The organism is Coleofasciculus sp. A1-SPW-01 (assembly GCF_040217205.1).
In the GTDB taxonomy this organism is placed as follows: domain Bacteria; phylum Cyanobacteriota; class Cyanobacteriia; order Cyanobacteriales; family Coleofasciculaceae; genus Coleofasciculus; species Coleofasciculus chthonoplastes_A.
In genome coordinates, this window is the sequence record NZ_JAVJNP010000142.1 from 1 (window position 1) to 57,671 (window position 57,671).

At 45.8% G+C, this 57,671-nt stretch carries 51 protein-coding genes and 3 pseudogenes (1 of these 54 running past the window's edge); 36 read left to right on the forward strand and 18 right to left on the reverse strand.

From position 1 onward, the window contains the following. Positions 1–128 (forward strand): annotated as a pseudogene (locus RH949_RS21690) (IS630 family transposase); the annotation flags it as partial. A gap of 18 nt (positions 129–146) precedes the next feature. Here RH949_RS21690 and RH949_RS21695 read toward each other — a convergent pair. The 3 genes from RH949_RS21695 to RH949_RS21705 form a co-directional block, all read right to left on the reverse strand. After that, positions 147–977, reverse strand: coding sequence for an ABC transporter permease (locus RH949_RS21695; protein WP_446356057.1), 831 nt, complete (start codon positions 975–977; stop codon positions 147–149). A 322-nt stretch (positions 978–1,299) separates the two neighbouring features. After that, a complete protein-coding gene (gene fabG / locus RH949_RS21700; protein ID WP_446356059.1) occupies positions 1,300–2,061 on the reverse strand; it encodes a 3-oxoacyl-[acyl-carrier-protein] reductase in 762 nt (253 codons plus the stop codon). Positions 2,062–2,120: 59 nt separating this feature from the next. Further along, positions 2,121–3,491: an RNA-guided endonuclease InsQ/TnpB family protein gene (locus RH949_RS21705; RefSeq protein WP_446356061.1), complete on the reverse strand. Its 1,371-nt coding sequence runs from the start codon at positions 3,489–3,491 to the stop codon at positions 2,121–2,123. Between the two features lie 182 nt (positions 3,492–3,673). Here RH949_RS21705 and trxA point away from each other — a divergent pair, with 182 nt between their 5' ends. Then, positions 3,674–3,991: a thioredoxin gene (gene trxA / locus RH949_RS21710; RefSeq protein ID WP_006101457.1), complete on the forward strand. Its 318-nt coding sequence runs from the start codon at positions 3,674–3,676 to the stop codon at positions 3,989–3,991. A gap of 70 nt (positions 3,992–4,061) precedes the next feature. On the opposite strand, the gene psb29 is transcribed toward trxA, so the two are convergent. Further along, entirely contained in the window at positions 4,062–4,790 is a 729-nt protein-coding gene (gene psb29 / locus RH949_RS21715; protein WP_446356063.1) for a photosystem II biogenesis protein Psp29, read from the reverse strand. A 478-nt stretch (positions 4,791–5,268) separates the two neighbouring features. Between psb29 and RH949_RS21720 the strand changes: the two genes are divergently transcribed. After that, positions 5,269–5,778, forward strand: a complete 510-nt coding sequence (locus RH949_RS21720; RefSeq protein WP_446356136.1) for a CpcT/CpeT family chromophore lyase — start codon at positions 5,269–5,271, stop codon at positions 5,776–5,778. A gap of 99 nt (positions 5,779–5,877) precedes the next feature. On the opposite strand, the gene RH949_RS21725 is transcribed toward RH949_RS21720, so the two are convergent. The 3 genes from RH949_RS21725 to RH949_RS21735 all read right to left on the reverse strand — a co-directional run bounded on the left by RH949_RS21725 (position 5,878) and on the right by RH949_RS21735 (position 9,269). Then, on the reverse strand, positions 5,878–6,246 hold the full coding sequence (locus RH949_RS21725; protein ID WP_006101536.1) for an STAS domain-containing protein: 369 nt from the start codon (positions 6,244–6,246) through the stop codon (positions 5,878–5,880). Between the two features lie 411 nt (positions 6,247–6,657). Next, the gene (gene hemF / locus RH949_RS21730) at positions 6,658–7,686 is read right to left on the reverse strand and encodes an oxygen-dependent coproporphyrinogen oxidase (RefSeq protein ID WP_446356065.1); all 1,029 of its coding nucleotides are present in this window, start codon (positions 7,684–7,686) and stop codon (positions 6,658–6,660) included. A gap of 290 nt (positions 7,687–7,976) precedes the next feature. Beyond that, entirely contained in the window at positions 7,977–9,269 is a 1,293-nt protein-coding gene (locus RH949_RS21735; protein ID WP_006101357.1) for an RNA-guided endonuclease InsQ/TnpB family protein, read from the reverse strand. Between the two features lie 194 nt (positions 9,270–9,463). Between RH949_RS21735 and RH949_RS21740 the strand changes: the two genes are divergently transcribed. The 9 genes from RH949_RS21740 (at position 9,464) to RH949_RS21780 (ending at position 16,796) form a co-directional block, all read left to right on the forward strand. After that, complete coding sequence (locus RH949_RS21740) at positions 9,464–9,946, forward strand: hypothetical protein (RefSeq protein WP_006101428.1); 483 nt, start codon at positions 9,464–9,466, stop codon at positions 9,944–9,946. A gap of 310 nt (positions 9,947–10,256) precedes the next feature. Further along, the gene (locus RH949_RS21745; protein ID WP_446356068.1) at positions 10,257–11,324 is read left to right on the forward strand and encodes an Mrp/NBP35 family ATP-binding protein; all 1,068 of its coding nucleotides are present in this window, start codon (positions 10,257–10,259) and stop codon (positions 11,322–11,324) included. A 211-nt stretch (positions 11,325–11,535) separates the two neighbouring features. After that, on the forward strand, positions 11,536–12,795 hold the full coding sequence (rodA, locus tag RH949_RS21750; protein ID WP_006101481.1) for a rod shape-determining protein RodA: 1,260 nt from the start codon (positions 11,536–11,538) through the stop codon (positions 12,793–12,795). 200 nt (positions 12,796–12,995) lie between these two features. Further along, entirely contained in the window at positions 12,996–13,181 is a 186-nt protein-coding gene (locus RH949_RS21755; RefSeq protein WP_446356070.1) for an NAD(P)H dehydrogenase subunit NdhS, read from the forward strand. Between the two features lie 220 nt (positions 13,182–13,401). After that, positions 13,402–14,070 carry an HAS-barrel domain-containing protein gene (locus RH949_RS21760; RefSeq protein ID WP_446356072.1) on the forward strand — a complete coding sequence of 223 codons (669 nt, stop codon included), beginning with the start codon at positions 13,402–13,404 and terminating at the stop codon, positions 14,068–14,070. Positions 14,071–14,243: 173 nt separating this feature from the next. Next, positions 14,244–15,320 carry a hypothetical protein gene (locus RH949_RS21765; protein ID WP_006101342.1) on the forward strand — a complete coding sequence of 359 codons (1,077 nt, stop codon included), beginning with the start codon at positions 14,244–14,246 and terminating at the stop codon, positions 15,318–15,320. 148 nt (positions 15,321–15,468) lie between these two features. Beyond that, positions 15,469–15,840: a hypothetical protein gene (locus tag RH949_RS21770; RefSeq protein ID WP_006101478.1), complete on the forward strand. Its 372-nt coding sequence runs from the start codon at positions 15,469–15,471 to the stop codon at positions 15,838–15,840. A 48-nt stretch (positions 15,841–15,888) separates the two neighbouring features. Continuing rightward, on the forward strand, positions 15,889–16,437 hold the full coding sequence (locus tag RH949_RS21775; RefSeq protein ID WP_446356074.1) for a hypothetical protein: 549 nt from the start codon (positions 15,889–15,891) through the stop codon (positions 16,435–16,437). A gap of 68 nt (positions 16,438–16,505) precedes the next feature. Next, entirely contained in the window at positions 16,506–16,796 is a 291-nt protein-coding gene (locus RH949_RS21780; protein ID WP_446356076.1) for a DUF2470 domain-containing protein, read from the forward strand. Here the strand turns inward: RH949_RS21780 and RH949_RS21785 are convergent. Next, on the reverse strand, positions 16,783–17,523 hold the full coding sequence (locus RH949_RS21785; RefSeq protein WP_006101569.1) for a DUF554 domain-containing protein: 741 nt from the start codon (positions 17,521–17,523) through the stop codon (positions 16,783–16,785). The two genes, RH949_RS21780 and RH949_RS21785, sit on opposite strands and share 14 nt — an antisense overlap. Before the next feature lie 336 nt (positions 17,524–17,859). Here RH949_RS21785 and RH949_RS21790 point away from each other — a divergent pair, with 336 nt between their 5' ends. Next, positions 17,860–18,648, forward strand: coding sequence for a DUF4058 family protein (locus RH949_RS21790; protein ID WP_446356079.1), 789 nt, complete (start codon positions 17,860–17,862; stop codon positions 18,646–18,648). A gap of 440 nt (positions 18,649–19,088) precedes the next feature. Here the strand turns inward: RH949_RS21790 and RH949_RS21795 are convergent, their stop codons facing one another. The 4 genes from RH949_RS21795 to RH949_RS21810 all read right to left on the reverse strand — a co-directional run bounded on the left by RH949_RS21795 (position 19,089) and on the right by RH949_RS21810 (position 22,890). Continuing rightward, positions 19,089–19,361: a cupin domain-containing protein gene (locus RH949_RS21795; protein ID WP_446356081.1), complete on the reverse strand. Its 273-nt coding sequence runs from the start codon at positions 19,359–19,361 to the stop codon at positions 19,089–19,091. Positions 19,362–19,567: 206 nt separating this feature from the next. After that, complete coding sequence (locus RH949_RS21800; protein WP_446356083.1) at positions 19,568–19,870, reverse strand: YkvA family protein; 303 nt, start codon at positions 19,868–19,870, stop codon at positions 19,568–19,570. 160 nt (positions 19,871–20,030) lie between these two features. Then, positions 20,031–22,511 carry a toll/interleukin-1 receptor domain-containing protein gene (locus RH949_RS21805; protein ID WP_446356085.1) on the reverse strand — a complete coding sequence of 827 codons (2,481 nt, stop codon included), beginning with the start codon at positions 22,509–22,511 and terminating at the stop codon, positions 20,031–20,033. A 58-nt stretch (positions 22,512–22,569) separates the two neighbouring features. Beyond that, the gene (locus tag RH949_RS21810) at positions 22,570–22,890 is read right to left on the reverse strand and encodes a hypothetical protein (protein ID WP_446356087.1); all 321 of its coding nucleotides are present in this window, start codon (positions 22,888–22,890) and stop codon (positions 22,570–22,572) included. A 757-nt stretch (positions 22,891–23,647) separates the two neighbouring features. On the opposite strand from RH949_RS21810, the gene RH949_RS21815 reads away from it, so the two are divergent. The 15 genes from RH949_RS21815 to RH949_RS21885 all read left to right on the forward strand — a co-directional run bounded on the left by RH949_RS21815 (position 23,648) and on the right by RH949_RS21885 (position 43,412). Beyond that, complete coding sequence (locus RH949_RS21815; protein ID WP_446356089.1) at positions 23,648–24,601, forward strand: MotA/TolQ/ExbB proton channel family protein; 954 nt, start codon at positions 23,648–23,650, stop codon at positions 24,599–24,601. A gap of 115 nt (positions 24,602–24,716) precedes the next feature. Continuing rightward, on the forward strand, positions 24,717–25,478 hold the full coding sequence (locus RH949_RS21820) for an ExbD/TolR family protein (RefSeq protein ID WP_446356091.1): 762 nt from the start codon (positions 24,717–24,719) through the stop codon (positions 25,476–25,478). Positions 25,479–25,729: 251 nt separating this feature from the next. After that, entirely contained in the window at positions 25,730–28,261 is a 2,532-nt protein-coding gene (locus RH949_RS21825; RefSeq protein ID WP_446356093.1) for an alpha-L-rhamnosidase-related protein, read from the forward strand. A 175-nt stretch (positions 28,262–28,436) separates the two neighbouring features. Next, positions 28,437–29,852 (forward strand): aspartate ammonia-lyase, encoded by a 1,416-nt coding sequence (locus RH949_RS21830; RefSeq protein WP_446356095.1) that lies wholly within the window; start codon positions 28,437–28,439, stop codon positions 29,850–29,852. 27 nt (positions 29,853–29,879) lie between these two features. Next, on the forward strand, positions 29,880–30,161 hold the full coding sequence (locus tag RH949_RS21835; RefSeq protein WP_006101348.1) for a hypothetical protein: 282 nt from the start codon (positions 29,880–29,882) through the stop codon (positions 30,159–30,161). Between the two features lie 28 nt (positions 30,162–30,189). Beyond that, positions 30,190–31,149, forward strand: a complete 960-nt coding sequence (locus tag RH949_RS21840; RefSeq protein ID WP_006101426.1) for a DUF362 domain-containing protein — start codon at positions 30,190–30,192, stop codon at positions 31,147–31,149. A gap of 1,211 nt (positions 31,150–32,360) precedes the next feature. Further along, the gene (locus RH949_RS21845) at positions 32,361–32,882 is read left to right on the forward strand and encodes an inorganic diphosphatase (RefSeq protein ID WP_446356098.1); all 522 of its coding nucleotides are present in this window, start codon (positions 32,361–32,363) and stop codon (positions 32,880–32,882) included. Between the two features lie 401 nt (positions 32,883–33,283). Then, positions 33,284–34,135, forward strand: a complete 852-nt coding sequence (locus tag RH949_RS21850) for an MBL fold metallo-hydrolase (protein ID WP_446356100.1) — start codon at positions 33,284–33,286, stop codon at positions 34,133–34,135. Between the two features lie 688 nt (positions 34,136–34,823). Then, positions 34,824–36,923 carry a ShlB/FhaC/HecB family hemolysin secretion/activation protein gene (locus RH949_RS21855; RefSeq protein WP_446356102.1) on the forward strand — a complete coding sequence of 700 codons (2,100 nt, stop codon included), beginning with the start codon at positions 34,824–34,826 and terminating at the stop codon, positions 36,921–36,923. Positions 36,924–36,936: 13 nt separating this feature from the next. After that, entirely contained in the window at positions 36,937–37,773 is an 837-nt protein-coding gene (locus RH949_RS21860; protein ID WP_006101534.1) for a sulfurtransferase, read from the forward strand. A 549-nt stretch (positions 37,774–38,322) separates the two neighbouring features. Beyond that, a complete protein-coding gene (locus RH949_RS21865) occupies positions 38,323–38,841 on the forward strand; it encodes a LabA-like NYN domain-containing protein (RefSeq protein ID WP_006101490.1) in 519 nt (172 codons plus the stop codon). A gap of 70 nt (positions 38,842–38,911) precedes the next feature. Further along, positions 38,912–40,531: a 2-isopropylmalate synthase gene (locus RH949_RS21870; protein WP_446356105.1), complete on the forward strand. Its 1,620-nt coding sequence runs from the start codon at positions 38,912–38,914 to the stop codon at positions 40,529–40,531. A 155-nt stretch (positions 40,532–40,686) separates the two neighbouring features. Next, entirely contained in the window at positions 40,687–41,322 is a 636-nt protein-coding gene (locus RH949_RS21875) for a Uma2 family endonuclease (protein WP_446356107.1), read from the forward strand. A 164-nt stretch (positions 41,323–41,486) separates the two neighbouring features. After that, positions 41,487–42,338 (forward strand): hypothetical protein, encoded by an 852-nt coding sequence (locus RH949_RS21880; protein WP_446356109.1) that lies wholly within the window; start codon positions 41,487–41,489, stop codon positions 42,336–42,338. Between the two features lie 273 nt (positions 42,339–42,611). After that, positions 42,612–43,412, forward strand: coding sequence for a class I SAM-dependent methyltransferase (locus RH949_RS21885; protein ID WP_446356111.1), 801 nt, complete (start codon positions 42,612–42,614; stop codon positions 43,410–43,412). 239 nt (positions 43,413–43,651) lie between these two features. On the opposite strand, the gene RH949_RS21890 is transcribed toward RH949_RS21885, so the two are convergent. After that, positions 43,652–44,914, reverse strand: a complete 1,263-nt coding sequence (locus tag RH949_RS21890) for an RNA-guided endonuclease InsQ/TnpB family protein (RefSeq protein WP_006101396.1) — start codon at positions 44,912–44,914, stop codon at positions 43,652–43,654. 171 nt (positions 44,915–45,085) lie between these two features. Here RH949_RS21890 and RH949_RS21895 point away from each other — a divergent pair, with 171 nt between their 5' ends. The 4 genes and pseudogenes from RH949_RS21895 to RH949_RS21910 form a co-directional block, all read left to right on the forward strand. Continuing rightward, a complete protein-coding gene (locus RH949_RS21895; protein ID WP_446356113.1) occupies positions 45,086–45,898 on the forward strand; it encodes a carbon-nitrogen hydrolase family protein in 813 nt (270 codons plus the stop codon). 105 nt (positions 45,899–46,003) lie between these two features. Next, positions 46,004–46,708 (forward strand): pentapeptide repeat-containing protein, encoded by a 705-nt coding sequence (locus RH949_RS21900; RefSeq protein ID WP_006101331.1) that lies wholly within the window; start codon positions 46,004–46,006, stop codon positions 46,706–46,708. Positions 46,709–46,799: 91 nt separating this feature from the next. Next, positions 46,800–47,540: a pentapeptide repeat-containing protein gene (locus tag RH949_RS21905; protein WP_006101410.1), complete on the forward strand. Its 741-nt coding sequence runs from the start codon at positions 46,800–46,802 to the stop codon at positions 47,538–47,540. 85 nt (positions 47,541–47,625) lie between these two features. Continuing rightward, a pseudogene (locus RH949_RS21910) lies at positions 47,626–47,796 on the forward strand (AAA family ATPase); the annotation flags it as partial. Between the two features lie 104 nt (positions 47,797–47,900). Here RH949_RS21910 and RH949_RS21915 read toward each other — a convergent pair. The 4 genes from RH949_RS21915 to RH949_RS21930 all read right to left on the reverse strand — a co-directional run bounded on the left by RH949_RS21915 (position 47,901) and on the right by RH949_RS21930 (position 53,388). Beyond that, complete coding sequence (locus RH949_RS21915) at positions 47,901–49,955, reverse strand: SpoIIE family protein phosphatase (protein WP_446356116.1); 2,055 nt, start codon at positions 49,953–49,955, stop codon at positions 47,901–47,903. Positions 49,956–50,093: 138 nt separating this feature from the next. Then, positions 50,094–51,197 (reverse strand): TRAP transporter substrate-binding protein, encoded by a 1,104-nt coding sequence (locus RH949_RS21920; protein ID WP_446356118.1) that lies wholly within the window; start codon positions 51,195–51,197, stop codon positions 50,094–50,096. 84 nt (positions 51,198–51,281) lie between these two features. Next, complete coding sequence (locus RH949_RS21925; RefSeq protein WP_446356120.1) at positions 51,282–52,331, reverse strand: DUF1611 domain-containing protein; 1,050 nt, start codon at positions 52,329–52,331, stop codon at positions 51,282–51,284. After that, positions 52,315–53,388: a dipeptide epimerase gene (locus RH949_RS21930; protein WP_006101344.1), complete on the reverse strand. Its 1,074-nt coding sequence runs from the start codon at positions 53,386–53,388 to the stop codon at positions 52,315–52,317. The genes RH949_RS21925 and RH949_RS21930 overlap by 17 nt, the downstream gene beginning before the upstream one ends. A gap of 357 nt (positions 53,389–53,745) precedes the next feature. On the opposite strand from RH949_RS21930, the pseudogene RH949_RS21935 reads away from it, so the two are divergent. Then, positions 53,746–53,940 (forward strand): annotated as a pseudogene (locus RH949_RS21935) (AAA family ATPase); the annotation flags it as partial. Between the two features lie 271 nt (positions 53,941–54,211). Here RH949_RS21935 and RH949_RS21940 read toward each other — a convergent pair. Further along, complete coding sequence (locus RH949_RS21940; RefSeq protein WP_006101479.1) at positions 54,212–54,553, reverse strand: histidine triad nucleotide-binding protein; 342 nt, start codon at positions 54,551–54,553, stop codon at positions 54,212–54,214. A 192-nt stretch (positions 54,554–54,745) separates the two neighbouring features. On the opposite strand from RH949_RS21940, the gene ebsA reads away from it, so the two are divergent. The 3 genes from ebsA to RH949_RS21955 all read left to right on the forward strand — a co-directional run. Continuing rightward, complete coding sequence (ebsA, locus tag RH949_RS21945; protein ID WP_006101324.1) at positions 54,746–55,117, forward strand: type IV pilus biogenesis protein EbsA; 372 nt, start codon at positions 54,746–54,748, stop codon at positions 55,115–55,117. A gap of 38 nt (positions 55,118–55,155) precedes the next feature. After that, positions 55,156–56,247, forward strand: a complete 1,092-nt coding sequence (locus tag RH949_RS21950) for a phosphotransacetylase family protein (RefSeq protein WP_044207520.1) — start codon at positions 55,156–55,158, stop codon at positions 56,245–56,247. Positions 56,248–56,379: 132 nt separating this feature from the next. After that, positions 56,380–57,671, forward strand: the 5' portion of a protein-coding gene (locus RH949_RS21955) for a P-loop NTPase fold protein (RefSeq protein ID WP_446356123.1). 94 nt of this gene lie beyond the right edge of the window; 1,292 of the gene's 1,386 nt are visible here — the first part of the coding sequence; its start codon is at positions 56,380–56,382; the stop codon falls past the right edge of the window.

A 57,671-nucleotide genomic window follows, 5' to 3' on the forward strand; every position in this document is an offset into this window, starting at 1 on the left:
TTAGACAATTTTATCATCTTTGCAGCTCTTTTAAAATAGTTAAGTGGTTATTTAAGTTTTTTGCTGATGGTCAAATATTCGATTTTCCCAAAATATTTCAGTATGGAAAATTGCCACAATCTATTTAGGATTGCTATATATATAATTTAAATCACGTCTGCAAACGTCCGCTCCACCTTTCGGAAATACCAAATCCCACTGGCAAACAACAGCGCCACTAAACCCAGCGACAACGTAAACCCTGGCAAATACAGTTTCGACTCACCCCCCAAAATCGCCCAGCGGAAGCCATCAATTACCCCCACCATCGGGTTGAGTGAATAAATAAACCGCCATTCTTCTGGCACTAAACTGCTACTAAACCCTACTGGGGAAATATACAGCCCAAACTGCACGATAAACGGCACAATATAGCGAAAATCCCGATACTTCACATTCAGTGACGCTAACCACAACCCCACTCCCATCGACGCCATAAACGCAATGCCAATAAACAACGGTAGCGTCATAATCCGCCAACTGGGTACGAAATCATACCATGCCATCAACCCCAGCAAAATTATCCCCGAAATCATAAAATCGACGAAACTGACGATTACTGCACTCGTTGGCACGATTAAGCGGGGAAAATACACCTTAGAAATTAAATTGGCATTAGTAATTAAACTATTACTACATTCAGAAAGGGAGTTAGCAAAAAACTGCCAGGGTAACATCGCTGCAAACACCAAAATTGGATAGGGCGCACCTGCTTCCGATGGCAACTTGGCAATTTTGCTAAACACCACGGTAAACACCACCATGGTCAGAAATGGTCGAATCAGCGCCCAAGCGATGCCAATAATTGTCTGCTTATAGCGCACCAGAATATCCCGCCACGCTAGGAAATAAAACAACTCCCGATAACGCCACAAGTCTTTCCAATACTGCTGTTCCGTGCGACCCGCTTCAATGACTAACTCGGTTGGTTGAACCATTGCGATTAAAGTGCTGAATGTGTTCCATGGTTACAGCTATCTGTCGCTAAACTCCGTAAACATATTCACATCCTGTTGACCTGATCCGGATAAAATTGCTCAAATTGAGTCTTGCCGCACGGGTAATAAATCCCTAGTTACCAGGAGGTGGGCAAGAGCAACCAACGATAATATAAGCCTTTCCTTTGTTTATAGCTCTTGCCCACCCTACAGAAAATCGTCTTATTGAGACTGAGTAAGATGTGAGTCAAACCCTCGGTTTGTAGTCAGCGATATCAGCGTTTATAGCGATGACAGCGCAACTACGAACCTACAGCATTGTTCACGCCATCACCATACCGCCATCAACGTTGAACACCTGCCCGGTAATATAAGCAGCAGCCGGATCAGCGGCTAAAAATCGCACCATGCCTGCAATTTCCTCTGGCTTGCCATAGCGACCTAGAGGAATATATTTGATAATATCCTCCGATTTAATATCTTTGGTCATATCGGTTTCAATAAATCCGGGTGCCACGGCATTCACGGTAATCCCACGAGACGCTAATTCCTTCGCCACGGTTTTAGTAAACCCAATCACTCCGGCTTTGGCGGCGCTATAATTTGCCTGACCGGGATTGCCCATTTGTCCCGCAACAGAGGCAATATTAATAATCCGACCCGATTTTTGCTTGAGCATAATTTTACTGGCTGCCCGAGTACAGAAAAAGACTCCCGTCAGATTCAGGTCAATTACCGCCTGCCAATCGTCGGGTTTCATCCGCACCAAGAGGGTGTCACGGGTAATCCCAGCATTATTCACCAGTACGTCTAGGCGACCAAATTTGTCTTTCGTTTCCTTGACGAGAGTCTCAACCTCGTCCAGTTTCGAGACATCTGCCTGAAGCGCGATCGCATCTCCCCCGGCTTCGGTAATTTTGGCGACAACCTCATCAGCAGCCCCACTGGAACTGGCGTAGTTAACCACCACCTTCGCCCCCTCTGCGGCTAATGCAAATGCCACAGCGCGACCAATTCCCCGCGACGCCCCAGTTATAATCGCCACGCGATCGCGGAGTTGGGCAGATGTCTGTGATGTTTCCATAAAAAATCTCTCTCTCCATTAACTGAAGTCAGCTCTTAGCATTTTGCAGTGACATCCTCCTACACTGACCCTATAGGTATAGTGTAAGCTTCCTTTGTCGCCGTCTTACGAGGGCGCCTCCGGCGTTTTCTAGTTGGGAATATGCCCAGCCCAACTCTCTTGATATTGATCGCCGCATTCCAATCTCTATCCAATACAAATCCACATAAACATTCGTGGATTCTAACTGATAAATCTTTTTGGTGGTAGCGGTTACAACAAGAGCATACTTGGCTTGTGTCATGGGGTTTTACCTTCACCACTGTCTTACCAGCTTTCGCAGCTTTGTAAACAAGAATTGACAGGAATTGACCCCAGCCAGCATCATTAATTGATTTATTTAAACCTGACTTTGCACTCTGCCCATTTGGTATATACCTTCCTTGTTCATCCTGTTTTGGTCTATTTTTTCGGGATAGATTCCCTGGTTTGATATCCTCTACAAAGAACACTTTTTCATCCCGGTAACCCAAGCGCGTCGCCGATTCATAATGGAATTGCTTTCGCTGTCTCGCCAGCTTTTGGTGATGCTTGGATATCTTTTTGGCAAGTTTCCGCCGTGGCGCCGACTTATGCGGCTTTCCATCCTTACGTTTGGCAAGCCGCGCCAGCTTCTGTTCACTTCGGCGGTAATGCTGAACAATCGGCTCGACTTCCCCATCCGATGCTGTCCAGAATTTTTCGAGTCCTACGTCCAATCCAAGGGAATTCTCCTCTGTTGCTTCTATCTCTGGTAACTTCAAATTGGGAACGCTTTTGTCTTCCAACGTCAAACACACGTACCAGCCATCTGCCCGACGCGAGATCAGCGCCGCCTTAATCGTAAACCCGTCTGGGATTGGACGATGGTAGATCACTTTTACCTGACCCACTTTGGGTAAGTTGATATAGGCAATATCCCGCCGATGTTCCCCGTTCTTGCGCCGATACGGGTTAACAATCACACTCAGGCAATCTGACTTCAATTGCGGCATACAAAACGTCCGGTATCGCCGCACTGATTTAAACCGAGGTTTGCCGCTCCGTTTCCCTTTTAAATCCCCCTTGATGTACCGATTAAACGTATCTTCTACCCGTTTAATCGCCTCCTGAATAACTTGGGAGTGGATTCCTTTATATAGTTTGCAGTGGGACTCCCGCGACCAATGGTTTGCTCGTTTTTGTGAATAGTATGAAGGTGGGTCTTTCAGTTCCGGTAAATGAGTGACGAAAATTGGGCAAGCATTGACAGGTGAGCGATTGCACGCCCACCATTTAAACCGTTCTGAAAGCATCAAATTGTGGATATGACATAGTTTGTATAGCCATTCCTTTAGCTGGCTTAACTGTTGCTTGTTTGGCACAATCCGATACTGATAGTTCAGTTTAAATGTATCTTTGCTTCGCTTCAATTCTTGTTACCTCCTTTGTGGTAGTTATTATACTATGCTTGTGGCAAGTATTCAGTACAAAAAGGAAACAAGTTTACTCTCGCTGTCGATTCATCTCACGCTCTATCGAAGATTAGAGCACGAGATGAATCGCCAGATAAGCTAAAATCGAGCCAAACCACCAATCACCATGATGTTTTGTTATGGCAGTTAAAAAACAGTTTGCCAGTTTTCAGGAACTCCTCTCTGGATCGGATGTACCCGTGTTGGTCGATTTTTACGCGACCTGGTGTGGTCCATGTCAGATGATAGCACCGACCCTAGAGCAAGTTGGTCTTCAGCTCAAGGGTAAGCTACAAGTGGTCAAAATTGATACAGACAAATACCCCCAGATTGCCTCTGAGCATCATATTGAAGCCCTGCCCACCCTGATACTCTTTAAGGATGGCAAAGCAGTGGAACGGATTGAGGGGGTTGTCTCCGACAAGCAACTTATGGAACGACTAAAACCTTTACTTTGAACAACCACAGAGACGTTCCGCCGGAACGTCTCTACCCAGGCAGAACTTGATCAATATCCCTTGATCAACTTCAGGATGCTGTCGTCGATTCTGGGGAATCACTGGGCGGAGTCGTGGCTTTATTCTTTTTCTCCTGTTCCCGTTGTTCTCGTTTTTTGCGATCGGCTTTGATCGCGTCTTCAATGGCAATCTGGGCTTGAGCCATTTTTTCCAGGTTGCTGCGATACAACTCCAAGTCTTTCTGTAATTTCTCTTGGGGAAGATGCAAAGATTGACCGATTCGCTGGAGCATTTCCATCGACTGTTTCGCGTCTTGAACTAGCTCCGGTTCTGCCTGTTCCAGAAGGGTATACAAGCCAATGGCAAACAGACGAGAGTATTTAAACTTAGGATTATCTGCGATCGCGGCAACCGTTGTATGAATATCCTCAGCACCCTCTAAAGGTGTTGGTGAACCAAACCAGTCAACCAGTTCTTGCGCCGATAAACGCCCGACTGCGGCTTTCAGTTTTTCAGCATCATCCTGATACTGTTGCGGATTACCTCCCACCGCCTGACAAAGGGCGTTAAAAATGGATTCTTTATCCCGTTCCGGTCGATAGCCTTGCATGAAGCGGTTAAAGGAGGCGACCACACCTAAAACATAGATGGGATCATACTTAAAATCCACATTGACCGCCAGCAAATGCATCTCGACCATCAATTCTTCTACCACCCGTCGGTAAATCGAGTTGATTGGACGGGTGTGATAGTTATAAAAATCTCGTTTCGTATCCGAGACGGTGCGAACGTTACTCACAGAGCAAAATATAAAGGATATTTTTTACCATTGTCTCGCTTGAGTTTCACCCTAGGGGATAGAGTCTCAATCGAGTCATTCCTTCCATCTTACCAGTTTATTTCCACCAGCCCACTTAGTATAATGTCTCTTGGCTTGATCTAACTCAATTTAGCTGTTCCGGCAAGAAGCCCCGCCCCATAATCTCTGATGTGGGGACGGGATGAATTGCCAGTCACCCTGGTAAAATTTTGGACGTAGGTTAAGCAAACCAAGAGCGAAAGCCGCCTACAAATTGAACCGGGACAACTGAAAGTATGGGGTTTTACAGGGAATTGTGCAATCATCGCCAGCCTCTTGTATGTAAAACTTTCAAGGAACACAGGTAGAGCGAGAATTTTCTCTACTCCTTCTCCGGTGGGGCAGCACGGGGAAGTAAAGCCAAAGCTCGTGAAATGTCCTATGCAATAGCAGGAGTCAACGAGAAGCCCGCGCTATAATCTTTGATTTAGCGACGGGAGCTGTCACCGACGATAGCCTCACCCTCTTTGCCGAACAAGCACCGATTACTAACCTCGATCGCCCCTACCGTCAACGGATTCTGCGGCTGTATCAAAGTGACCAATCCTCCACGGGGTTACAGGTACAGTATTATCAGATCAAAAACCCAGACGCCGTTCGCGGTGCAGGTTGTCACCCCGAATTGTTGCAGCAGCTTACCCGCGAAGATATTACAGTCTTACCCGATTGTCGTCTGAACGTGCAGATGCAGCAAATCGGTTTGAATAATTATGAATTTACCACTACTTCAGCCAGCGATCGCCCTTGTCGCTTTAGTTATCAGGGCAATAATTACCAAGTCTCTCTCGGCTTTGAAGTAACAGCCGATGAATTTCGCAGCTACGATAAAGGCATCGACCCTAGTACCGGAAAAGCCACTTGGGGAGCCTTACTCGGTCCATTTCGATTTACCAAACGCCAAGACTTCGCTGGGGAACTGCTAATTTAATCGGTTGAGTTGCTGATTGGGTGGGGACTGTTCTCCTGTACAGGTTGTTTGGGAGTGAGTGAACGACCTACATCAAAACTTGGGTATGAATCCCTTTGTTCAGGTTGCCATACTCCGGGGTACACCTTCCAAAGCTTCTTGCTCCGTTTCAAAAATTTCAAACACGGAGTCCATCATCGTGACTTCAAACACCAGTTTGGCTTCGGGATGGACATTACAGATGCGAAAGCTACCTTTGACCTTATCCGCATCGCGCATACCCGCAACTAGAGAGGTTAAACCCGAACTGTCAATGAAGTTAACCTGACTGAGATTAACCACCACATGGCGGCTGAGTTTGGAAATGCATTCTTGTAATTTCAGGCGAAATTGCCAAGCTGTGGTAATGTCCAAACGTCCAATGGGCGCCAAAACAATAACTGTTGTACCATCTTTGGTCGTGTGTGTTTTTTGATCAATATGAATCATATAAAGACCTCCTTGAGCAGCAGTAGCTCCCCTTGACATCACAAGAGGAGCCATACAGGGTTTGGGTATCAATTCCGTTACTTAGGCGTTGGGTGAATTGTTGAAACAACAAGTAACTTAATCGGGCAACCTACGCTACTTAATCCATTACAAAAGACTTACCCAAAGTTCCCCAAAACTGGACATCCTTGGGAGTACAGGCTTGGTTACCAAGCCCCTACGGTTCCTGCTTCATCCTAGCAGTGATGGCACTTAACCAGTCCACAGGCTTAACATCGGGTGTAACTCACCCTAGAAAGATTGCCAGGGTGGTTTTTGCGTTAGCAATCTCTTCTGTATTGTACATATTCCCAAGTGAGGTCAGGACAAAGTGGACGCTATTTTTGTGCCAAATTTTGGTAAAGATGACTCTCAATGAGTCCAGTTTGTCCAATCTTGAGGTTTGAGGAACGTTTCGTACAGTTCAGCCTCTGGTGTATTCGGTTCGGGTTGGTAGCCATATTCCCAACGAACTAAGGGAGGGAGAGACATGAGAATCGATTCGGTACGTCCGTTCGTTTGCAAGCCAAAGATCGTTCCTCGGTCATACACCAAGTTAAACTCGACATACCGACCCCGGCGATAAAGCTGGAAATTGCGTTCGCGATCGCCATAGTTCATATCCCGCCGCCGCTCAACAATTGGCACATAAGCAGGCAAAAACGAATGACCGCACTCCTGAACCCAGGCAAACAGTTGTTCCCAGGTTCGGGGTTCTACCGCCCCCAGTTCCTTGCTGTAGATGGCTGCTGCTTTTTCTGGGTGGGGACCTTTATACAATTCCCCGGTTCCGTCTTGATAGTCAAAAAACAGTCCGCCAACGCCTCGTGTTTCTTGACGGTGTTTGAGATAGAAATATTCATCACACCAGCGCTTGAATACGGGATAGTACTCGGAGTGATGATTGTCACAAGCGGTTTTTAGGGTTTTATGGAAATGAGCCGCATCTTCGGCAAAGGGGTAGTATGGCGTTAAATCGGCTCCTCCACCAAACCACCAAACGGGTCCTGCCTCAAAGTAACGATAATTTAAGTGAACCGTGGGAATATAAGGACTGCGCGGATGTAGCACCATAGATGTACCCGTGGCATAGAAGCCATGACCTGCGGCTTCTGGACGTTGGGTTAAAATCGAGGGCGGAAGTTGAGTCCCCCATACTTCAGAAAAATTAACACCCCCCTGTTCAAAGACAGCACCATCCCGGATTACACGAGAACGACCCCCGCCTCCTTCTTCCCGCTGCCAAGAATCTTCCTGGAACTGACCCGCACCATCAAGCTGTGCCAAGGACTCACAAATAGTGTCTTGGATCTGTTGCATGAACTGCTTCACTCTATCCCTAGAGTCAGTGGCAGGTAAGGAACGATTAGGATTGGTGGTCGGTGTATGAGCTGCGGTCATAATTTCAATAGTAAATACAGTATTACCTAAACCAGAAGGCTATGGTTAGGCATTTTAAGGGTTCCAGGCTCTATTTTAAAGGTTTATGGTGTCAACTATGCCAACTAATTGCTAAGTAGTCGGACAAAGCTCAGCTCCCTACCCCCACCGCCAAACTTATTCAGCAGACCCTACTTAATCGTTGGGTGCGATCGCCAATAGGGTCGATGGCGTAGCAATACCGTGTCTTGCCGAATTAAGGTGACATCCTCCCACACCAAATTGGAAATTATGGTGTGGGTTTCCCCAAATCACTTTGAGGATTTCCTGGTTACTCCCCTTCGACTACGCGGTAGCTGAGCCTGTCGAAGCTCAGGGGATTGCGCCACTTGCCTAGGTTGGTTTTCACCAACCCCCGGTAGATCGACTGCACAGGCAGTTTCCTTTTCCGCTAGCCCAGCGGTACCAATTAACTCTATTCCTCGGTTTCTGATTACCTGACCACTGGCAACATCCCTATCGGTTTTGTAACCGCAGTGAGGGCAATCATGTACCCGAACACTCAGGTCTTTTTTGACTTCACCTTTACATTCAGGACACTCCTGAGAAGTGCCTCTGGCATCAACAACACCAAAAAACTTTCCACGCTTCCAACACACATATTGGGTAATGGTACGGAATTGACCAAACCCCCCATCAAGCATCTGCTTACCTAACATCCCTTTGGCGCTAACTCTATAGTCTAAATCTTCCATGAAAACCATATCGCCAGCGTCGCAAAGGGCGTGAGCTTGCTTGAAGTGAAAGTCTTTCCTGATGTTGTCAATGTGGTGGTGAAGTCTGGCTACCTTGAGTCGTTGCTTCTCATGGTTTTTTGACCGCTTCTGTTTCCTAGACAGCCTGCGTTGCAGCAATCTCAGCTTGCTTTGCAGCTTCTTAAGAAATTTAGGCGGCTTGACAACAACTCCATCGCTGGTCGCCAAAAACTTCTCTAGCCCTATGTCTACCCCAATTGGGTGTCCATGAGGTTTTGGATCAGGGACACTGACATTACACTGGATGTTGATTGATGCATACCATTTATCAGCTTTACATAAGATTCGCACCTGTTTAACCGTAAAGCCAGATGGAATAGGGCGGTGCAGGTTGATTGGGATTGTCCCCAATTTTGGCAGTTTGACATGGAGGTTCGTTACTGGATTCTCCTTGAACTGAGGGAATAGCAACGACTTAAACTGCCCAACCTTCTTAAACCTAGGAAAGCCAAACCCGCGAGATTTGAAGTAGTCCCAACCTTTATGCAGTTGCTTTATTGTCTGCTGAAGGACTTGAGAGGGAACTTCCTTTAACTTGGGGAATTCCTTCTTAGCTTTCGGCAAATTGTTAAGCTGCCTCACTTCACCGGGAAATGGGGTTTCTGCTGGGATGATGTACTCATGCACCCGGGAACATCTATCAATCAAACATTTGCGACTATTGCACCAATCCTTTATCTCCCCCAGTGCATAGTTGTAAGCACGGCGGCAAATTTCCATCCACTCAATCAATCGTTGTTCTTGAGCGGCATCTGGATAGATTCGGTAACGATAGTTAAATGTCAGCATACTCCTATTATAAAGCATTTACCAGTCAAATGTGTAGCTTTAAATGTCAATTTAGAGTAACATTGAGTCACCTAAATTGACCTTGGGGAGTCGTGTTCGAGAGCGCTGAATCTTATGTTACAGCGTGGGTCTTACGACTCCCCAAACCCCTGCTAAGATAAACAATGCTGAAGCGTCGCGATAGGAGGCGTGTTGTGATCCTAAATTTTTCCTTTAAGCTAATCGCAGGTCAAGAGGGGCTTTGGTGCAAATTTTCCCTCTTTCGGACTTATCGCGCCCTCAGTAATGCTCCGGTGGACGTTCTTTGGCAAAAATTAATCAATTTGGCAGATGTCTCCTGGAATCCTTTGCTCTGTAGTACGAATGCACCGATAGGCTTAATCCCGAAACCTGGCTTGATTTACCAGGTAGTGACACGCTTGATTCCGATTCCGGTGCGAGTGTTTGTCGAACGGGTATTACCGGGTGAATTAATTAGCGTCCGGATGCTGGCAATTCCGGGGGTGGAAAATCGAGTGACATATCGGGTGGAGTCAGGCTTGTGCGGAACGTATGTCTCCTTTTCGGTGACAATGCGGGGATGGCTATCTCCCTTACTATGGTGGTTTATTCGCCCCTATGCTGCCCGTGTCGCGGCTGAATTAGCTCAAGCGGCAGAACAGGGCGTGGTTGTTTAGAGCAAGCTGAGGGAGCTGGGGAAGCTGGGGAAGATGGGAGACAAAATTTCTATAACCCATTACCCTATTGCATAAGACACACCGAGCGAAGTCGAGGTGTTGCCTATTGCCTATTGCCTATTGCCTATTGCCTATTGCCTATTGCCTATTGCCTATTGCCTATTGCCTATTGCCTATTGCCTGTTCCCTGTTCCCTGTTCCCTGTTCCCTGACAAATGATAAATAACGAATGAGCAATCAGCCGTAACCTATTAAGATTAATGAAGATATTTGTCCCGGCACATTGTCACCCTAGGAATTTGTCCTGATTATGGTTGATACCCATTCAGTTTTAGACGTACTACGCCCCGTGCAAGACCCTGAACTCCAAAAGAGTTTGGTGGAATTGAATATGATCCGCAACGTGAAAATCGACGGCGGGACGGTTAGCTTTACACTGGTGTTAACCACACCAGCCTGTCCGTTGCGAGAGTTTATTGTGGAGGATTGCCAAAAGGCGGTGAAGCAGCTTCCGGATGTGGAAGAGGTTGTGGTGGATGTGACAGCAGAGACACCGCAGCAGCAATCGTTACCCGATCGCCAAGGGATTGATGGCGTGAAAAATCTAGTCGCGATTTCCAGTGGGAAGGGCGGTGTGGGCAAAAGTACCGTGGCGGTGAATGTGGCAGTTGCCCTCGCCCAGACAGGGGCGAAAGTGGGTCTGATTGATGCTGATATTTATGGACCGAATACCGCCGCGATGCTGGGATTAGCGGATGCCAAGGTGATGGTGCAACAGGGTCCTCAAGGAGAGGTACTCGAACCTGCTTTTAACCATGGCATTAAATTGGTGTCGATGGCATTTCTGATTGATCCCGATCAGCCAGTGATTTGGCGCGGACCGATGTTAAATGGTATTATTCGCCAGTTTCTGTACCAGGTGAATTGGGGAGAATTGGATTATCTGATTGTGGATATGCCACCGGGAACCGGAGATGCTCAGTTGACCTTAGCCCAAGCTGTACCTATGGCTGGGGCGATTATTGTGACAACGCCTCAAAATGTAGCGCTCTTGGACTCCCGGCGCGGCTTGAAGATGTTCCAGCAATTGGGGGTTCCGGTATTGGGCATTGTTGAAAACATGAGTTATTTTATTCCACCGGATCTGCCCGATCGCCAGTATGATCTGTTTGGATCAGGAGGCGGCGAAAAAACTGCTCAGGAATTAGGGATACCCTTACTGGGATGTATTCCCCTAGAAATTAACCTGCGGCAAGGGGGCGATCGCGGCTTACCCATTGTTGTGGCTGAACCGGAGTCGGCATCAGCTCAAGCGCTGATCGCGATCGCCAAGGCGATTGCGGCAAAAGTGTCTGTTGCTGCCCTCAGCTCTAAGTGATACGGGGTTGAATGCTGGGTAAACCCGTAGGAGAAGGAGGAAAGTAACGAATTATAGGGTTAAAATATAATGCCTTATTCCCTATCCATCCTTATTTTCAACTAGCCTAGGATTTGATCAGGGATTATCCAAAATAGTTTGGAAAAATTCCTGAACAGGGCATCTTCAGAGCGCTAATTGCTAAAAACGTCAATCGCATTCCCCAACGATTATGTTCCAAAAGTCATTGTCCCGTACCCAAATGCGCTGGCTTATGTTCCTGAGCCGATGGCAGGAACTAGACTGGCAGCTATTATTTGTTACCATAAGTCTCACCTTCCTCGGTGGGGTAATGATTCGCAGCGCCGAAATGAATGAGGGGCTAACCGATTGGTGGTGGCACTGGATCATTGGGGGTATTGGTTTAACGCTGTGTCTACTTATCGCGCGATCGCGTTACGAAATCTTACTCCAATGGCATTGGATGGTTTATGGGGTGACGAATATCGCCTTGTTTGCGGTGATGATTATGGGGACGACGGCAAATGGCGCACAACGGTGGCTGAATATCCTAGGTTTTCACGTTCAACCGTCGGAATTTGCCAAAATTGGCTTGATTATCACCCTCGCCGCGATTATCCACTGGCAACCGGCTTCAACATTAAATGCGGTATTTCGCGTCTTAGCTATTGCGGCAGTTCCCTGGCTATTTGTATTTTTAGAGCCAAACTTGGGAACCTCATTGGTGTTTGGTGCGATTACGATGGGAATGCTTTATTGGGGCAATGCTAATCCCGGATGGTTAATTTTATTCGTGTCTCCCATCGTTTCCGCGATCATGTTCAATGTATTTTTGCCGGGATGGTTTGTCTGGGTAGGAGCGATGATGCTGATTGGTTGGCGGACTTTACCGTGGTCCTTCTTTGGTGGGATTGGAGCATTGGTTGCCAATGTGATTTCGGGGGGATTAGGAAACTTGTTGTGGGGATTGCTTCAAGATTATCAAAAAGACCGATTGCTTCTTTTTTTAGATCCGGATAAAGATCCCTTAGGCGGAGGATATCACTTGATTCAGTCTCGAATTGCCATTGGCGCAGGTCAACTCACGGGAAGAGGACTGCATCAGGGGACGCAAACCCAACTCCACTTTATTCCGGAACAGCACACCGACTTTATCTTTTCTGCCATTGGTGAAGAACTCGGATTTATTGGTTGTTTGCTTGTCCTATTTACTTTTTGGCTATTGTGTTTACGGTTAGTGATTATTGCCCAAAATGCTAAGGATAACTTTGGCTCACTATTGGCAATTGGTGTCCTATCGATGATTGTGTTTCAAACGGTGATCAACATCGGCATGAATATTGGTTTAGCCCCGATTACCGGGATTCCACTACCGTTGTTAAGTTATGGGCGATCGGCATTACTGGCAAATTTTTTAGCCATTGGATTAGTGGAATCGGTTGCCAATCACCGACACCGATTGAAGTTTTAGTTATGGGTCATTGGTCATTTGTCCTTATGTAAGGATAGGACTTTGGCAAATGCTCTATATGTAGGGTGTGTTAGCGTAGCGTAACGCACCTTGACTAATATATAGGGTTTAGCTGCGTAAGGTTTGAGGACAAATTAGCTAACCTATCAGCTAGCACATTATAGTAAGCTGAAGAGATAGAGATTTAGGGGTAAAAATTGATGATTCTTCCTGGCTCAATTGTGCGCGTTATCAACGGTGATGATATTTACTATAAATTTGAAGGGATAGTCCAGCGTATCGGTGATGGAAAAGCAGGTGTGCTGTTTGAAGGCGGCAACTGGGATAAAATTGTCACGTTCAATTTATCGGAACTCGAAGAAGTGAACCCTAAAGGCAAAAAATAAACAGGACTTGTAACCTGTGACCAGTTATAGCGAACAAAAATGATTCGTGAACCAGAATAGATTATTTTAAACACGGGAAAAAGACGGTTTTTATTATCTCTGTTTCCTGTTTAATCTTCTTGTCTGTTCACGTTTCATTAAATCTATCTATAAAAAAATAGCCAATACAGCAGCAGATTTTGTAACAAATGACAAATGACGAATGACAAAGGACTAAACTATGCGTCTTCCTTTACCCCAGTTTACGGCTGGAGAACGCCCTGATAATCACATTGCGGAAGTCATAGAAACAGCAACTACAGAATTTCTGGCACAATGCCTAGAGCCAGAAGATTTGAGTTTTCCTGTCATGCCACCTTTTGGCAGTTGGGTCAAATCCGTTGATGAAGAATCGGGAAATCAGGTTATGGCAGTTGTTTACCATGCCACAACTAGCCCGATTGATTCAGTTCACCGGGCTGTCGCTTTAGGATTGTCACTGGCAGAATTGCGAGAGCAACAACCGCAAATTTTTGCCATGCTGAAAACGGAGTTTCGGGCGGCGATTGTTGGGTTTATACCGCCTGGTGAGGGACATAATGGTGACCAACCCCCTAGAGGACGAGCCTATCAATATTTGCCTCCTCGTCCGCCGCAAATTCATCAAGCTGTCTATCAATGTCAACCAGACGAGATTATTTACTTTAGTGAACAATTGGATTTTTTACGCACCCTTCTCTTAGTCACTGGAGCGCCAGTGGAAGCGTTAACGGCGGCAGCGATCCGAGAAATCTATCAAATCCGTAAAGGCGATCGCGACTGGTTAGTTCAAGCAGGGCGAACCTTAAGTGTTTTACTTAAGGATGATTATGACCGTTTGCGGTATATTTTGAGTCAACTGCATTGGTAAGTAGTGGCGTGGCACAGCTAAAATGGTGGATTAGCATTGTAGGGGCGCACGTCGGTCATCCGTGTCAACTTAAGCTCAACCCCTCACCCCCAGCCCCTCTCCCACGCCGGGGAGAGGGGAGTAAGAGATTCTGGACGCTAGATTGAAAATGTCTTGACTTTTAACCGCTCCAGATGATTCATCGCATTACATTTTCGTTGCTCAGTACAGTTCTTTTGTTGTCTTGCTCAACAAACCCTCAACCCGTTTCTACTCCGGCTAATAGCCCAGACACGACAACAGTAGCAGAAACTCCTGATCAGCCATTGCCAGACACTATTAGTAATCAAGTCAAAGTTACCCTTGCCGATCGCCTGAATGTTACTGTTGATCAACTGGCAATTGGTCGCCACAGCCGCGAAACCTGGTCAGACGGCTGCTTAGGGCTGGGGGGACCGGCTGAATCATGCCTAGCCGCCCTAACAGAAGGCTGGCAAGTTGAGGTGATTGATACCCAAAGCGACAAACGCTATTTTTACCGAACCGATTTGTCGGGCGATCAGATTCGCCTATCTACCCTGGAAAACAATTTGCCGCCGTCAATCCGCGATCGCATCTTTGAAACTGCCCGATCCAGTGGATTGAAACCCTCTGAAAGTTTAGGAATTATCGATGCTGATCCCCAAACTTGGAATGGCTGCTATGGGCTTGCTGATCCCAATCAACTCTGTACTGAGATTGCTATTCTAGGCTGGCGTGCTGTCATCAGCGACGGTGTTCAATATTGGATTTATCACACCGATAACTCTGGTGATACGATTCGCCTTAATGAAACCGCCAGTAGTCGTGGTGCCGTTCCCAGGTTCATTCCCATGGTGAATCCCCGTATGCTGGGCGACGAAACAGTTTTCCAAAACACAATCAGCCACGAGTCGGGTGAGCAAGAAACATTAATGTTGGAGAATGATGAACGCTTGATTTATATTCAAGAGCGTGATGGCGAGGTGATGAATCAGGAAACTAAAACGGTTCGTCAGTCGCAAATTCAAGCGCTGTTGCGTCAGCTTGAGGCGTCCAACTTTTCCCATTTCGATGGGATTCGCTATCAGCCACCCGTGTCAGATGATGATGAAGCGCCTACGGTTACATTCACCGCCCGTTATGGCACTGTTGAGTACAGCAAGTCCAGTGTTGAAGCATTGCCCACTGAACTACAAGCGGTTATTGAAGAATGGGGTAATGTGGTTGAACAGATGGATCAGGCAGAATAATATTTAGACGTTGCTGAAGCCTTGACTTCTCCATGTTTTGAAAAACATGGATTCTGAGATGTTGTTACACGACGGGTTAAAACTACGTCGTTTCACTCTTTCTCGATTTGATAGTTTAGATTAGCGATCGCACTAACTCAGGACAACCATGACTCAATCTCAACCACCACTTCCCCAACCCCAGTTAGATCCTCAGGGGATTACTTTCGATCAGTATGCCGAATTTACGCCAGAAAAGCTAGAACTGAGCAACGGCTATTTGGGGTATGGTGGACAAGACCAAACGGGGTTTCATTTGGCGGTTTTAACCAATATGGGGCTATTAGCTGCTATCCAACACATAGGCGTGTCGCTATGGGTAGACGCCCTGAATCACTATTTGCGGCAAAGGTTGGAAGCGGTAAATGCTGAACCCGAAGTCGCTGAAGCGATGATCAATCGGTTGAATCGAGCCATAGAAGACTTGGAGGCGATCGCAGAGTATTTTGTGGAAATACAAGATAACACTCAAAGTGGTTAATATCTAACAAACTTTATGAAAAAACCATAAGAATTAGCTGCTCATAACATGAGGAAAGTGTCAGCGTTAGCTCAATGTATTCTCGCCCTAGTTTTAGCCATTTGGGGCGTTAAGCTACTATTGCCAGACCGCAATGTATGGGGCAATCCTCAATTTGAAACATTAATGATGCAATGTCAAATTCCATCGACAGAAGCAATCATTCGTTTATATCAGGGAAATGCAGGTGCAACGGTTGCTTATTGGTACTCCGTTACTTTTGATAACGGTAAATTTCCTGGAGAAAAACAGATTTTTCATGCTTATGCATACCCATCTATTAAATCCATTGATTGTCATACTGATGGAATTACTGTGTTTACAGATGAGCAAGACTTTAATTTAACCATTGAACAAATAAAGAATCAATTAATAAAGCAACCCATAGGATTCTATCGGGGAGAACCCCAACAAAAATCTATTCAACCGCTACGGATATTAACGTTGAGTTCTGGAGTATTGTTAGAATCAATCAGTGTCTGGATTTTGAGCAGGAGTTTCAAACAATTTCGTGCTTCCCGACATCCTGGACATCCCCGCAATTCTCGGACTTCGTGAAATGTCCCAATTGCAGCCACACCCCAGTTTGAGAAACAATACAACTATCCCGTATACAAGTAGGAGTTATGTCTGAACAGTTTACCCAACAAGTCAGCGATCGCATCTGTAAGCACATGAACGAGGATCATGGTGACGCGATCGCGCTTTACGCCCGTACCTTCGGGAATTCTCCCGATACGGAGGCGGCTCAAATGCAATCCATTGATGCGACAGGGATGAATTTAATCGCCCAACGTCAGGGTGAGTCGGTTCCCTTACGCATTGAATTTGATCACACCCTCAAAGACTCTGAAGACGCCCATCACACGTTAATTGACATGGTGAAGCAAGCCAGAGGTGCAGCTAAATCAACCTAGCGACGTGATAAATTAACGGAGCGGCTATCAACGCGGGTAAAAAGGACGCAACACGGATGTGGGTCAACTGTAACAGGTTGATTCCCGTCCCCAAAATCATTAATCCCCCTACCCCGGTAATTAGGAGAATGCGGGGATCAGTGGCGGGATCAGGGATTGCTTGCGCCAAGACTCCCGCCACCAGCGAAATTCCGCCCTGATAGACTAGAATTACAATAATCGAAAAACCCACACCAATTCCAAAACTACTCGAAAGTGCGATCGCGGCGATTCCATCCATCACGGCTTTGAGTGTCAGCAAGGTATCGTCACCCGTCAAGCCATTATTCAGACTCCCCAGCAACGTCATTGGACCCACACAAAACAATAAGCTAGCCGCCACAAATCCTTCTGTGAACGCACCACTTCCGCGAAATCGAGTCTTCAGCCAATGTCCCACGGATTGCAGTCTAGCTTCAATTTGCCACCATTCTCCCAGTAATCCTCCCAAGACAATGCTAATCAGTGCCAACACCACACCATCAATGCGCCCTGCTTGCACCTGAGTCATACTCGCCGCCATGGTAACACCCAGAAATAGGGTAAGAAGTCCTACTCCCTGGGTGATAATTTGTTGCATAGGTTTAGGTAAACGGTGCTTGAGTAACAACCCGACAGTAGTACCAATCGCTACCGTTATCACATTAATCCAAGTTCCGCTTGTCTTAGCAAAGAAATCAGTTAGCAAAACATTAACTGTTAACGTTAATAGTGGCGTAGCATACTTAATTTAATACATTAACCATTAGCCCAGAAACCGTAGGGGCGCAAAGACTTGCGCCCGATTCAATGGTAAAATCTATTCCACAATTTTAGCTATGTCAGTCCAGTAGTGCCGTGGCACACTTAATTTGATAGATTAGCTTGGGTTCGTAGTAAGGGCTTCAGCCCTAGATTTTGTTGGGTTTCCTGGCGTCAATCCAACCTACAATCTATCCCACAATTTTAGCTGTGCAACGCCGTTCCCTTACTACGAACCTAATCTAATATAGTATTTAATCCATCTTGGCTCAAGGAGTGTTCTATGGCTTCTCCCTTTCCCGGCATGAATCCTTATTTAGAAAATTCGGCATTTTGGTCAGAAGTACATAATCGCTTAATCGTCAACCTTGCCGACTCCTTAGCCTCGCAAATTCCGCCACAATATCGGGTGGCAATTGAGCAGCGCACCTATTTAAGTGATGCGTCAGATTCAGTTTTGGTAGGACTTCCTGATGTGTCTGTATTTTCTCAACAGAAGAATACCAAACCAACGGCATCAACCGCCACCTATCCCGATACATCTGAAGCTGTAACGGTGACAATGCCTGTACCCGAGCCTATCAAAGAAAGTTATTTAGAAATTCGCGAAATCGCCACCAATTATGTTGTGACAGTGATTGAACTTCTATCGCCTAAGAATAAACGTGCAGGTGAGGGGAGAAAAGCTTACGAACGGAAGCGCAAAAAAGTATTAGCGACGACTGCTCATCTCGTCGAAATTGATTTACTTCGAGGAGGAAAGCCGATGGTATTTTTAGGCGAAGTACCTCTTTCAGATTATCGAATTGTGGTGAGTCGAGGCGATTGCCGTCCTCTGGCTCAATTGTATGCTTTTAGCGTGCGAGACGTGATTCCCTCGTTTCGATTACCGTTACAGTCAGAGGATACAGAACCTCTAGTGGATTTACAAACGTTGTTGAATGGTGTATATGAACGTGCTAGATATAATTTAGCGATTGATTATAATCAAGAACCCGTTCCACCGTTGTCGGAAAAAGATGCGGTTTGGGCAGATAGACTCTTGCGAGAAACAGGGCATCGAAATAATTAAGAATAGGACTTAAACTTGCTTTTACATTGAATCGCAATTTGTAGAAAACTCTTCATTAGCATCCATGTCTATTTAAGTTACAGCCCTCACCCCCAGCCCCTCTCCCACACTTGGGAGAGGGGAGCAAGAAAAGACTTCATTATGATTATTTCCCCTTCTCCCTGGATGGGAGAAGGGGTTAGGGGATGAGGGTAAAATTTTGAGTTTCACGGCATATAATTTTGACCTAACGCGCTGAAGAGTCTGGTATGGCACATAAATGTGTAGGGGCGGGTTTTACTACTATCTTTTCGGTTGCACCCAGATGTGAATAAACTCGCCCCGATTCGTCGGTTTCGTGAGTGTATTTGACAAGTCAGATTACCGTGAGGGTACACAACCAAAAAGGTTACCAATATTGGTTTTCACCTTAAGTAAAACCAAAGCTTCATGAATTTCCCCTACCCTCGCTTATAACCGTAGTACCAACGACTCGTCGTATTCCCCACATTTCTTACCGTATGAGATTCTTTTGCCGGAATCAGCACTTCCTCTCCGACTTGGGGACGAAATGTTTTCCCTTGAAACGATAACTCAATGTCTCCTTCCAAAAGCATCACCAGTTCATCGGTATCGTGGACATAATCTGCCCACACCTGTCCCGGTGAATCTGTCCAAATCCCGCAACTAAAGCCTCGGTTTTGCCAGTCGTTTTTAACAGTAGAATAGTCCATAGTGAACTGACACAGCTAAAATTGTCGAATAGATTGAGTTCGTAGTGAGGGCTTTAGCCCTCTCAAGCTAGGCGTTAAAGCACTAAAGTGCTTACTACAAACAAAGCCCTATTTTAGTTGTGCCAAGCCAGTAGGTTGGGTTGACGCCAGGAAACCCAACCAAAGATAGAGACTAAGGTTCCCTACTACAAGCCTGACAGGATGGGCTATTCGACAGAAACGGATTTCACATCTACCGTCGCTTCCGGTGCGGTACTGGTTTCTTCGGTGACGATTCCCGCTTGGCGAGATTTAGCCAAATCAATCAACCACTGCGACATCTCAGACACCAGCAGCGTCAGCACGACAACATCATCGATTTGCCCGACAATTGGAATTAAATCTGGGGCGATATCAATGGGACTAAACACGTAAAGGATAGTACCTAAAACTATCCACCAACGGTATTTAGGATTGCGAACCGCGTTACGATACCAGTTATATATGGATTGGATTGAAAAATTATTCATCAGTTTTCCCCGACAGCTACCTTTCATCTTGCCAAATTCATCCCGGAACCCCTGGGGGGATAACCCACCTGTTCAGGTGCAGAACTTACACCTACTGACGTGAGGGGGGGAGAGTTTGATGCGACTGGGATTTGCTGGGGATGATCGGAATCGCGCTTTGTTACTGTTTTACATCATCACACAAAGCCTGATCACTCTCTGGGGCGTTGTATTTTAGATAATCCCCAACCCAATCACAAGCTCTGTGCATGAGTACATCTAGGGTTAAATCCTCTAAATTCCACAACCTCACTGTTTTATCCCCACTAGCAGAAGCAATCGTCTTTCCATCTGGGCTGAACACTACGCTCCTGACCAAATTTTCATGACCCGTTAGTCGATTTCGCTCTCTAAATCTGTCCTCATAAATTACCGTCTGCAAGGTTTGATAAATTCGCTGCTCAATCTCCAAGTTTTCTGGATTCGATTTTTTGAGATTCGATTCTTTGAGTAGCGCTCCTGCCCGAATCCCTTCAATCAGAGCATCTAATTTCAGATTTGACTTAACAAGTATCTGGGAAAATCGGCTTAACGCATCAATTTGACCTGCCATCCTTTTTTCTGATTCCTGCAACTGAAATACAGCCAAGCCAGTTAAACCCATCAACCCAATCAAAGCAGTAACCGATACAATGATAATTCGGCGAGCTTGTTTAAGTTCTCGTTTACGGCGACTTTCTTCTTGACGCAAATGAGCCTCTTGCACCGCTAGACTTGCCTGAATAAATGCGTTTTGCAATTCAGTGGCTGAAGGCTTTTTCTTGGTTTTATTCGTTTCCTGTAACCAGTCTTGGGCAATGGCTAATTCATTCCCCCGTAACAACAAATCCTCACTTTTATCCTGCTGCTGCCACTCCAACGCCCGATGTGACCATTTGCTATGCAGGTGAACGTGTTCTCTATCGGTCTCTAAAGCTCTGACCAATTGATTGAAATTGGCATTAAACTCTCGTTGATTTTGATTAAAATCAATCCACTGGGTCTTAGCCAACTCCGGATGTAAATCTGCCGAGTTTACCGGCTGATGTAAGATAGTGACAAAACGTTTACTCAAACTCGCCGCATACTCTACTTCATCTTTACAGTAGGGTGAATTGACCGAACGCGGTGAAAGAATAAACAAAAAGTTATCACAGGCTTTAATCCCTGCCTGAATCTCATGCTTAAAGTCACTCCCCGACGCAATACTTTCCTGGTCAAACCACGTCGTTTTCCCCTGCATCTGTAACGCATCATTCAGCTTTCTTGCCAAGTCTGAATCCGCACGAGAATAAGAGATAAACACATCCAGTGATTCTAAGGGCGGTTGTCGCAGGCTTTCAGTAATGTATTCTTCTTGTAAAGCGATGGGTAGATGATGTGTCCGTTTTTGTGCTACCTTTAACCACGCCTCAGCACTGCGTAAGTTATACCCTCGGAGCAGAATAGTAGGATTCTCGTATTGCTCTTTCCACTTCAGCGCTTTAGTTAATAAAATCTTATGCTCTCGATAATAAGCCTCATCCTGATGCAAAATTCGTAATAACTGACTTTCATCAAGGTGATAATCCTCTTCCTTTACATTATCGGTGAGGTCAATATACTGTAATCCCTGTAGCGCTAACGGGATTTGTTCCACAGGTGTTTCCCGTACTAATACCGGAATAATCCGTTTGTGCAGTGACACCGCCAAGTCTAATTCTTGTTGACAGTAGGTTGAGTTTACGGCGTCGGGTGAAATCAGATACACTAAATTATCTGCCTGTTCAATTCCCCGCTTAATTGCTTCCTCGAAGGCTTCTCCTGTTTTGATATCGGTGGTATTTGTCCACACGGTAATACTTTCTCGCCGTAAACTGCGACGAATCTTTTCCATCGTCGCCTTATCCTCGTCGCTGTAGGCAATAATCACCTGAGTCATCAAGTTATTGGCATTCTTGATACTTTCGGTGATGTATTCGCAATGTAAGTCAGTGGGAAGACAAGGCGGTTGTTCATCTTTAAACCGTATCTTTAACCAAGCTTCTGCCTGTTGTCTCTCTTCGCCAATGAGCAGCCAGCTATGTTGCTTTTGATTTCTCTCCCACTCCAATGCTTTAACTAACAAGTCAGTGTGCTGTTGTACATAGTCTGTATGAGAACGAAGTAGCTTAACCAAGTCGGTTAAGGAGGCGTCAAAATCGTTTATCCCCTCCTGAAAATACACCCAGTTGAGTTTACGGATTGTTGGGTGCATATTCTGATAGCTTTCATGTAATCCCTTTTCTTTATAGGCTTGCCACTCTGACTCTGTACTATTAGGATTACGCTGCTGCCAGGTTTCCTGGCTAATGTCCATAACGTGTAATATAGGAATAATCCGTTTATTCAGCTTTACCGCCAGTTCAATTTCTTTGAGGCAATAGGGAGAGTTGACGGAATGAGGCGCAATGATAAATAGGAAATGACTGGCTTTTTCAATTCCATCATCAATTTGATTCTGGAAGTCTACGGCTAAGGGAATATCATTGAAGTCAAACCAGACGTTAAACCCTTGTTGAGTGAGACGCGCTTGCAGGGTTTGCGCGAAGGCTTTACTATCGGCTCGTCCGTAAGAGATAAAGGCATCAAAAAATGTTGTCATTTCCTGGTAATCTGTCCATAGTTAAACGTCAGGAATACAGCCCTGAATTGGGAGCATGTCACCGTTGTCGTAGCGTGACACACCGAATTGGGTGAATGACGAGTAGGGGCGCATAGAGGTGCGCCCTTTTACCGTACCGATGTGCGTCCAATGTAACCGTAAAATTTATCCCACCATTGTAGCTGTGCCACGCCAGTAGTGGACTGACACAGCGAAAATCGTAGAATAGGTTGTAGGTTGGGTTTCCTTTCGTCAACCCAACGAACTCTAGGGCTAAAGCCCTTACTACAAGCCGGAGCGATCGCACATGTCCAACCTGTAAAAACATTTTGTGTAAAAATTTAGGTTGAATGGTACTGAAATTTTGGCTGGTGGGCAATGCCCACCCTACGGTATATCAAGAGTTTCGGCGATCCCAAAATGCAATTTTTCAGTGCTATTTAATTTAAGGTGAGTAGCGAGCAAGATGCTCGCACTACGAGAATTTTGCCAAATAGCCACCCGTCTCTCCCGAATCCCGCGCTCTAGCCGCGAAAATTAACGTAGTCGCGGAAGTCCTCACCCTCAGTGCCAGCAGGGTGAGGATGGACAGCGGGAAATTGAGTAACGAAATTCCCAAATTCTCCTGATACGCTAAACCTTCTGTAGTACGATGATAATAACCCTCCTAGGTCTACCTTCTAAGGCATGATGCTCAAGATGGTTGGGCTAGGTGTGATAGAGATGTAGTCCTTGCGTGTTAATGAACTCGACCACCGTTCGCTTGTAAGCGTCCAGAAAAGAATAGCGCAAGATGCCTAATGGCATTATTCGGTTAGAACTCTAACCATAAACCGCGAAAACCAAGCGGACTAACAAAATTACCGCCTGTGGAAGACGGGCGACTGCCTGTGGACGCTGAGTAAGACCAATAGAGGGCAACTTTTGGAGGCATCGGCGGACGAAGCGGGAAATCCCAAAGACGAATAAGACCGTCCTTGATGTCAGCTAAGGTTGGGAAGCCCCAACTTCAGCGGATCTTGTTGGGTTACTTCACTCAACCTCTTTGCAAGCGGCGAGAAATCCCTAGAATTGGAGTGGCTTGCATTTTAGCAGGGACTACTATACTAAGCAATCAAGGGAGGTTGAGAATGGATATGGATATTGTTGCGATTATTGAAAAGGGCGGAATCGCTATGTGGCCCCTGTTAGGACTTTCTATCCTAGCTGTGGGGACAATTTTTGAACGCCTGTGGTTTTGGGGGGGAATCCTATTGAAACAAGAGGAAGTCGTCAATCGGGTGCTGGATGCAGCGACTCAAAACTGGCAGGTGGCTAGAGAAATCGCGATGAAATCACGCCGACAACCCGTGGGACGATATTTATATGCTCCCCTACGCTTGATCAGCCCCGAACCGGAATTATTCCGCTTGGCTTTAGAGGGGGCGGCTGATGATGAGTTAGCAACGATGCGACGCGGCGATAAGCTATTAGAAGCAGTGATTGCGCTGTCTCCGCTGTTGGGGTTACTGGGAACGGTACTCGGTTTAATCAACTCCTTAGGCTCTATTACCATTGATCAACTGGGTACAGCTTCCACCGCTGGGGTAACGTTGGGAATCGGCGAAGCCCTGATTAGTACAGCGACAGGACTGATTATTGCAATTACCAGTTTGGCATTTTATCGACTGTTTCAAGCCTTTTGGTTTAACCAAGTCAAAATATTCCGCAAAGCGGGGACAGAGTTGGAATTGCTGTATCGCCAAGATTGGTTACAGGCTGAGGATAGTGATCAAATGCTGAACGATACCTTCCCAGAGAATCACGTTAACGTTTATCAAGAGAGTTTTGAGGTTCCCAAACGCGATCGCACTCCACCCCCAAAACCTCGAACCCAGCAAAAGCCGGATGATCACACTCCCGTCACCAAGGCTAAGGCTACCCTAGACAATAACGTGGCTTCAGACAAGTCTCAACTCCAAGAAACTGATCGCACTCCCGTCACCAATGCTAAAGCCAACCCAGATGATAACGTTGACCCAGATAAGTCTCAAGTCTCGGAAAGCGATCGCACGGCTGTCCCCAACCCCCAAGGAAAGCCAGAAAATTAGAACTCTGATTGTCTTGATATCCTGAGTGCAGCTTGGCAATTAATGCCCATTTCTCACAGATACCAAAGCAGACATCATCAACCCGTACAGTTTGCCCGATTTTGACCTTTAAATAATGACAACACTACGCCAGCCCCCCCAGCAGCGAACCAAAAAACAACGCGCCGCTTTTGTCCCCCCATTACCCCGCCCCTTAAACTTGCGGATGGATTCCCCCACGGAAGAAGTTCGCATCGAGATCGTACCGCTAATTGATGTTATCTTCTGTATCCTGACCTTCTTTATCCTGGCAGCCGTGGGGCTATCGCGCCAACAAGCCATTAATGTGGATTTACCCAAAGCCAGTACCGGAACTTCCCAGGGACGACAAATTCTGATGATCAGTCTAAATGAATTGGGGCAAGTGTATGTGGAAAAAGAGGAGATGATCACTCAAGAGAAGTTTATCCAACAACTCCAAGCTTACAAACAACAAAACCCCAGTGGCGTGTTTGTCCTCTACGCCTCCCCCAATGCTATGTATAACGAAGTTATACAAGTCTTAGATTTATTGCGGGAAGTTGGGGGCGATCGCGTGGCGCTAGCTAATTCACCCGGACAATCGCCGCAATTTCCGGGAACGAATCCCATGTCTCCGCCAACTGGAGTCCCCGAATTTAACCCCAATCCCGGACAACTGCCAATGAATCCGGATGGCACATTTAATCCTAATTTGCCGCCTCCATTTCCAGGGATTCCGGGTCAATCTCAATTTGGATTACCCCAACCGAATCCAGGGGGTTTATCACCTGATCCTGGACAATTCCCCATCAATCCTGGTGGTTCGGTGCCACCCAATTCTGGCACACCCACGTCACCGCAGCCGCAAGGGGAATAGTTAGGGAAGCTGGGGGAGCAGGGGAAGCAGAGGAAGCAGGGGGAGCAGAGGGAGCAGGGGAAGCAATGATATATTTTCCCTGATAGCGGCGTAAGGGTTTTATACCAAATCCAGGTTAGCTACCCCCCTTATAATCCAGTCCGCGCAGGCGGATTTTGTTTGTGTAGCAACGATTTCAATCGCCTCCTCTTGCAGGGGGTAATAAAGGCGGATTTGGTATTAATGGGTTTTATTCTCTTTACTTTCCAGCTATGAAAAATCTATCAATTTTATTGTCTGAAGAAACTGAAGGAGTAGAAGTATTACAAGAAAAAGAAAGTTGTTATCAATCAAGCTTTACTGTTGAGCATACCGCAGAAACAAAACAATTTTTTATCCAAACCAATGCACCTTTTCAAACTAAATTTAATAGTGATGAGCAACGTCGAAGTTATCAGGACTATTTAGTCAACCCCCGGCAAATTGCCGAATCAAAGGATTATCCTACCCTACATAGCAATCATACCTGGTTTGATGCCCTTTACGCTCTAGCCCTAGACGAAGTTCGTCAATGTTCTGTGTCTGAAATTAAAAATAATGCCTATTGTAATGGACAAGGGATTCCTGCACCTGAAGGAGGCTATTTTGAGACAGGCTTATTCTGGACTTATATTTGGACACGAGATATTTCCTATGCGGTGCATCTGAGTTTAGCGACTCTTGATCCCATTCGTTCTTTAAATTCTTTGAACTTTAAACTCTCTGAAATTCGAGCAGGGGGTAACCAGCAAATTATACAAGATACAGGTACAGGAGGTAGTTATCCCATATCAAGCGATCGCGTGGTTTGGTCGTTTGGTTGTCAGGCTTTGTTACAACAACTTCAAGGTGAGACAAGGAAAGACTTTGCCCGTTGTGCTTATGCAGCACTCAAAAATACAATTGAACAGGATCGCCACGTCATTTTTGATTGCCAAGATGGGCTTTATCGCGGAGAACAGTCATTCTTAGATTGGCGAGAACAAAGTTATCCTCAATGGATGGCTGAAGATCCGGTAAAAATTGGCATGTCAAAAGCCCTTTCGACGAATTGCTGTCACTTTAATGCCTTACAGTTAGCGGCTTCTCTGGCTGGAGAATTAGGTCATAATTCTGAACAAATAAAGTATAGTCAATGGGCGCAGGATTTAGGTCAAGCCATCCGCACTCACCTCTATTTACCAGAATCCAAACTCTACTCTAGCTTTATCACGACAACCTTTGCTCCAGGGGCTGCCCATCAATACGATTTATTAGGTAATGCTTTGGCTATTTTACTGGATATTGCCGAGGAAACACAAGCCGATCAAATTGTTTCTAATTACCCCCATTTCCCTAAAGGGGCTGCGGTTATTTTTCCTCAACAAAGGGATACTCTGATTTATCATAACCAAGCCATTTGGCCCTTTGTTACCGCTTATTGGCTGAGGGCAGCTAAAAAAGTCGGAAATGCTCAAGTTGTAAGCCTGGGAATGAGTTCCTTAGTTCGCGGTGCAGCTTTGAGTTTATCGAACATGGAAAACTTTGATGCTGTAAGTGGAAGGGTTGAACTAGATACTGAACCCAAAGAACCGCCCGTAAACTCACCCCGTCAATTATGGTCAGTAGCTGGTTATCTGTCCATGATCTATGACATTATTTTTGGACTTTCTTGGACAGATTCAGGAATTCACATTTCCCCTTATATCACCCGTGAATTTCGTAACTATCTCTTACCCAAATCAAATAAGTTAGTTCTCAATGAGTTTCCCTATAAATCACATAAACTGAATATTACTGTTCATTTACCTCCTGTGACGGAACAGATAGAAGGGGCTTATGCCGTTGAAGAAATTCGTCTGAATGGACAAAGAGTCACCTCTGACATTACAGAGGCAATGCTTGATAAAATAAGTAATATAATCGAGGTGGATTTAGAAGAAGCAGACTCAAAAAATAATTCAATTAATATAGTTGGTAATCTGGAAGATTATAGATATAGGTTTGCCCCTCGACCGCCTATCATTGAATCGATCACGGCTATAGAGAATCAACTAGAGATTAAATTTAATCTGAATGGCGAAAATCCGGATGAAGTTACGGTTAATATTTATCGAGATGGACAATTAATGGCTAGGGGACTCTCCGGTCATCTGACAACTTGGCGAGATCCAAACAGTGAGGGAAGGCGATCGCCTAGCTATTGTTATAATCTGGAAACGATTTACACCAACACAGGCACAATTTCCCAACGTTCTCATCCCTGCTGTTATTGGGGGGCTAATAACCATCGAATTTATTCTATTAATGCTGACCAATTTTCCGCGATCGGGGGTCAACTTTCTGAACGTCATGGCAGACAACATTTGGAAAATTGGGGCGAATCGGGACATCGGATTACAGTTCAGATCAAAGCTCAGTTTAGTGGCGCTCACGCGATTCAGGTAGTTGCCGGAAATGGAGCCGGATCGATCAATACAGGGATAACTTGTGGGGTTAAACATTTGCAAATGACGAATTCACAAAACAATCAAGTTGTGGCAGATGGTTATCTAATCATGCCCCATCTTGGCACTTGGGATCGTTGGTTAGAGTCTTCTGTCATTTTTACTCAAGTAGACTTAATCGCTAACCAAAATTACGAAATCAATATTTTTGGCGATGAGCAAGCCATTAACATGTCAAGCTTTGCCCATAATGCCAACTATACAGGGGGTAATGGGGGACATTCAGGACCTTACAATTATGTGAATATCGCTCAAATTAAATTAGCGGCATTATCTTGACCGAAAAAGGACATAAATTCTGTCCGCTGTTCTAAGAAATATTAAAAAGCCTCAAATCCTTACTGTTCCCTGTTCACTGTTCCCTGTTCCCTGTTCCCTGTTGCCTCAATTTGATGATAAAGTTTTCTCAAACCAACCCCGCCTACGTGAGAGAGTGTTCAGTTTTGAGTGACTTATGAGCGATCAATCCAGTGCCGGATATCGAATCGAACGGGATTCCATGGGGGAACGACAAATCCCCAACGATGCCTACTACGGGATTCAAACCCTACGGGCGATCGAAAATTTTCCCATCAGCGGGATTAAACCCTTACCCACCTATATCGACGCCTGTGTGCTGATCAAAAAAGCCACCGCGATCGCGAATGGTAATCTAGGCTGTATTCCCCAAGAGATTAGCCAAGTGATTGTCCAAGCGGCGGATGAAATCCTCAAAGGGCAATGGCGCGATCAATTTGTCGTCGATGTTTACCAAGCGGGTGCTGGCACATCCCACCACATGAATATTAATGAGGTGCTGGCAAATCGGGCATTGGAAATTCTGGGCGATGAGAAGGGGAACTATAAACGGGTTAGCCCCAATGATCACGTCAATTATGGACAATCCACCAATGATGTCATCCCCACGGCGATTAGAATTGGGGCGCTGTTGGCGTTAGAACATACCTTGTATCCCGCCCTATCTGATGCGATTACCGCCCTGGATAATAAAGGCGATGAATTCCAAGATGTAGTTAAATCGGGCAGAACCCATCTCCAAGACGCCGTACCAGTGCGCCTGGGGGAAGACTTTCGGGCGTGGGCGCAAATTCTCACTGATCATACCACTCGGATTGAACGGGCGTCGGAAGATTTAATGGTACTGGGGTTAGGTGGAAGTGCAACGGGAACCGGATTAAATACCCATCCCGACTATCGCCATCAGGTTGCCCAAATTCTTGCCCAACTGGTGGATCACCCTCTCAAATCAGCCCCCCATCTCATGGCGGCGATGCAAAGTATGGCACCCTTTGTGAATGTATCGGGCAGTTTACGGAATTTGGCACAGGATTTAGTCAAAATTTCCCATGACTTGCGGTTAATGGATTCGGGACCTAAAACCGGATTCAAGGAAATTCAACTTCCCCCAGTACAGCCGGGATCATCGATTATGCCAGGAAAATATAATCCAGTGATGGCGGAAATGACTTCGATGGTATGCTTTCAGGTGATGGGGTATGACAGCGCGATCGCCTTGGCTGCTCAAGCGGGTCAATTGGAGTTGAATGTGATGATGCCGCTGATTGCCTATAATCTAATTCACAGTATTGAAATTTTAGGCAATACCCTATCTGCCCTAACCCAAAAGTGTCTAACCGGAATCACAGCCCGACGCGATCGCTGTTTGGACTACGCCGAAGGAAGTCTAGCATTAGTTACCGCCCTGAATCCCCACATTGGGTATCTCAACGCGGCGGCTGTCGCCAAGGAATCTCTGGAAACAGGCAAATCTCTACGAGAAATCGTACTCGACAAAGGATTGATGAGTGCTGAAGACTTAGCCAAGGTACTCGATCTTGATAAAATGAGTGCCTTGTCATCTAACGAATGACAAAGGACATAAGACAAAGGACTAACCATGCAAAGTCAAGATAGTTTTACCCAAATCACCTTGCATTACATCAATGGCGAAACCGAATCCTTTGATATTCCGATGACGCCAGAAGCCTTTAGCGAACAACTTGCTGATTTCCTCAGTCAACCGTGGTTAACCCTGCATCTGTTCGATCAAACGGTGATCATCCTGACATCTCAAATTGTCAAAGTGGAAGCGACACCCCAGCTAACTCAACTGGAAGGGGATGGGGTTTTCTTCGATTGTCAACGAGTCACGGCTCTGTCCCGTGGCGCGAAGGTCTAAGATAAACTAAAGCTATTTCACAATGCCTATGTCTAGCGTTAGTTTAATTCGGGCAGATTCCTATAACCAACAGCCATTGAGAACCGCCGTAGAAACCTTGCTGGAACCGTTGGGCGGGATTAGGGCATTTGTCAAAGTAGGCGATCGCGTCCTCCTCAAGCCTAATCTGCTGACGGCTGGACGTCCGGGAAAAGAATGTATTACTCGCCCCGAACTGGTTTACACTGTTGCCGAGTTGGTCAAGGAAGCGGGGGGTCAACCGTTTCTAGGTGATAGTCCCGCCTTTGGTACAGCTAAGGGGGTAGCACAGGCGAATGGCTATTTGCCAATGATGGAGGAACTTAACATACCCATTGTCGAATTCCATGGTCAGCGTTATCAAACGGTTAGCCATACCTTTAACCACCTGCGCCTGTGTAAAGAAGCGATGGATGCCGATGTGGTGATTAATTTACCCAAGCTGAAGTCTCACACCCAGTTAACTCTGACGCTGGGGGTTAAGAATTTATTTGGCTGCGTCCCTGGTAAAATGAAAGCCTGGTGGCACGCTGAAGCAGGTAAAGATGCCTTGCGGTTTGGGGAAATGTTAGTGGAAACGGCGCGGGCAATTAATCCCAACTTGACGATTCTGGATGCGATCGTCGCTCATGAGGGCAATGGTCCGAGTGGGGGTGAACCCCGACGCTTGGATACCCTAGCGGCGTCGGCGAATGTATTTGCTTTGGATTGTGCGATCGCGAATTTACTCAATGTCGATCCGACTCAAGTCCCCACTCTAGCCGCCGCGATGAAATTGGGGTTAAGTCCAACTCTGGACACTTTAGATTTTCCTCACCTGCACCCAGCCGATATCAATGTACTCGATTGGAAGTTACCGGATCGGTTAATGCCGATTGATTTTGGGATGCCTCGCCTGATTCGCTCCACATTTAAGCATTTTTACATCCGGTGGATCAAAGAACCAATGGGCGTGTATGCTCATCGCTAATGTGATAATTGTCGTATCATTTTTGAGCAAAATTTAACATTGAAAACTCAAAAAGGAATTATTTGGTAAACATTGTTACAGTCCTCCAAGAAGGAAAGAACGTAATCTAATACTACCCTCCGATTGCTTAATTCCACCGCCTAGTGTTAGAGGCGGTTTTTTGTATTTTCTGACTGGAATTAGACTAGATTAGGTGTTTACGGTTAGGTTTTTAGTTAGGGGAATTAAATGTAACCTATGATACGTAATCCCTAATCAATAGAGTTTTATTAAGCTGACTTTTTACAGTATTTTTTGCTGAAAAATATGGTAAAGTTGGAAAGGTCAAGTTGTGAGTTTGAGTCAACTCACCATTCTTTCGATCTTCTGGATTAGACGTTGTATCCCTACGCTAACGTACCGTTGGACTTGCCGAGCTTGACTAAGTCTCTTCCTTGTCTCCTTTGTCTCCTTTCTAACAGAGGGTCAGAAACTTCTGCAAGGATGCACGAGAACTCACCTCAATCTGTCTCGTCAATCTGTCTAAGGTCAGTTGTTTTGGGAAAACAGATGTCCTAAGTCGTAAAATGTAAGGTTTTATGCGAATTGTTTACTAGAAAACAATTATTGAGAAAAAAACTTGTTAAAATAGACGCCATGGGGTTTATAGTTTACCCCATTTTCAGATAAATTCTCAATTGACTCAAGTTCCGATCAAAACCTCATTTATGGAATCAAGCGGCTCGTCTGCCAACTCTTCTGAACCCCATCCTCATAGGTGGGCAGAAATTATAGGTGCGGTAATGGCTTTTTTAACTCTGACCTTACCTTTCTTAGCCATTGCTTATTACTCGTCTGGCAGCTTAGATGTTTTACCGACAACACCCTACTCACTGCCAAGGTCAGAAATAAACAATTGGCAAAATTCTTAAATAACAAAATAACGATGAAATAATCAATAAAGACTTAATCTAATCGAGAGTCTTTTGGCTGATACCAAATCTGATGATGTCACCCCCGTTTCAACTGGGGTACTTTTCTTCTATCCCACCTGTCCTGGATGATGTAGGGATGGACTCACAGCCAATGAGAGCCAATTTAATGTTAATGGGGCTGTTCCCCCTGCGGGAAGATGTCAGCAAAGTTGTATAACAGAAAAGGCAGTGTGGGGAAACGTCACCCTTGGATAGTTTGGTTATCCCCATCTGCTGTGTCGCTTACACCATTTAGTCATGGATTTATCACGCATTGTAAGTCAACCCAAACCGGGACTGATCAACGTTTTAATCGAAATTCCAGCCGGGAGTAAAAACAAGTACGAGTACGACAAAGATTTACAGGCTTTTGCCCTTGATCGGGTCTTATATTCCTCGGTGCAATACCCTTATGATTACGGCTTTATCCCGAACACCTTAGCCGATGACGGCGACCCCCTTGATGGTATGGTGATGATGGATCAGCCCACCTTTCCGGGTTGTGTGATTACCGCTCGTCCCATTGGTATGCTGGAGATGATTGACTCGGGCGATCGCGACGAGAAAATCCTCTGTGTTCCTGACAAAGATCCACGCTATGCTCAGGTGAAATCCCTTAAAGATGTTGCCGAGCATCGGTTGGATGAAATTTCTGAATTTTTCAAGACTTACAAAAATCTGGAGAAAAAAGTCACGGAAATTCTAGGCTGGAAGGATATCAAGGAGGTTATGCCACTGGTTGAGAAGTGTGTCGCCGCCGGGGAAAAGGCTGGCAGATAGTCCAGTAGCCTCAGTAGGGGTTTGGGAACCCAACCCCTACTCATCGCTTTTTGTGACAGAACTCACAAGTCAAGTCCACCAAACACGCTAAAATTAACAGACTTGAGAGAAACTTCCTGATCGGAATCAGGGTGCTAGAAAATTCAACCTAGGGGAAAGCTATAAATTCATCGCTGTTTTTGTACTGGCTCTCCCAACCAAATTTCCTTTAAAAATACCTAATTTGCTCCCTTGGACACAAAAGCCTTAGCGACTATCTCACCGAAAGTACCCTTATCTGAGTATCATATAGTGGAAATTGCTTGGTGTGAAGCTTGGCTAAGGGCAGCTCACTTAATTGAACGATGCCAGATTCTGATCCAGCGTCACCCAGTCCCCGCACATCTAATGTTATAGCCAACATGGTAACTGGCCCTACCGTCAATTTTGTTGTCCAATTTTGGGGCGTTCGAGGTAAAGTTTCGGCTCCAGGAAAAGAAACGGTACGCTATGGTGGCAATACCTCCTGTGTAGAAATGCGTGTCGGTTCCAAACGCCTAATTTTTGATGGGGGGAGTGGTTTGCGACTTCTCGGCAACCATTTACTCCGTCAAATGCCCCTAGAAGCTTACCTCTTCTTCACCCACTGCCACTGGGACAGCATTCAAGGATTTCCATTTTTTACACCTGCCTTTATTCCCGGCAATTGTTTCCACATCTATGGTGCAAGGGCGGCGAACGGAGAATCAATCGAAAAGCGCTTAGGGCGGCAAATGTTAGCGCCTAATTTTCCTGTTCCCCTCCAGGTCATGCAATCGGAGCTAAAATTTTACGAACTGGGTTCGGGTGATAAAATCACCGTGGATGATTTGGTCGTTGAAGTCGTCTTACTCAACGCTGCATCCCACTCAATGGGCTACCGAGTCACCTGGAATGGTCATTCTGTCGTCTACGCGATCGCTCACTCCCAATCGCCGGATCAACTGGATCACAATTTGTTGCACTTAGCCCGCCATGCTGACTTGCTCATCTTGGATGCTCCCTGTACTATTCGTGCAGATGATTCTCTAAAACCTTCGCCTTTAGACTGGCAAGACCAACTCTGGCAAACCGGTTTAGCTACAGCTAAAGCCGCAGGAGTTAAACGAATTGTCATGTCTCACTACCATCCTGACCATGATGATGAGTTTCTTGACTGGATGGAATCCCAAGTGAAATCGGTCTTTCCAAATGACGTACTGGCTCGTGAGGGTATGGTTATACAAGTCTGTTAAGCGGAGAGATTTTGACACTTTAAGTAAAATAATTTATATTAACGTAATTTATTGGGATTTGAGCCAGGACACACTCACTCAAATCTCCCATTGGCGTTATCACCAAACAAGATAAGAAAATTAAAGCGTACTGAAAAAGTAACGGAGTAGGTTCACGAATCAAACGCTTCATCACATCAGGGGCTTAACAGCAAATAGTAAGCTGATATCGCCAAGCGAGTCGCTTTAGATCAGTAAGTTGGTGGAAATAACCCCAACGGGGTTAACGTTTGTAAACATTCCTCAAATCCTTACATAACGTAGCTTGCTTCTCGCTCAAGCGAGTATGACTATCGCCGCCGTTAACTTTGATTTTTCCCACCTACTTAGTCTTACCACTCCGCCAAAGTTGCCAGTCTCCTAGTGCAGCGGGCATAAAAATACTTGAGCAACTTCGTAGATACGATGAAGCAGGGGGAGCAGAGGGAGCAGGGGAAGCGGGGGGAGATATTAGCTGTTCAGTTATTTCTGCCTTCTTGCACTAGGGTGTTACGACAGAAGCGAGACGATTAATGAAAATAGGTGTAGAATCTTTGCCATGCCTGACTACTCGTGGTCGATCAAAAAGATGACTATATTCATGAGCCGCGATAATTGTCTCACCCTGGTTCTCGATAATTAGCCTCTTTATTTGTTACAAATGAACAAGATGATTGGTGTTAATTCCAACGGGCAAATTCTATTCACTTCTATCGCAGTATTGTGGGCTGCGTTTTGGCTAACTCCCTCGGTCAACGCTCAAACTCTGCCTATCCTCACAAACACTAAGTCTTCAGCCGATCAGGGCTTGTCTCTCACAAAAGCAGAAGATTCCATCAAGGCAGAAGGTAGAGAACAGAGGACAGCAGGTAAGCAGTCAGGTGGCAAGGTCGAAGGACATGATAACTGTTTAGGCGGACATGAGATCAGCCATTCAACCCTCAGTCAGGGCGGGTTTTGCCCAAACGTTACTATCCATAGCCAAACGACAGTCCCTAAACCCGCCCCTAAAAACCCGGTTCCCGATGCACCTAGAGTTGGGTCAACACTCAACACCCAACACTCAACATTCAACGCTCAAGTTCCCGATCGCACCACTCCCCGTGACAGTCCCTCAATTCCAGAACTCCCTCCGCCTCAAGACATTGAGCCACCGCCTCCCTCAAGGCTGCCAGAAACTACGCCGTCTCCGACATTACCTCCCCCCGAACAGCTTCTAGACCCTGAATTAGCGCCAACAACGCCTGATGAGACACCTGAGACACCGGAGGGGGCGCAAATTACTGTAAAACAATTTGAATTCACAGGCAATACCGCCTTTAGTGATCAAGAGTTAGCCGAAGTAACCCAGGAGTTTACGAATCGCCCGATTACCTTTGCGGAACTCCTCAATGCCAGAACTGCTGTTACCCAGTTGTACGTGGACAACGGCTATGCCACATCTGGTGCCTTCATTCCGCCTCAACCCCTAACCCAAGACACCGTAACCATTGAAATTGTAGAAGGTGGAATTGAAGAGATTCAGGTGAATGGGCTGCGCCGTCTGCGTCCCAACTATGTGCGATCGCGCATTGCCGTTGCTAATCCCAAACCCCTGAATGTACCGCATCTACTAGAATCCCTGCGTCTTTTGCAACTCGATCCCCTGATTGAAAATGTCTCGGCTGAACTCTCGACGGGTTCTGGACCTGGTACCAGTTTACTCATTGTTGATGTTATTGAAGCCAACACCTGGAGTTACCAACTGATTGCCAACAATGGTCGTTCCCCTAGTGTGGGTAGCTTCCGGCGCGGGGCGTCTATCACCCAAGCCAATTTACTCGGATTCGGCGATGGCGTAACCCTCAGCTATACCAATACCGATGGTAGTGACGAGATTGAATTTAACTACACCCTACCCGTTAATCCGCGCAATGGCGAGGTTAGCTTTAGCTTTAGCAATACCTCCAGCGAGATTATTGAAGATCCATTTAACTTTCTCGATATCCAATCTGACTCCACCAGTTTTGACCTCACCTTTCGTCAACCCCTCCTGGAAACGCCAACCCAGCAATTGGCAGTGGGTTTAACCGCGTCCCGACGCAATACCAAAACCGTTTTCTTAGAAGAGTTGGTGGGAGAAGAAGTGGGTTTTCCCTCGCTGGGTGCTGATGAGGATGGACGGATTCGGGTTTCAGCCCTACGATTCTTTCAAGAGTGGACTCAACGAGGGGCAAGTGAAGTCTTTGCCCTACGCTCTCAGTTTAATTTGGGTCTGGGTATCTTTGATGCCACAGTCAATGATGATGAGCCGGATAGTCGCTTCTTTTCCTGGCGGGGTCAAGCCCAGTGGGTAAGACTTTTAGCCCCGGATACATTACTGGTGCTTCGCGGTGATCTTCAACTGGCGGCTCAAGATTTGTTACCCGTTGAGCAGATTGGGTTAGGGGGTTTAGGGAGTGTGCGCGGCTATCGCCAAGATATTCGACTCACGGATAATGGTGCCTTTGCCTCGGCGGAGGTGCGGCTGCCCATTTTACGCATTCCTGAGTGGGACGGTATTTTGCAGGTTACTCCCTTTGTGGATGTTGGCACAACCTGGAATAACGGCGAGATCGAAGATCCTGACCCCAGTAGCTTGGCAGCGTTAGGGTTGGGACTACAATGGCAACAAGGCGATCGCATTACCGCTCGCTTAGATTGGGGGATTCCCCTGATTTCAGTCGATTCGGAGGATGATACTTGGCAAGAAAATGGCGTATATTTTTCGATAACGATTAATCCGTTTTGATAATTTTTATCTAATGACTGATCATCCTTTTATTATTTCAACCCAATTTCTAAAAGAACACCTCGATGATCCGCAAGTGGTTGTCATTGATTGCCGTTTTGCCCTTGCTGATCCGCAACAGGGATATAAAGAGTATCAGACGAGTCACATCCCAGGAGCGTATTACTTGGATTTGAACCAAGATCTGTCTGCCCCTGTGGAACGTCATGGCGGGCGTCATCCCTTACCTGATCCCAACCGAATTGCCGAAAAACTTGCTGCGATTGGGGTCAGATTCGGTGAAACCTTAGTCGTGGCTTATGATGATTCCCGTTTTGCGTTTGCGGCGCGTCTGTGGTGGTTACTGCGTTACCTGGGACACGATCGCGTTGCGGTACTGGATGGTGGCTGGGGCGCATGGCAATCTCAAGGGTATCCAGTAACCGATGCGATACTGGAACCTCAACCGGGGCAGTTTATGCCGCAAGTGCGCTCTGACTGGGTGGTTGATATCAACGGGGTCAAAACTCGGAAAGATTTACCTGAAGTGGCTTTGGTTGATTCACGGGCACGCGATCGCTATTTAGGAGAGCATGAACCGATTGACCCCGTTGCGGGTCATATTCCTGGGGCGATGAATTACCCTTGGCAAGAGGTGACTAATGCTCAAGGTTATCTCCACTCCCCTGATCAGCAAAAACAGCGATGGCAGGATATCCAAGATAAATCAGACATCATTGTTTATTGTGGCTCTGGAGTCACCGCCTGCGTGAATCTCTTATCTCTGGAATTAGCCGGAACAGGAAGGGGTAAGCTTTATGCTGGAAGTTGGAGCGACTGGTGTTCTTACTTAGCAGAAACCTCTGTTTGAGGTTTACTTTAACGCAACAGAGGTAGGTTAGGTTTCGACTTCGCTCAACCTAATGGAATCTAGTAGCTCAGGTTCAGGCGTGACTTTCCTGATACCCCACGGTAGAATTATGCTTATATCAGTATATTCATAAAAAACCATGTAATATTATCACACTTGTTGACTTAAATGCAAGCAAACTTGCTATTACTGGCGATTCATCCTCAACTAACTCTGATCGGGTATAGTTGGGGGTGAATCGCCGAATTCGATAAAGTACATCTACAGCGAATGGGTTGGTGTTATTCTCAACCCTGAGAATAGCTTGAAGATAGCCCCCTGTCTACGTCCTATCGAGTTGCTAAGGTTTTCTAAAGCAGAGAGAAATCTAGTGACATGAGTTTCTTTGCCAGGAGATTGAACTTGGAGGTGAGAGAGTAAGACAATTTAGATGGCGCTAAAACGCTTAGGAATTACGCCGATAGACTAACTATCAGCCAATATTTAGATTAAAATTGCTAAAATAAGAAGTTCACTTAAATTTCCCAAAACTATTAGGTCTGAGTTTATATGCCTTGCTCGATGAACCGTATTTCTATTTTTGTTGATGGGAATAATATGTTCTATGCTCAACAAAAAAATGGCTGGTTCTTTGATCCAAAGCGGGTCTTAGAATATTTTAGAAAAGAACCCCATATTGTTCTGGTTAATGCATTTTGGTATACCGGATTAAAAGATCCTCAAGATCAGCGCGGATTTAGAGATGCCTTAATTAGCCTAGGTTACACCGTCCGAACTAAAATTTTAAAAGAGTATTATGATGATAGTTCGGGTCGCTACTCCCAAAAAGCTAATCTTGATATAGAAATTGTTGTTGATATGTTTAATACTGTAGAACAGTATGACCGAGTTATTCTGTTTAGTGGAGATGGTGATTTTGAACGGGCAATCGAGTTGCTGCGTTCAAAAAATACTCACATTACAGTCGTATCAACGGAAGGAATGATTGCTAGAGAATTAAGAAATGCTACAGATCGGTATATCGACTTAAATGATATACGTGATTATATCGAGAAAACGGATTCTTGATTAATCACACAAACTAGCCCTTATGATTTAACTCATTGAAGATTAACGAGTTCTGACTGGAGACAATCAAATGAACACACAACCCAATCGAATTATTATTTTTGATACCACGCTGCGCGATGGCGAACAGTGTCCTGGAGCCACATTAAATGTAGAGGAGAAACTAACGATCGCACGACAACTGGCACGACTCGGTGTGGATGTGATTGAAGCCGGGTTCCCCTATGCCAGTGTCGGTGACTTTGACGCGGTGCAAAAGATTGCCCAAACCGTTGGTGTGGAGTCGGGACCAACAATTTGTGGGTTAGCCAGAGCCACTCGTCAGGATATCGAAGCCGCCGCCAAAGCCCTCAAACCCGCTGCCCATGGGCGAATTCATACATTTATTGCCACATCCGATATTCATCTAAAATATAAACTGAAAAAGACTCGACAAGACGTATTGGCGATCGCCGAGGAAATGGTGGCGTATGCCAAATCCTTTGTCGAGGATGTGGAGTTTTCCCCCGAAGACGCAGGGCGTTCTGATCCAGAGTTTCTCTACGAAGTGCTAGAACGTGCGATCGCGGCGGGGGCGACAACGGTGAATATTCCCGATACCGTAGGCTACACCACCCCCACTGAGTTTGGCGGATTGATTCGCGGGATTAAAGAAAATGTCCCCAATATTGACCAAGCGATTATCTCCGTTCATGGTCACAATGACCTAGGATTAGCCGTTGCCAACTTCCTGGAAGCCGTGAAAAATGGGGCGCGACAGTTAGAATGTACAATTAACGGCATTGGCGAACGGGCAGGAAATGCCGCATTAGAAGAACTCGTCATGGCATTACACGTCCGGCGACAATTTTACAACCCCTATTTTGGACGTCCTCCGGAGTCAGAGGAATCCTTAACCAATATTGACACGCGCCAGATTTACAAAACCTCGCGGTTAGTCTCAAATTTAACCGGAATGTTAGTACAACCGAATAAGGCAATTGTCGGCGCAAACGCCTTTGCCCACGAATCGGGTATTCACCAAGATGGCGTCCTCAAAAATAAGCTGACTTACGAAATCATGGATGCCAAGTTAATCGGTTTAACTGATAATAAGATTGTCTTGGGTAAGCATTCTGGGCGCAACGCCTTCCGCAGCCGCCTGAAGGAATTGGGGTTTGATCTGTCTGAGACGGAGTTGAATAAGGCATTTGTCCGCTTTAAAGAAGTGGCAGATAAGAAAAAAGACGTATCCGATTGGGATTTAGAGGCACTGGTTAACGACGAAATCAGCCAAGTTCCCGAACTGTTCCATTTGGAATTAGTTCAGGTATCCTGTGGGGATCATGCTCGTCCTACGGCTACTGTAACCTTACGCACCCCAGAAGGTGAAGAATTGATGGATGCGGCGATTGGTACCGGTCCAGTGGATGCGGTGTATAAAGCGATTAACCGGGTGGTGAATGTTCCGAATGAACTGATTGAATATTCGGTGCAGTCAGTGACAGCCGGGATTGACGCCCTAGGGGAAGTCACAATTCGGCTACGTTATAACAGTCGCGTCTTTTCCGGTCATGCTGCCAATACCGATATTATTGTGGCATCAGCCCAAGCTTATGTGAATGCCCTGAACCGACTCTATGGTTGGTTACAGGGGCAACGTCAACAAGAGAGCGATCGCGAAACCGATAAAGCGGTAGCCTCAGTTTAATCCTCCTTGCCAGATCCCCGACTTCTTGAAGAAGTCGGGGATCTAATTTATAATCCAGTCCGCGTAGGCGGACTTTGTTTGTGTAGCAGCGATTTTAATCGCCGTGGCTTCAGTGGATTTGATATCATCAATTGCATCAATTGGAGCAAAATAGCTTGAGTGTCACTATTCCCATTCGCGCCATTAAACTAACTCCAGGTAGCACCATTCAGATTTCTGACGTATCTTGGCAAGACTTTGAACAAATTCTGACTGAATTAGGTGAACACCGAAACACCCGCATCGCCTACTACCAAAGCATTCTCTCAATCATGTCCCCGTTAGCCATTCATGAACGTCCCCATCGCATCATTGCCGATATTGTTAAAACGATTCTAGATAGCCAAGAGCGGGATTGGGAAGACTTTGGTTCAACAACCTTCAAACGTCCAGTTATTGCTGGTGTTGAACCCGATACCTGTCTCTATATCCAGAACGCCAACCGTGTCGAAGGTTGCACGGCTATGGATTTAGACATTTACCCACCCCCAGATCTGGCTATTGAGTGTGATGTTACCTCAAAAACTACCCTTGACGCCTACGCCGCTTTAGGAGTTCCAGAAGTTTGGATTTATCGTCATCACCAGCTTAGGATATATATTTTCCGCAATGGCGACTATAGTCTTTCCCCAGAAACAGCAATCTTTCCTGATATGTCAATTACCGAACTAATTCCCCCATTGGTACAACAAGCCATTGAACAAGGAACCAGTCGGATGTTGCGGGAATTGAGACAAAAACTGCGTCGATGAAATTAAATATATAGCAACCGCCATAGCGGTTAGGACACATCATTTATGTAGAGACGCGCCATGGCGCGTCTCTACAATGGTGCCGAAAGTCCTAATCGATGTGTCTACTGCTATAAAAAATAATAAACTCAGATCTTGCAGCCGCGATCGCGATAATTCCAGCCATGTCTCCATTCTCTGTTGTATCAGGATACCGTTCCCAGGCTGAAGACACCAGTGTAGAAACCGATAGGTTGACATTCCACTTACTCCGACAACGGACACCGGGCGATCGGTTGAAAATGGCAGCCTCGCTGACAAAGAGCGCCCGTAAGCTGTCGTTGTGTTCTCTAAGCCAACAATTTGCACATCTTTCCCCAACCCAGTTCGCCCAAAAAATTGCCAGAGCGTGGTTACAAGATCATTGCCCTGCTAATTACATTCCCACCGTCAAGTCACAAATGTGGATTCAGGATTCGGTACAGTTAGCGGTTAAACTTCATCCCATTTTTACCACATTGTCCATTCCCTATTACATCACGGGTGGGATAGCAGCAATTGCTTACGGTGAACCCCGGACAACACAGGATTTAGATTTGGTAATCGGGATTTCTCCAACTGATATTGATCGCCTTACCGACGCCCTCAGCGAGTGTGGTTTTTATGTTCCCGGTGTTGATGATGTGAAATTGGGTCGGATGAAAACCCTACAAATTACCGATATGGAGAGCATTAGCCGTGCTGATTTGCTGATAACTGGAACAGAGGAATTTGATCGCCTAAAGTTTGAGCGCCGACGGGTGATTGAGTTTGAAGACACGATGCTCTATTTTGCTTCTCCTGAAGATGTTATTTTAAGTAAACTGCGATGGAGGCAGGGTTCAGGTTCGGACAAGCAATGGCGTGATGTCTTGGCAGTTCTCAAGGTGCAAGGAGAACAACTTGATTTTGATTATTTATGGGAGTGGGCTGAAAAGCTTGGTTTGACACTTGACCTAGACCGAGCTTTTACCGAAGCTGGCTTGTTTGGTTTTTGATCTTCAGTGGTTCCTTGATTTTTGTCTTTCTTTTTAGGGCGCGATCGCACGTTTATTTTTAACCCTTAATTGCTGTAAAATGCGAGTATTTCCAGAAACCGGGTTTCTCATGAGGACAACAACGAAATCGGCATTTTAAACAAAGAAACCCGGTTTCTTGATCGATGCCCTAGAGTTTTCCGGTGAGGGTAAATAGTTTATCATAAATAGCGCAAATTCTTGTACAATTGCTATTAACTCCCTAACCGTCTCCGTACAACCCTTACCCACAAGATGATTGACGAAACTCTCAGCAAAGAACGCCAGTTTCATGATACCTGGGCAGCCGCCATTGATGTCGATGGCATTCGCGTGGCTGATTATTTTGAAGCCTGTACCGCCCCAGAAAACCGCTTTATTCTGCAACAACTGGGCGATATTCGCGGCAAACGTCTCTTAGATTTAGGCTGTGGTGCGGGTGAAAATAGTGTTTATTTTGCCCAAAAAGGAGCGAATTGTGTCGCCGCCGACTATTCACCCGGCATGGTAGAGGTGGCGCTAAAATTAGCGGCGGCTAACGGCGTTAACGTTGAAGGACATACAGCGAATGCTATGGCGCTGGATTTTGCCGACAATACGTTTGATATTGTTTATGCCTCCAATTTATTGCACCATATTCCTGATCCCAAAATCGCCCTAAAGGAAATGCACCGTGTTCTCAAACCCGGAGGAAAAGCCTGTTTTTGGGACCCCCTGAAGCATAATCCTGTGATTAATGTCTATCGGCGTATAGCAACTGAGGTGCGTACCGATGATGAAATGCCCTTGGATATTAATATTACCAAAGTGGTTAAGTCTCTTTTTTCGCAAGTAAGCTATGATACATTTTGGCTGGCAAGCCTTTGGATTTTCTTGCGCTTCTATTTAATTGAAAAGGTTGATCCCAATAAGGAACGTTACTGGAAAAAGATTATTATCGAATATGAACGATTAAATCCGACGTATCGGCGGCTGGAGACAATTGATCAGAGTCTAAAAAAGATTCCTTTGATGAAACGGTTGGCGTGGAATATCGCTGTTGTCGCGACGAAGTAATTCCTGAAAAAAATACATTCAGAATACAGATGACAAAAGGGAATGAGTAAGGTAGCCAAATCATTATATTTTGGGTATCCTTCTGAAGAAAGAATTAATCTAAATTAGCTGTGACAAAAAGGCAAGGGATGCACCGAACCCGACCCAATACCCGCTCTCCGAGACGCGATCGCTTCGGGTGCATCTAGGATTGATATGGCTGCCAACGGCGTTGCCTGGTATAGGTGAACTACTCCGGCTTACTTCGTAGAAGCCGGAGCTTCTGACTTCATTGGGGAATGCCGCAGCTTAGACTTGCGCCCAAGCTTTGGTCTTACTTCCCCTCCTATGCGCTTCGCGCAGGCTACGCCAACAGCAGCAGTCCCAGTCCCTGAGACCGATAAATGTTGCTGAGCCTGTCGAAGCATTCTGATGCCTTCCGCTCTGATATTTGCTGAAGCATTACCATCTCTATCATGATGAGTGCCGCAGTTAGGACAAGTCCAAGTCCTGACCTCTAAGGGCATCTCGTTTACCTGATAGTGGCAGCTTGAACAGAGTTTAGAACTAGGGAACCATCGGTCAATCTCTACCAGTACCTTACCCTCTTTTTCGAGCTTGTAAGATAAAAAGTTGACAAACATTCCCCAGCCTACATCAGAAATTGCTTTAGCTAGTTTGTGGTTCCGAACCATGCCCTTAGTATTTAGACTTTCGACTACAATGACTTGGTTATCGTCAACTAGCTTTCTAGACAGCTTGTGTAAGTAGTCTTGACGGACATTACTAACTCGTTCGTGAACCATAGCTACCCGTTTTCTGGCTTTATTTCGTGACTTGCTTCCTTTCTCCTTTCTGTCTAATTTCCGTTGCTTCCGCTTGAGGTTACGCTCATGTTTGGCTAAATGTTTGGGATTAGCGTATTTAGAGGTTTTGCACCCATCATTGACGATGGCAAAATCCTTTAACCCTAAATCAATTCCAGCGACTTTACCATCGGTGTTAGTCGGTGGGTTATTCCCTTCTAACTCCATCAAGATAGAAGCAAAATACTTACCCGATGGGGTCATACTGACAGTTACTGTTTTGATAGTTCCTTCAATTGGTCGGTGTATTTTAGCTTTGACTACGCCAACACGACCCGGAAATTTAAGGCAATCATCAACAACCTTAACTGATTGGGGATACTGAATGGACTGCTTATTCTTTTTAGCCTTGAACCTTGGGTATTTGGCTCTACCCTCGAAAAAGTTTCGATAAGCAGTTACTAGGTTGAGCGTAGTAGCCTGTAATACCTGAGAATAGCACTCAGATAACCATTCAGTCCTCTCTTGTTTTTTGAGCTTGGGTAAGAAAGCATTCAATGCTGATTGACTCAAGCCTTTACCCGTTAGCTGGTAGGTTTCAATGCACAGATTGAGTGCATGATTCCACCACCAACGGCTACAACCAAAGTGTTGAGCTAATATCACCTGTTGTTCAGTTGTCGGGTACAGCCTGACTTTGATGGCTTGATGTCGCATTGCTTATCAGCTTTTCTTACTATTATATACTGTTTTCAGTAAATGTATTAGGAGAATTGGGAAATTTCGTTCCTCAATTTCGGAGCTGTCCATCCCCGCCCTACTATTGTTGAGGGCGGGGATTTTCGCGGATCAGGTTAAACTATAAAATCATTTCTACTCTTGCTACCGATGAAGTCTTATCTTGCCGCTGCTGTGCAAATGACAAGCTTGCCTGACCTAGAGAAGAATCTGGTTGAGGCAGAAACATTGATTGAACTGGCGGTGCGCCAAGGCGCTGAGCTGATTACTTTACCAGAAAACTTCTCGTTCCTCGGTAAAGAAGAAGACAAAGTGGCGCAAGCTGACGCGATCGCCCTCCAGAGTGAAAAATTCCTCAAAACCATGGCACAGCGCTTCCAAATCACCCTGCTTGGGGGAGGATTTCCTGTGCCTGTAGACGATACAAAAGTTTACAACACCGCCTTGCTCCTCGATCCCAATGGCGTCGAACTGGTGCGTTATCAAAAAGTTCACTTATTCGATGTGAATGTTCCCGATGGCAATACCTATCAAGAATCGAGTACGGTGATGCCAGGGGATCAACTACCACCTGTTTGCCACTCCGAAACATTGGGTAACTTAGGACTATCGGTGTGCTATGATGTTCGCTTCCCTGAACTTTACCGTCATTTAGCCTATAAAGGGGCTGACATTTTGTTTGTTCCGGCTGCCTTTACCGCGTATACGGGAAAAGATCATTGGCAAGTCCTACTCCAAGCACGAGCCATTGAAAACACCTGTTACGTGATTGCACCCGCCCAAACGGGACGTCATTACGCCATGCGTAAAACCCACGGGCACGCCATGATTGTTGACCCTTGGGGGGTGATCTTAGCCGATGCTGGCGATCAACCGGGTGTCGCGATCGCAGAAATTAATCCGACTCGCCTTGAACAAGTTCGCCGCCAGATGCCATCCCTAGAACATCGGGTTTTCATCTGATTGGTCATTGGTCTTATGTTTTTTGGATGTGAAGTGACCAAACAGGATTAGACCACTGGTTCTGCCGTAATAATTTGTTAAGCCTAAATTTACAACATAAAACCTATGGATGCTACAGAAATTCGGTCGCGTTATGCCGCAGGTGAAAGAAATTTTCGCAGTGTCAATCTGATTGGTGCTGACCTAAACCAAGCTGACCTAAGTTATTCTGACTTGAGTGGTGCTAATCTAAGCGAAGCTAATTTGCAAGGTGCCAATCTAACGGGTGCAGATCTCATTTTTACCACCCTCAGTGATGCGGATTTGAATGGGGCTAACTTGAGTGAGGCAAACCTGATTGGCGCCAAGATGGGTGTTGCTAACCTGAGCGAGGCAAATCTGATCGGTGCCAACTTAATCAGTGCAGAACTCAGTGGTGCTAACCTCAAGAGCGCCAGCCTGAGTCGCGCTTATCTGAGTGATGCGAGTTTAATTAAAGTTAACTTGAGCGACGCTAACTTAAGCGGTGCTAATCTAAGTATTACCAATCTCATCGGAGCGGATCTCAGTGGTGCGAACCTAATTAGTGCTGATCTCAATGGGGCTAACTTGATTGAAGCCAATCTCAGTGGTGCCAATTTAAGTGAAGCCAAATTGTATCGAGCCAACCTAGCTCATGCCAAGCTTAATGGAGCATTATTGTGTCATGCCGATCTGCGCGACGCCAACTTAGCTAGCGCGGATTTGACCGATGCCAATCTAGATCAAGCTAAGCTAGAAGGAACCTTGATCAGTTTGACTGGAGATTCCCAAACCAGTTCCGTGAGTTAGGATTCCGGTATCCTCTGGTTCGTGCTAAAACTTAGCATTGGGAAAAGCTAGTTCAAGCTGAATTCCCAACAAACAAAACCTACCTACACCTATGGATGCAAACGAATTTCGGTCACGTTATGCAGCAGGAGAGCGAAGTTTCCAGAATGCTGACCTGCGTGATGCCGACTTGCGTGATGCTGACTTGCGCGATACTGACTTACGAGGGGCTGACCTCATGGGGGCTAACCTGCGTAATGCTGACCTCAGTGATGCTAACTTACGAGATGCCAAACTAATTGGAGCGGATCTCAGTAAAGCTGATCTAATTATTGCCACGCTCAGTAATGCGGATCTCAGAGATGCTAACCTCAAGGATGCGAATTTGATTGGCAGCAAGCTTGGCGTTGCCAACCTGCGGTATGCCAATCTCAGTGGCGCTAACTTAAGTGGGGCTGAACTAAGTTGTGCGGATATGAGTCATAGCAGCCTGATGATTGCTTACCTGAGTGGCGCTAACTTGATCAAAGCGAATTTGAGTAACGCGGATCTCACCGGCGCTAATCTCAGTATCACCAATATGATTGGAGTCAACCTCACAAATGCTAATCTGAGTGGGGTTAACTTGAGTGGGGCGAACCTCATTGAAGCTAATCTCACAGAAGCTAAACTGAATGGAGCCAATTTAGGTCGGTCTAATTTAGCTTATGCCAAGCTAACGGCGGCGATTCTCAAAGATGCTGATTTAAGCGACGCCAATTTAGCCGGGACGGACTTGACAAATGTAAAACTTGATAGCACCAAACTAGAAGGGACAATCCTAGAGGTCACATCTTTAAACTTAGTGGAATGAATTGGATAGTTCTCCCCCCGACGGTAGAGACGTAGCATACTACGTCTCTACCATAAGATGCGTCCTAACCGCTATGGCGATTGCTAATTTTACTGATTGTTTAGACAACGTGCTTTGTTTTTACTCAGAAAATAAAACGCATTTTTCAGTTAAATCTCTTTCTCAAGATATTCTAGAACCAAAACTTGAACAAGGATGGCAATTAGGTGATCTCTATCGGGTTGGCGATCCCAGTATTGGGGGATGGCCTTGGTAGTATGGGTTTTCGCTGGAGGTGGTGAATCTGAAGTGAGAGGATTAGTACACAGATCCCCGACTTCTACAAGAAGTCGGGGATCTAGCTGGGAGGGAGTATTTCCTTTATTGTTGCTTCAGCACTAGCAACGTAATATCATCAAACACTTTCTGCTGACCAATATGTCGCCGTACATCATCAATCACCGCCTGCTTAATCTCCTCCGCCGACTTTTGCCAATTTTGATGCACCACCTGACAAAGCTTTTCTATCCCATACTGAATCCGGTTTATGTTTTCGGCTTCGGTAATCCCATCCGTATAAAGGACAATCCCATCACCCGGATTGAGTGGTACGAGAGTATGATGAATAAATTCGGAAATTTCATACTCCAAACCAATGGGAAACCCTAAATTGATGGTGTCAATTCGCTCTATTTTGCCACCCTCTCGCACTACAATAGTTTCTTCATGTTGACCACTTACGCTGACTTTACCTTGCGCATAATTAAGAATCGCTAATGTCAAATTTTTGTCCGAGTTCATCCGTTGAACATTCTTATAAATAGTTCGGTTAAGCGTATCCAAAAATCTAACCGGATCAGTTTCGCGAATTTCTTTGAGCGTGCGGACACCCATTTGAGTCATCAGCATTAAAATACCACTTTCGAGTCCGTGTCCGGTAACATCACCGATACCAATAGTGACAACACCGTCGCTGTAGAGTACATCATAATAATCACCTCCTACTTCATCGGCGGGTTCCATAAATCCAGCAATATCGAGTCCTTCAATACAGTTTAGTTCCTCTGTTTTGGGTAGGATTAGATGTTGCATTTGACGGACAATATCCAGTTGAGCGCTCATGCGGAGATTTTCAGTTTTCAGCTTCTGATTGAGCGCCTGAATCTCTTGATTCGCTGTTGCGAGTTGGGCGGTGCGTTCGGTGACTTTATCTTCTAAGGTGACAAAGGCGTGCTGAAGTTGTCCTGACATACAGTTAAATGAGTCAGCCAGTTCCCCCACTTCATCGGTTGAATTAACCGCCGCTTTAACACTCAAATCCCCATCTTGGAGGCGACGGGTTACGACTGTCAGTCGTTTAATCGGTTCAGCAATTTGTCGGCGTAACCAAAATGCCATAGCTATGGCAAGGATTAAGGCGAAAATTCCCCAAATTAGCGTTTGCAATTGCGCTTGATTGAGACTGTGATTGGCTTTTTTTAATTCCTGAGCTAGCATCAATTGCTGATCGGCAACAATTTGATCAAGCTGGTTCAACATGTCTTCAGCTAGCGGTTCGGCTTTGGTTTTCAGTAAGAATAATTCTTGGCGATAGCGGTCACTTTCAACAATTTCAAACATTCGTGGGGGTAAACGAAAGAATTCAGTACGTCTGTTGGCAATTTCATCAAAGCTGGTGCGCTGTTTAGCCGTCAAAAATTGTTGTTTTTTCACTAACTCTTGCCAAGCATTTTGGTTGGATTGAGCCAGAGCATTGTACTCAAAGCGAAAGGAAGGAGAACGAGTGACTAAGTAGCTTTGTAAGGCAGAGATGAGGAGAGCAAAACTACTTTGAAACTCAGCCATATCTCTGAGGAGAGCCGTGTTAGTAGCGGAAGGCGATCGCGTCTGTTGATCATCGAGCATTTCTTCTATCTCTCGCTGAATAATAATAATCGGTTTTTTCCCTTGGCTATCCAAAAGTTTTAAGGCGGGTTGATTTTCCAGCAAGTCATCTCGCAAGGCGATTAACTGATCGGGGAGTTGCGACCAAACCTGATACGTTTGTTTTAGTTTACCGACGCGATCGCGAATATCAGAGGCGGAGTGGTTCGCCAGCACCTCCATTTGGGCTAAATCGGCTTCAAACTTCTGTCTCGATCCTTGGTAGCGGTAGCGGTACTCCGGATCTCCCGTGGCTACATACGCTCGCACTTGGGACAACATTTTCAGCAAATTTGCCTGGGCTTGGGCGGAAGCTAGGGCGGTAGGAACTCGTGTATTCTGGGTTCGATTGATATTGACTTGAGCCTCTCGCCCCCCCAAATAATTTCGCCCAATCACCAGAAACGTCATCACCATTAAAATACCAAAGGCAATATTTAATTTTTGTCCAATTTTCTGATTACGCAGCTGAGCGGCTAGTTTCCGACGGTTAGCTTGAACTCGATCATTCAAAAATTTAGCTTTAAAAGCATTCAGCCTGGAATTCACGGTGTTAACCTCACCCCATGTAATCGGGTTGAACTGATACCGAGTTTAAAGTTTATAGTTTAGCACTTTTTACACGAATCAATCCCGACTGAATCATTGATTTTAGCTAAAATCTTTCAGAACAAACTGCTCCAAACTCAATTCATTGATTCGATTCCACTGATAAATCTTACTGCGAAACGCTTTCCATTTATCGTATACGTCTCTAAAAATTGCATCTTGACGAGCATTTTCTTCTAAAAGGTCAACACTCACTTGATACGCCGTTTGTAATATCTCTTGACTGTAGGATTTTAATTGGATTCCACCCTCAACTAAGCGTTTCAGTGCTTCCCCATTCGCTGCATCCAAGGCGGCTAACATCGTCAAACTCGTTTCCGTCGCCGCCGCTTGAAAAATTTGCTGATAAGCTTTCGGTAACGTTTGCCATTGCTGACGACTCACCAGAATATCTTCACTCGCGCCCGGTTCCCACCACCCTGGATAATAGTAATAGCGAGCAACACGGTGCAATCCTAGTTGCTGATCATCATGAGGATTTCGCCATTCGGCTGCCTCAATTCTACCGTCTTCCAGCGCCGTCAAAATTTCATCACCGCCTAACACAATCACCTGCGCCCCAAAACGGCTAAGAATTTGCGCTCCCCATCCAGGAATGCGAATTTTTAGTCCTTTAAAGTCAGCCGAACGATTTATTTCTTTGTTGAACCATCCGCCCATTTGGATACCCACAGCACCAGCAGGAAATGCGATAACGCCAAAGTCAGCATAGATCTGATGCATGATCTCTAAACCACCCCCATAATATAGCCAAGCATTCTGTTGATATGCCGTTAGTCCAAAGGGAACAGAAATGCTAAAGATTAAGGTGGAATTTTTTTCCAGATAGTAAAGAGCGGTTGTATGACCGCACTCAACCGTTCCCGCTTTAACCGCATCAAATACCTGTAATGGGGGAACAATTTCACCCGCCGGATAGGGAATAATCACAAACCGTCCATTCGTCGCCACCTTCACTCGTTGACAAAGTTCTTCAACCGCGCTAAAGGTAATATCACTTTTGAGCCAACTGGTTGCCATGCGCCATTGAATCGCGGGTTGAGTTGGTGTAGAAGCCTCAGGTTGAGGAGTACTTTGAGTTGAGGCTACTGTGGTGAATCCTGCTGTTCCTAGCACAGCATTTTTGCAGAAGTTTCGGCGCTTCATGGTTAGAATACCCATTGAGTTTAAATGGAATAGTACTGACTTAAGAAAAATAGCACGCCTCTAATCCATTCAATTGGTAAAATATCATAACATTTTCATTACAGCATCAACCAATAAATCAGCGCCAAACCGCACCACATCCGTACAAGGTAAAGCTGTCTCATCCTCAACCTGCGCGATCGCGTCTCGTGCTTCCCTTTCTGTCAAATGCCCGGTATTCAACGCAATGGCTACGACTGGCACCGATGCAAACGCCCCTCCCGCCCTAGCCACAGTTTCATAAAGGTGAATCACCTCCGGTAACGGTGGAATTATTACATCCTGACAATGGCGAATATGAGTTTGTCCAGCGCGATGAACTACGATTAACCCTGTCGGTTGTGTGCCACGAATTAAGGGTAAGGTGGCTGTAGAACCGGGATGAATCAGTGAACCCTGTCCTTCTATGATTAACAACTCATAATCTTTACCAAATTTCATCACCGTATGTTCAACCGCACCCGCCGCAAAATCAACCCGAATCGCATCTAAAGGAATACCATCTCCAGCAATCATTAACCCCGCTTGACCCGTTGCCAAAAACTTAGACTTGATTCCCTTTCGACAAGCGGCGCGATGGAACTCAATACTGGTAGACATTTTGCCCACACTCATATCCGTGCCAACGGTTAAAATACGTTGACAAGACAGCGATCTCGCTTGGGCTTTGCCAATCCCTAAATCCTGGGGTTCCTGACGGATATCCCAAATTTGTTGATGGGGTTGGAGTAATTTCTGTAACTCAGGATCAGATGCCATTGGCGTATGCAAGCCGTTATAAACAGAAAGTCCCGCCGCGATTCCCTGCTTAACTTCTTGCCACCAAACCTCTGGCAACCGTCCCCCCGATGGGGCAATTCCAATCGCTAAAACAGTCGGATTGTAGGCGAGGGCGGAACTGACTGAATCCACAATCGGCGCATTACAGTTAATTCTCGTTAAGTCCGATAACGACTCTCCCGCACAGTCTTTGTCAATCACCGCCACCACCGTTGCTTCCCCATACCGTAGCAGCGTTAATCCGGTTTTGCCGTGATCGCCGCGAATCCCTTCATGTAATAAAATAGCGACGCGCTGATCACTTGTCAGATACATGGCGTTGCACTCCCAATCCTGATAAATTATTCGGTATCAATCGTCCATCTTGCAGTGTCGCCCCGGTGAAGGGATCGTCGGCTAAATTTAAATGGCTGTCTAAATCTAGATAATCGGCGAACGAGGATAAATGAGAGGCGGCGGTATTGGCGAGGGTACTATCGGAATAGCAGCCATACATCACCTGTAATCCACAGGCTTTGGCAGTATGTACCATCCGCAATGCTTCCGTTAATCCACCGGATTTCATTAGTTTGATATTAATCCCGTGAACACAATCCGCCAGGGGAGGAATATCTTGACTGGTAAAGCAGCTTTCATCCACGAAAATAGGTAGAGGCGATCGCGAATACAGGTGAGGCAAATCCGCCTCTTGTCCGGCGGGAAGGGGTTGTTCGACGTATTTGACGCCCTGTTGGGCTAACCAGTCACACATTTTTACGGCGTCGTCTACACGCCAACCGCCATTCGCATCAACGGTTAGTTGGGCTTGGGGGGCGACATCTCGGATAGCTAATAGCATTTCGCGATCGGCTTCAATTCCGTCAGGGGAACCGAGTTTAATTTTAATCACACTGCCCCCCGTAATCGGTATCCAATCTCGCACTCGTTGTTTTGCGGCTTCAGGTGTACCAATTCCTACCGTGGCGGAAATTGGCACAATCCGGTGACGATTACATCCCGACAATTTCCATAAGGGAACACCTAGGTGTTTTCCTAACCAATCCTGTAATGCGATATCAATCGCCGCCCTAGCCGCCGATGGTACATCCGCATCTGCCAAGACTCGTTCAATTTTCTGGCGTTCCCAGGGGGTATAGGTTTCTAATGTCGGTATGACTAACTCCAGTGCATCCAACAACATCTGAGTCGTTTGGGGAGTTTTAGTTAAGGGATGGGATGGAGTCGCGATCGCAAAGGGAGAGGCTTCGCCCCAACCCTCTATCCCCTGATGTTCTAGCCGCACCCAGATATTGGTGCTTTGGGAGGTTGTGCCGCGACTAATGGTTAAGGGGAATCGCTTGTGAACAGTAAAGGGTTCTAAGCTAAGACGCATAATCCAAGGGTGGTTTGGGGAAAAGGAAAGCCATACTAGGTTATGGTACTGGAATTTCCTGATCTCAACCGGAAGCCGATGGGGTAACTGGCTTAACTCTTAGCTTGACAGCGCTTCAGGTAAATCTGTAGGGTGAGGAGAGTGAAGCGTAACGCACCACTCACCGTTAAAGACTTTAGTGGAATAGATTTTACGGTTAAATCGGGCGCAAGCCTTGCGCCCCTACAGGTTCTGAATGGAAGCGTTATCCATCAAATTCGGTGTGCTACGCCATTACACAAAACCTATTACAACGGGTGCAAGATATCAGTTGGACTTGGTACAATTGACCCATTATACTGTGTTGGTCTGTTGTTGATGCTTCACATTAAAAATCTTACTATCCATAAATTCCGGGGGCTGCGCGATTTGAATTTGCAGAACCTGGGACGGATTAATTTGCTTGTTGGCATTAACAACTCAGGCAAAACCAGTGTTTTAGAAGCCATTTCCACCTATTGCTGTCCGTTAGATCCACTGGAGTGGCTAAATACGGCAAGGCGGCGACATAAAAGTAGACTGCCCTGAACCAATTTCTAGCTTTAATCGAGACGCTTGAGTTTGGGTTTCGGAAATTGAGATCCTGACTCCTAATAAACACTTTCCAGGACAGAGGGTTGAGGAGAGGGCGACCCGAGTCTATTTAGTGGATTGGAGTTGTTAATTAGTGCAGGCGGGTCGCCCCTACACAAAGACTAACGGTTTTTCTCCCTTGTCTTCTTGTCACCTTGTCCCCCTTGTCTTGTCCCCACCCTAAAATAAAAAACCCACACCTGTCAGACACTTAACCGGGGGGCCAGTCCATCTGGCGTCCGCCTAAAATGTGTAAATGTAGATGATCCACGGTTTGACCACCATCAGCACCGTTGTTGATCACCACCCGATACCCTTGATTCAAACCCACTTGTTCAGCCACTCGCTTGGCGGTTAACAGCAGATGCCCCATGAGGGCGTGATCGTGGGACTCCGCCGCCGCTAGCTGGGGAATCGGTTTTTTGGGAATGAGCAGAATATGAATGGGGGCTTTGGGTGCAACATCCTTGAACGCTAGGACTAGATCATCCTCATACACAATGTCCGCCGGGATTTCCCGACGGATAATCTTGCTAAAGATTGTCTCACTCATGGCTAATCGCGGTTTTAGTCTAAATGCTTCATTAGAAAGTAGCATACAGGAACCAAAACCACCTAAGATCGAGATAGAGTAAACAATTTGGGAGAAACCTCTCTAATTCAACCGCATCGGTTTTCTATAATTTGTTAGCCTTCAACGAGAGTGCATGGCATTCTCAATATTGGAACAAGACGTTAGTCAGCTATGTCTATCGAGAAACTTCAGCCCGCTGAAAAAGCCGCCGTCGGTGTCTACATGCCTTATTATCAAGGCGCTAAACGCAATGCTCTCCCTCTAGCGATTAGTCTGTATCAACAGGGATCGTTAGAAGGAAATCGCCGTATTGAAGGCGGTGAGAGCATTCCCTTTGTGGCAACCTGGTTCGTCTCCAAGCTACCTTCGGAACCAACCCGCTGCCGATTACAGTTTGACGGCAATGCGGAACTGAGTTATGAGGTAACCTTGGCGAATTCTGAATTTATTAATTACTTAATCGAAGTGATTTTGAATTTCAAGCGTACCCGCTTGACCGATTTTTCCCAGACATTTTATCGCAAACTACTACGTGACGAGTAAACTCAAGTGGCATTTTGAACGGAGGAGCGAAATTAGGGGTGACAAAATCCGTGAATTATTTACTAATCGGATCAACGGAAGCATATAGTGGCAAGTCCGCCATCATTCTGGGCATCGCCCATCAGCTTAAAAGTAAAGGACTGGATATTGGTTATGGTAAGCTCTTAGGCTGTACTGAGTATGCGAATAAAGTGGATCGGGAAGGCGATGATGTGCAGTTTATTCCGTCTATCCTAGATCTACCAGAAAAACGGGTGCGATCGCCTCTACTCTATCTGGATGATCAGACGATGCAGAAACGCTTGCGGGGTGAGGATTCGACCAATTATCGTGCATCACTCAAGTCCTATCTCCAGCCGCCGATTGGTGATTTAATGATACTCGAAGGACCGAGTACCCTGTTTGAAGGGAATCTATTTGACCTCTCGTTACTGGATATTGCTCAGGAAGTAGAGGCTTCTATTATATTAGTCAGCCGTTTTCATTCGGTGCTACTGGTGGAAACGCTACTCTCTGCTAAACACCAACTCGGCGATCGCTTACGGGGAGTTGTGATTAATGCGATTCCGGCTGATCAACTGGAAATCGTCCAATCCACTGTCCAACCTTTTCTAGAGGCGCAAGGTATTCCCGTATTGGGGATGTTACCTCAAAACGATTTACTCCGCAGCGTTACGGTTCGAGAATTAATTCATCAACTCGATGCCCAAGTGCTTTGTCGTCCGGATCGGGTGGATTTATTGGTTCAAAGTTTGACCATTGGCGCGATGAATGTCAACTCTGCCCTAAAATATTTCCGCAAAGGCAAGCACATGGCAGTCGTCACCGGAGGCGATCGCACGGATATCCAAATGGCAGCACTGGAAACATCAACCCACTGTCTGATTCTAACAGGACATATACCACCCCAACCGTTAATTGTCAACCGGGCTGAAGAACTGGAAATTCCTATCTTATCAGTGGATCTCGATACCCTGACAACGGTGGAAATTATCGATCGCGCGTTTGGTCAAGTACGCCTGCGCGAATCCATTAAAGCCCAGTGCATCCAAGAGCTTATGGGAGAACATTTTGATAGTGAACGGTTGATGAATCTATTGGGTTTACAAGCGGCTGTTTCAACGCATTAAAACGTCATCATTTGTCATTTGTCCTTAGTTTTTAGTCATGAATCTGTCTACCTTGATACGGCAGATTTTTTGTTTGAATCTTGAATTTTAAATTGGCTGGATTAATGGTTACCCATCACTGAATAGAATCTCATGAGGTTAGATTTAGAACGATTTTTCGCGGCGTGTAATCCCAGCAAAACCCTAAACATGAAAAATGCTGAGGATCACAAGTATTATATCGAATTTGCTGGAGTGCGGGGTGGTAAGGCAATTGAAGCATTAAAGCGGACGATCGCACGGCTATCACCCAACGAACCCACCTGTCAATTATTCACCGGACATATTGGCTGTGGCAAGTCTACAGAGTTATTGCGGTTAAAGATGGAGTTGGAGGCGTTGGACTTTCATGTCGTCTATTTTCAAGCCACAGATGATTTAGATGTCGCGGATGTTGATATTACCGATATTCTACTCGCGATCGCCCGCCAAGTGAGTGCCAGTTTGGAATCGAGTCGGGTGACGCTACAGCCACGAGGGTTTAAGGCGTTTTTACAGAAAACTATTGATGTGCTACAGACACCGATAGAAGTAGGAGGGGAAGCCAAACTTCCAGGGATTGGTACAGTTAAAGCGAGTACCGAGGGCAACTTTGAAGTCTCTCTTCCCGATGAAATTGCCAAACTTACGATCAAAGCCAAAAATAGTCAGCAGATGCGTTCCAAACTCAGACAGCATTTGGAACCCCAAACCAGTCAAATTTTAGAGTATATTAATCAGGAAATCCTCGAAGTTGCTATTACACAACTCAAGCAACAGGGTCAAAAAGGATTAGTCGTCATTGTCGATAACTTAGATCGCATTCCCAACCAAGAAACGGCTGCATCCAGCAAACCACTTCCGGAATATATTTTTGTCGATCGCGGCGAACAATTAAGTCAACTCAATTGCCATTTGGTGTATACCCTTCCCCTATCGCTAATTTTCTCCAATTTACGAGAACCGTTAAAGAATCGTCTCGGAAATGGTCGTAGTCCGATTGTTTTATCCATGGTGCCAGTCTTCTCCCGCGATCGTCAAGATCATCCGGGAGGAATTGCGCTACTGCGACAGATGATTTTAGCCCGGGCGCTTCCAGAAGCGACAGCCGAGGAACGTTTAGCAAGTGTCACCAAAGTCTTTGATAGTCTTGACACATTAGACCGACTGTGCAAGATAAGTGGCGGTCATGTACGAAGTTTGTTGGGGATGCTTTATGCCTGTCTCCAGGAGCAAGATCCGCCGATTTCTCGCCCGATTTTAGAAATGGTAATTCGCCAAGAACGGGATAGTTTATTGTTGGCAATTGATAATCATGAATGGGAGTTATTGTTTCAAGTGGTGCGGGAACAAAAGGTTAAAGGTGATCATGAATATCAAACATTACTGCAAAGCTTATTTGTATT

What these genes read in the sequence shown, in the direction of transcription:
- RH949_RS21800 (WP_446356083.1), bottom strand. Translation starts at nt 19,870, where the DNA reads ATGAATAATTTTTCAATCCAATCCATATATAACTGGTATCGTAACGCG.
- fabG (WP_446356059.1), bottom strand. Translation starts at nt 2,061, where the DNA reads ATGGAAACATCACAGACATCTGCCCAACTCCGCGATCGCGTGGCGATT.
- RH949_RS21870 (WP_446356105.1), top strand. Translation starts at nt 38,912, where the DNA reads ATGAACACACAACCCAATCGAATTATTATTTTTGATACCACGCTGCGC.
- RH949_RS21735 (WP_006101357.1), bottom strand. Translation starts at nt 9,269, where the DNA reads ATGCTGACATTTAACTATCGTTACCGAATCTATCCAGATGCCGCTCAA.
- RH949_RS21900 (WP_006101331.1), top strand. Translation starts at nt 46,004, where the DNA reads ATGGATGCTACAGAAATTCGGTCGCGTTATGCCGCAGGTGAAAGAAAT.
- trxA (WP_006101457.1), top strand. Translation starts at nt 3,674, where the DNA reads ATGGCAGTTAAAAAACAGTTTGCCAGTTTTCAGGAACTCCTCTCTGGA.
- RH949_RS21885 (WP_446356111.1), top strand. Translation starts at nt 42,612, where the DNA reads ATGATTGACGAAACTCTCAGCAAAGAACGCCAGTTTCATGATACCTGG.
- RH949_RS21840 (WP_006101426.1), top strand. Translation starts at nt 30,190, where the DNA reads ATGTCTAGCGTTAGTTTAATTCGGGCAGATTCCTATAACCAACAGCCA.
- RH949_RS21695 (WP_446356057.1), bottom strand. Translation starts at nt 977, where the DNA reads ATGGTTCAACCAACCGAGTTAGTCATTGAAGCGGGTCGCACGGAACAG.
- RH949_RS21760 (WP_446356072.1), top strand. Translation starts at nt 13,402, where the DNA reads ATGCGTCTTCCTTTACCCCAGTTTACGGCTGGAGAACGCCCTGATAAT.
- RH949_RS21850 (WP_446356100.1), top strand. Translation starts at nt 33,284, where the DNA reads ATGGTAACTGGCCCTACCGTCAATTTTGTTGTCCAATTTTGGGGCGTT.
- RH949_RS21905 (WP_006101410.1), top strand. Translation starts at nt 46,800, where the DNA reads ATGGATGCAAACGAATTTCGGTCACGTTATGCAGCAGGAGAGCGAAGT.
- RH949_RS21925 (WP_446356120.1), bottom strand. Translation starts at nt 52,331, where the DNA reads ATGTATCTGACAAGTGATCAGCGCGTCGCTATTTTATTACATGAAGGG.
- RH949_RS21930 (WP_006101344.1), bottom strand. Translation starts at nt 53,388, where the DNA reads ATGCGTCTTAGCTTAGAACCCTTTACTGTTCACAAGCGATTCCCCTTA.
- RH949_RS21835 (WP_006101348.1), top strand. Translation starts at nt 29,880, where the DNA reads ATGCAAAGTCAAGATAGTTTTACCCAAATCACCTTGCATTACATCAAT.
- RH949_RS21820 (WP_446356091.1), top strand. Translation starts at nt 24,717, where the DNA reads ATGACAACACTACGCCAGCCCCCCCAGCAGCGAACCAAAAAACAACGC.
- RH949_RS21765 (WP_006101342.1), top strand. Translation starts at nt 14,244, where the DNA reads ATGATTCATCGCATTACATTTTCGTTGCTCAGTACAGTTCTTTTGTTG.
- RH949_RS21880 (WP_446356109.1), top strand. Translation starts at nt 41,487, where the DNA reads ATGTCTCCATTCTCTGTTGTATCAGGATACCGTTCCCAGGCTGAAGAC.
- RH949_RS21755 (WP_446356070.1), top strand. Translation starts at nt 12,996, where the DNA reads ATGATTCTTCCTGGCTCAATTGTGCGCGTTATCAACGGTGATGATATT.
- RH949_RS21865 (WP_006101490.1), top strand. Translation starts at nt 38,323, where the DNA reads ATGCCTTGCTCGATGAACCGTATTTCTATTTTTGTTGATGGGAATAAT.
- RH949_RS21920 (WP_446356118.1), bottom strand. Translation starts at nt 51,197, where the DNA reads ATGAAGCGCCGAAACTTCTGCAAAAATGCTGTGCTAGGAACAGCAGGA.
- RH949_RS21890 (WP_006101396.1), bottom strand. Translation starts at nt 44,914, where the DNA reads ATGCGACATCAAGCCATCAAAGTCAGGCTGTACCCGACAACTGAACAA.
- RH949_RS21780 (WP_446356076.1), top strand. Translation starts at nt 16,506, where the DNA reads ATGTCTGAACAGTTTACCCAACAAGTCAGCGATCGCATCTGTAAGCAC.
- ebsA (WP_006101324.1), top strand. Translation starts at nt 54,746, where the DNA reads ATGTCTATCGAGAAACTTCAGCCCGCTGAAAAAGCCGCCGTCGGTGTC.
- RH949_RS21825 (WP_446356093.1), top strand. Translation starts at nt 25,730, where the DNA reads ATGAAAAATCTATCAATTTTATTGTCTGAAGAAACTGAAGGAGTAGAA.
- RH949_RS21745 (WP_446356068.1), top strand. Translation starts at nt 10,257, where the DNA reads ATGGTTGATACCCATTCAGTTTTAGACGTACTACGCCCCGTGCAAGAC.
- RH949_RS21770 (WP_006101478.1), top strand. Translation starts at nt 15,469, where the DNA reads ATGACTCAATCTCAACCACCACTTCCCCAACCCCAGTTAGATCCTCAG.
- RH949_RS21855 (WP_446356102.1), top strand. Translation starts at nt 34,824, where the DNA reads ATGATTGGTGTTAATTCCAACGGGCAAATTCTATTCACTTCTATCGCA.
- RH949_RS21805 (WP_446356085.1), bottom strand. Translation starts at nt 22,511, where the DNA reads ATGACAACATTTTTTGATGCCTTTATCTCTTACGGACGAGCCGATAGT.
- RH949_RS21830 (WP_446356095.1), top strand. Translation starts at nt 28,437, where the DNA reads ATGAGCGATCAATCCAGTGCCGGATATCGAATCGAACGGGATTCCATG.
- RH949_RS21940 (WP_006101479.1), bottom strand. Translation starts at nt 54,553, where the DNA reads ATGAGTGAGACAATCTTTAGCAAGATTATCCGTCGGGAAATCCCGGCG.
- RH949_RS21845 (WP_446356098.1), top strand. Translation starts at nt 32,361, where the DNA reads ATGGATTTATCACGCATTGTAAGTCAACCCAAACCGGGACTGATCAAC.
- hemF (WP_446356065.1), bottom strand. Translation starts at nt 7,686, where the DNA reads ATGACCGCAGCTCATACACCGACCACCAATCCTAATCGTTCCTTACCT.
- RH949_RS21795 (WP_446356081.1), bottom strand. Translation starts at nt 19,361, where the DNA reads ATGGACTATTCTACTGTTAAAAACGACTGGCAAAACCGAGGCTTTAGT.
- RH949_RS21725 (WP_006101536.1), bottom strand. Translation starts at nt 6,246, where the DNA reads ATGATTCATATTGATCAAAAAACACACACGACCAAAGATGGTACAACA.
- RH949_RS21895 (WP_446356113.1), top strand. Translation starts at nt 45,086, where the DNA reads ATGAAGTCTTATCTTGCCGCTGCTGTGCAAATGACAAGCTTGCCTGAC.
- RH949_RS21815 (WP_446356089.1), top strand. Translation starts at nt 23,648, where the DNA reads ATGGATATTGTTGCGATTATTGAAAAGGGCGGAATCGCTATGTGGCCC.
- RH949_RS21775 (WP_446356074.1), top strand. Translation starts at nt 15,889, where the DNA reads ATGAGGAAAGTGTCAGCGTTAGCTCAATGTATTCTCGCCCTAGTTTTA.
- RH949_RS21860 (WP_006101534.1), top strand. Translation starts at nt 36,937, where the DNA reads ATGACTGATCATCCTTTTATTATTTCAACCCAATTTCTAAAAGAACAC.
- RH949_RS21790 (WP_446356079.1), top strand. Translation starts at nt 17,860, where the DNA reads ATGGCTTCTCCCTTTCCCGGCATGAATCCTTATTTAGAAAATTCGGCA.
- rodA (WP_006101481.1), top strand. Translation starts at nt 11,536, where the DNA reads ATGTTCCAAAAGTCATTGTCCCGTACCCAAATGCGCTGGCTTATGTTC.